General features: G+C 66.8%; 57 protein-coding genes and 2 tRNA genes (2 of these 59 only partly in view). 21 read left to right on the plus strand and 38 right to left on the minus strand.

From position 1 onward, the window contains the following. From ACI8U3_RS05340 to ACI8U3_RS05435, 20 genes are all read right to left on the minus strand, one after another. Positions 1-129, minus strand: partial view of a type III pantothenate kinase gene (locus tag ACI8U3_RS05340; protein WP_415014045.1) — the 5' portion only. The gene continues 654 nt to the left of window position 1, outside the view; the window shows 129 of its 783 coding nt (coding positions 1-129); the start codon lies at positions 127-129; its stop codon lies off the left edge, out of view. Then, positions 126-878 carry a biotin--[acetyl-CoA-carboxylase] ligase gene (locus ACI8U3_RS05345; protein WP_415013836.1) on the minus strand — a complete coding sequence of 251 codons (753 nt, stop codon included), beginning with the start codon at positions 876-878 and terminating at the stop codon, positions 126-128. The genes ACI8U3_RS05340 and ACI8U3_RS05345 overlap by 4 nt, the downstream gene beginning before the upstream one ends. Beyond that, positions 879-2,324: an NADH-quinone oxidoreductase subunit NuoN gene (gene nuoN / locus ACI8U3_RS05350; RefSeq protein WP_415013837.1), complete on the minus strand. Its 1,446-nt coding sequence runs from the start codon at positions 2,322-2,324 to the stop codon at positions 879-881. 7 nt (positions 2,325-2,331) lie between these two features. Next, positions 2,332-3,816 carry an NADH-quinone oxidoreductase subunit M gene (locus tag ACI8U3_RS05355; RefSeq protein WP_415013838.1) on the minus strand — a complete coding sequence of 495 codons (1,485 nt, stop codon included), beginning with the start codon at positions 3,814-3,816 and terminating at the stop codon, positions 2,332-2,334. A gap of 4 nt (positions 3,817-3,820) precedes the next feature. Then, a complete protein-coding gene (nuoL, locus tag ACI8U3_RS05360; protein ID WP_415014046.1) occupies positions 3,821-5,929 on the minus strand; it encodes an NADH-quinone oxidoreductase subunit L in 2,109 nt (702 codons plus the stop codon). A gap of 11 nt (positions 5,930-5,940) precedes the next feature. Continuing rightward, on the minus strand, positions 5,941-6,246 hold the full coding sequence (gene nuoK, locus ACI8U3_RS05365; protein ID WP_415013839.1) for an NADH-quinone oxidoreductase subunit NuoK: 306 nt from the start codon (positions 6,244-6,246) through the stop codon (positions 5,941-5,943). Next, entirely contained in the window at positions 6,243-6,863 is a 621-nt protein-coding gene (locus ACI8U3_RS05370; protein ID WP_415013840.1) for an NADH-quinone oxidoreductase subunit J, read from the minus strand. The genes nuoK and ACI8U3_RS05370 overlap by 4 nt, the downstream gene beginning before the upstream one ends. A gap of 122 nt (positions 6,864-6,985) precedes the next feature. Next, entirely contained in the window at positions 6,986-7,477 is a 492-nt protein-coding gene (gene nuoI, locus ACI8U3_RS05375; protein WP_292103224.1) for an NADH-quinone oxidoreductase subunit NuoI, read from the minus strand. Beyond that, positions 7,477-7,674: a hypothetical protein gene (locus ACI8U3_RS05380; protein ID WP_415013841.1), complete on the minus strand. Its 198-nt coding sequence runs from the start codon at positions 7,672-7,674 to the stop codon at positions 7,477-7,479. Before ACI8U3_RS05380 ends, nuoI begins: the two co-directional genes overlap by 1 nt. A gap of 11 nt (positions 7,675-7,685) precedes the next feature. Next, on the minus strand, positions 7,686-7,910 hold the full coding sequence (locus tag ACI8U3_RS05385; RefSeq protein WP_415013842.1) for a hypothetical protein: 225 nt from the start codon (positions 7,908-7,910) through the stop codon (positions 7,686-7,688). Continuing rightward, complete coding sequence (gene nuoH / locus ACI8U3_RS05390) at positions 7,910-8,989, minus strand: NADH-quinone oxidoreductase subunit NuoH (protein ID WP_415013843.1); 1,080 nt, start codon at positions 8,987-8,989, stop codon at positions 7,910-7,912. The genes ACI8U3_RS05385 and nuoH overlap by 1 nt, the downstream gene beginning before the upstream one ends. Before the next feature lie 3 nt (positions 8,990-8,992). Beyond that, positions 8,993-11,038 carry an NADH-quinone oxidoreductase subunit NuoG gene (gene nuoG / locus ACI8U3_RS05395; RefSeq protein WP_415013844.1) on the minus strand — a complete coding sequence of 682 codons (2,046 nt, stop codon included), beginning with the start codon at positions 11,036-11,038 and terminating at the stop codon, positions 8,993-8,995. Continuing rightward, on the minus strand, positions 11,038-11,532 hold the full coding sequence (locus ACI8U3_RS05400) for a hypothetical protein (protein ID WP_415013845.1): 495 nt from the start codon (positions 11,530-11,532) through the stop codon (positions 11,038-11,040). Before ACI8U3_RS05400 ends, nuoG begins: the two co-directional genes overlap by 1 nt. A 3-nt stretch (positions 11,533-11,535) precedes the next feature. Next, positions 11,536-12,849 (minus strand): NADH-quinone oxidoreductase subunit NuoF, encoded by a 1,314-nt coding sequence (gene nuoF, locus ACI8U3_RS05405; protein WP_415013846.1) that lies wholly within the window; start codon positions 12,847-12,849, stop codon positions 11,536-11,538. 3 nt (positions 12,850-12,852) lie between these two features. Then, positions 12,853-13,122 carry a hypothetical protein gene (locus ACI8U3_RS05410; protein ID WP_415014047.1) on the minus strand — a complete coding sequence of 90 codons (270 nt, stop codon included), beginning with the start codon at positions 13,120-13,122 and terminating at the stop codon, positions 12,853-12,855. Further along, positions 13,122-13,790: an NADH-quinone oxidoreductase subunit NuoE gene (gene nuoE, locus ACI8U3_RS05415; RefSeq protein ID WP_415013847.1), complete on the minus strand. Its 669-nt coding sequence runs from the start codon at positions 13,788-13,790 to the stop codon at positions 13,122-13,124. Before nuoE ends, ACI8U3_RS05410 begins: the two co-directional genes overlap by 1 nt. Then, positions 13,787-14,962, minus strand: coding sequence for an NADH-quinone oxidoreductase subunit D (locus ACI8U3_RS05420; RefSeq protein ID WP_415014048.1), 1,176 nt, complete (start codon positions 14,960-14,962; stop codon positions 13,787-13,789). Before ACI8U3_RS05420 ends, nuoE begins: the two co-directional genes overlap by 4 nt. 101 nt (positions 14,963-15,063) lie before the next feature. Beyond that, positions 15,064-15,720, minus strand: a complete 657-nt coding sequence (locus ACI8U3_RS05425; protein WP_415013848.1) for an NADH-quinone oxidoreductase subunit C — start codon at positions 15,718-15,720, stop codon at positions 15,064-15,066. Continuing rightward, a complete protein-coding gene (locus ACI8U3_RS05430; RefSeq protein WP_415013849.1) occupies positions 15,717-16,328 on the minus strand; it encodes a NuoB/complex I 20 kDa subunit family protein in 612 nt (203 codons plus the stop codon). Before ACI8U3_RS05430 ends, ACI8U3_RS05425 begins: the two co-directional genes overlap by 4 nt. Next, the gene (locus ACI8U3_RS05435) at positions 16,298-16,675 is read right to left on the minus strand and encodes an NADH-quinone oxidoreductase subunit A (protein WP_045319163.1); all 378 of its coding nucleotides are present in this window, start codon (positions 16,673-16,675) and stop codon (positions 16,298-16,300) included. Before ACI8U3_RS05435 ends, ACI8U3_RS05430 begins: the two co-directional genes overlap by 31 nt. 196 nt (positions 16,676-16,871) lie before the next feature. Here ACI8U3_RS05435 and ACI8U3_RS05440 point away from each other — a divergent pair, with 196 nt between their 5' ends. Both ACI8U3_RS05440 and ACI8U3_RS05445 read left to right on the plus strand, forming a co-directional pair. Further along, positions 16,872-18,464, plus strand: coding sequence for an AbgT family transporter (locus ACI8U3_RS05440; protein ID WP_415013850.1), 1,593 nt, complete (start codon positions 16,872-16,874; stop codon positions 18,462-18,464). 89 nt (positions 18,465-18,553) lie between these two features. Further along, positions 18,554-18,630, plus strand: a tRNA-Asp gene (locus tag ACI8U3_RS05445). Between the two features lie 111 nt (positions 18,631-18,741). Here ACI8U3_RS05445 and ACI8U3_RS05450 read toward each other — a convergent pair. Then, complete coding sequence (locus tag ACI8U3_RS05450; RefSeq protein WP_415013851.1) at positions 18,742-19,977, minus strand: glycosyltransferase; 1,236 nt, start codon at positions 19,975-19,977, stop codon at positions 18,742-18,744. 245 nt (positions 19,978-20,222) lie between these two features. Here ACI8U3_RS05450 and ACI8U3_RS05455 point away from each other — a divergent pair, with 245 nt between their 5' ends. Next, complete coding sequence (locus ACI8U3_RS05455; RefSeq protein ID WP_415014049.1) at positions 20,223-23,402, plus strand: autotransporter domain-containing protein; 3,180 nt, start codon at positions 20,223-20,225, stop codon at positions 23,400-23,402. A gap of 266 nt (positions 23,403-23,668) precedes the next feature. On the opposite strand, the gene ACI8U3_RS05460 is transcribed toward ACI8U3_RS05455, so the two are convergent. The 9 genes from ACI8U3_RS05460 to fabG all read right to left on the minus strand — a co-directional run bounded on the left by ACI8U3_RS05460 (position 23,669) and on the right by fabG (position 32,028). Further along, positions 23,669-23,744, minus strand: a tRNA-Val gene (locus ACI8U3_RS05460). Positions 23,745-23,804: 60 nt separating this feature from the next. Further along, a complete protein-coding gene (locus tag ACI8U3_RS05465; RefSeq protein ID WP_415013852.1) occupies positions 23,805-24,080 on the minus strand; it encodes an HU family DNA-binding protein in 276 nt (91 codons plus the stop codon). Positions 24,081-24,249: 169 nt separating this feature from the next. After that, positions 24,250-26,646, minus strand: a complete 2,397-nt coding sequence (gene lon / locus ACI8U3_RS05470; protein WP_415013853.1) for an endopeptidase La — start codon at positions 26,644-26,646, stop codon at positions 24,250-24,252. A gap of 211 nt (positions 26,647-26,857) precedes the next feature. Next, positions 26,858-27,499, minus strand: coding sequence for a guanylate kinase (gene gmk, locus ACI8U3_RS05475; RefSeq protein WP_415013854.1), 642 nt, complete (start codon positions 27,497-27,499; stop codon positions 26,858-26,860). Further along, a complete protein-coding gene (locus ACI8U3_RS05480; protein WP_415013855.1) occupies positions 27,489-28,370 on the minus strand; it encodes a YicC/YloC family endoribonuclease in 882 nt (293 codons plus the stop codon). Before ACI8U3_RS05480 ends, gmk begins: the two co-directional genes overlap by 11 nt. After that, positions 28,370-29,473, minus strand: a complete 1,104-nt coding sequence (gene mltG, locus ACI8U3_RS05485; RefSeq protein ID WP_415013856.1) for an endolytic transglycosylase MltG — start codon at positions 29,471-29,473, stop codon at positions 28,370-28,372. The genes ACI8U3_RS05480 and mltG overlap by 1 nt, the downstream gene beginning before the upstream one ends. Before the next feature lies 1 nt (position 29,474). Continuing rightward, complete coding sequence (gene fabF / locus ACI8U3_RS05490; RefSeq protein ID WP_415013857.1) at positions 29,475-30,755, minus strand: beta-ketoacyl-ACP synthase II; 1,281 nt, start codon at positions 30,753-30,755, stop codon at positions 29,475-29,477. A 101-nt stretch (positions 30,756-30,856) separates the two neighbouring features. Continuing rightward, positions 30,857-31,096, minus strand: coding sequence for an acyl carrier protein (locus ACI8U3_RS05495; protein ID WP_021697838.1), 240 nt, complete (start codon positions 31,094-31,096; stop codon positions 30,857-30,859). Positions 31,097-31,287: 191 nt separating this feature from the next. Then, entirely contained in the window at positions 31,288-32,028 is a 741-nt protein-coding gene (gene fabG, locus ACI8U3_RS05500; RefSeq protein ID WP_415013858.1) for a 3-oxoacyl-[acyl-carrier-protein] reductase, read from the minus strand. 102 nt (positions 32,029-32,130) lie between these two features. Between fabG and ACI8U3_RS05505 the strand changes: the two genes are divergently transcribed. Next, positions 32,131-33,399, plus strand: a complete 1,269-nt coding sequence (locus tag ACI8U3_RS05505; protein ID WP_415013859.1) for a serine hydrolase domain-containing protein — start codon at positions 32,131-32,133, stop codon at positions 33,397-33,399. A gap of 131 nt (positions 33,400-33,530) precedes the next feature. On the opposite strand, the gene thiS is transcribed toward ACI8U3_RS05505, so the two are convergent. After that, the gene (thiS, locus tag ACI8U3_RS05510; protein WP_415013860.1) at positions 33,531-33,728 is read right to left on the minus strand and encodes a sulfur carrier protein ThiS; all 198 of its coding nucleotides are present in this window, start codon (positions 33,726-33,728) and stop codon (positions 33,531-33,533) included. 89 nt (positions 33,729-33,817) lie between these two features. On the opposite strand from thiS, the gene aroQ reads away from it, so the two are divergent. Genes aroQ through aat form a run of 4 tightly spaced genes read left to right on the plus strand, consistent with a single transcriptional unit; the run spans position 33,818 to position 36,849 of the window. Next, entirely contained in the window at positions 33,818-34,282 is a 465-nt protein-coding gene (aroQ, locus tag ACI8U3_RS05515) for a type II 3-dehydroquinate dehydratase (protein WP_415013861.1), read from the plus strand. Between the two features lie 27 nt (positions 34,283-34,309). Continuing rightward, on the plus strand, positions 34,310-34,822 hold the full coding sequence (gene accB / locus ACI8U3_RS05520; RefSeq protein ID WP_415013862.1) for an acetyl-CoA carboxylase biotin carboxyl carrier protein: 513 nt from the start codon (positions 34,310-34,312) through the stop codon (positions 34,820-34,822). A gap of 3 nt (positions 34,823-34,825) precedes the next feature. Next, the gene (gene accC, locus ACI8U3_RS05525; RefSeq protein WP_415013863.1) at positions 34,826-36,178 is read left to right on the plus strand and encodes an acetyl-CoA carboxylase biotin carboxylase subunit; all 1,353 of its coding nucleotides are present in this window, start codon (positions 34,826-34,828) and stop codon (positions 36,176-36,178) included. Between the two features lie 8 nt (positions 36,179-36,186). Beyond that, positions 36,187-36,849, plus strand: coding sequence for a leucyl/phenylalanyl-tRNA--protein transferase (aat, locus tag ACI8U3_RS05530; RefSeq protein ID WP_415013864.1), 663 nt, complete (start codon positions 36,187-36,189; stop codon positions 36,847-36,849). Here the strand turns inward: aat and ACI8U3_RS05535 are convergent. Together ACI8U3_RS05535 and ACI8U3_RS05540 are read right to left on the minus strand one after the other, a co-directional pair. After that, complete coding sequence (locus ACI8U3_RS05535; RefSeq protein WP_415013865.1) at positions 36,816-37,523, minus strand: DUF2155 domain-containing protein; 708 nt, start codon at positions 37,521-37,523, stop codon at positions 36,816-36,818. The genes aat and ACI8U3_RS05535 overlap by 34 nt on opposite strands. Continuing rightward, a complete protein-coding gene (locus ACI8U3_RS05540) occupies positions 37,520-37,915 on the minus strand; it encodes an NADH:ubiquinone oxidoreductase subunit NDUFA12 (protein WP_415014050.1) in 396 nt (131 codons plus the stop codon). The genes ACI8U3_RS05535 and ACI8U3_RS05540 overlap by 4 nt, the downstream gene beginning before the upstream one ends. A gap of 212 nt (positions 37,916-38,127) precedes the next feature. Here ACI8U3_RS05540 and ACI8U3_RS05545 point away from each other — a divergent pair, with 212 nt between their 5' ends. The 3 genes from ACI8U3_RS05545 (at position 38,128) to ACI8U3_RS05555 (ending at position 42,420) form a co-directional block, all read left to right on the plus strand. Further along, entirely contained in the window at positions 38,128-40,923 is a 2,796-nt protein-coding gene (locus tag ACI8U3_RS05545; protein ID WP_415013866.1) for a TSCPD domain-containing protein, read from the plus strand. 45 nt (positions 40,924-40,968) lie between these two features. Continuing rightward, positions 40,969-41,451: a pentapeptide repeat-containing protein gene (locus ACI8U3_RS05550; RefSeq protein WP_415013867.1), complete on the plus strand. Its 483-nt coding sequence runs from the start codon at positions 40,969-40,971 to the stop codon at positions 41,449-41,451. Positions 41,452-41,526: 75 nt separating this feature from the next. Continuing rightward, a complete protein-coding gene (locus ACI8U3_RS05555) occupies positions 41,527-42,420 on the plus strand; it encodes a pentapeptide repeat-containing protein (protein ID WP_415013868.1) in 894 nt (297 codons plus the stop codon). A gap of 6 nt (positions 42,421-42,426) precedes the next feature. On the opposite strand, the gene aspS is transcribed toward ACI8U3_RS05555, so the two are convergent. After that, positions 42,427-44,208 carry an aspartate--tRNA ligase gene (aspS, locus tag ACI8U3_RS05560; protein ID WP_415013869.1) on the minus strand — a complete coding sequence of 594 codons (1,782 nt, stop codon included), beginning with the start codon at positions 44,206-44,208 and terminating at the stop codon, positions 42,427-42,429. A gap of 163 nt (positions 44,209-44,371) precedes the next feature. Between aspS and ACI8U3_RS05565 the strand changes: the two genes are divergently transcribed. Then, positions 44,372-45,007, plus strand: a complete 636-nt coding sequence (locus ACI8U3_RS05565; RefSeq protein WP_415013870.1) for a hypothetical protein — start codon at positions 44,372-44,374, stop codon at positions 45,005-45,007. 68 nt (positions 45,008-45,075) lie between these two features. Continuing rightward, positions 45,076-45,747 carry a chromosomal replication initiator DnaA gene (locus ACI8U3_RS05570; protein WP_415013871.1) on the plus strand — a complete coding sequence of 224 codons (672 nt, stop codon included), beginning with the start codon at positions 45,076-45,078 and terminating at the stop codon, positions 45,745-45,747. Between the two features lie 64 nt (positions 45,748-45,811). Here ACI8U3_RS05570 and ACI8U3_RS05575 read toward each other — a convergent pair whose 3' ends face one another. After that, positions 45,812-46,855, minus strand: a complete 1,044-nt coding sequence (locus ACI8U3_RS05575; RefSeq protein ID WP_415013872.1) for an enoyl-CoA hydratase/isomerase family protein — start codon at positions 46,853-46,855, stop codon at positions 45,812-45,814. Next, positions 46,852-47,991, minus strand: coding sequence for an acyl-CoA dehydrogenase family protein (locus ACI8U3_RS05580; protein ID WP_415013873.1), 1,140 nt, complete (start codon positions 47,989-47,991; stop codon positions 46,852-46,854). Before ACI8U3_RS05580 ends, ACI8U3_RS05575 begins: the two co-directional genes overlap by 4 nt. Positions 47,992-48,101: 110 nt before the next feature. Here ACI8U3_RS05580 and ACI8U3_RS05585 point away from each other — a divergent pair, with 110 nt between their 5' ends. Both ACI8U3_RS05585 and hemB read left to right on the plus strand, forming a co-directional pair. Further along, positions 48,102-48,587, plus strand: a complete 486-nt coding sequence (locus ACI8U3_RS05585) for a DUF4870 family protein (protein ID WP_415013874.1) — start codon at positions 48,102-48,104, stop codon at positions 48,585-48,587. A gap of 11 nt (positions 48,588-48,598) precedes the next feature. Continuing rightward, positions 48,599-49,600: a porphobilinogen synthase gene (gene hemB / locus ACI8U3_RS05590; protein WP_415013875.1), complete on the plus strand. Its 1,002-nt coding sequence runs from the start codon at positions 48,599-48,601 to the stop codon at positions 49,598-49,600. Positions 49,601-49,606: 6 nt separating this feature from the next. Here hemB and ACI8U3_RS05595 read toward each other — a convergent pair whose 3' ends face one another. Then, complete coding sequence (locus ACI8U3_RS05595) at positions 49,607-50,944, minus strand: PAS domain S-box protein (protein ID WP_415013876.1); 1,338 nt, start codon at positions 50,942-50,944, stop codon at positions 49,607-49,609. Positions 50,945-51,146: 202 nt separating this feature from the next. Between ACI8U3_RS05595 and ACI8U3_RS05600 the strand changes: the two genes are divergently transcribed. The 6 genes from ACI8U3_RS05600 to ACI8U3_RS05625 all read left to right on the plus strand — a co-directional run bounded on the left by ACI8U3_RS05600 (position 51,147) and on the right by ACI8U3_RS05625 (position 54,625). After that, positions 51,147-51,575, plus strand: coding sequence for a VOC family protein (locus ACI8U3_RS05600; protein ID WP_415013877.1), 429 nt, complete (start codon positions 51,147-51,149; stop codon positions 51,573-51,575). A 128-nt stretch (positions 51,576-51,703) separates the two neighbouring features. Next, positions 51,704-52,336, plus strand: a complete 633-nt coding sequence (locus ACI8U3_RS05605) for a hypothetical protein (protein WP_415013878.1) — start codon at positions 51,704-51,706, stop codon at positions 52,334-52,336. Beyond that, positions 52,336-52,548 carry a helix-turn-helix domain-containing protein gene (locus ACI8U3_RS05610; RefSeq protein ID WP_415013879.1) on the plus strand — a complete coding sequence of 71 codons (213 nt, stop codon included), beginning with the start codon at positions 52,336-52,338 and terminating at the stop codon, positions 52,546-52,548. Before ACI8U3_RS05605 ends, ACI8U3_RS05610 begins: the two co-directional genes overlap by 1 nt. Beyond that, the gene (locus tag ACI8U3_RS05615; protein ID WP_415013880.1) at positions 52,545-53,864 is read left to right on the plus strand and encodes a serine hydrolase domain-containing protein; all 1,320 of its coding nucleotides are present in this window, start codon (positions 52,545-52,547) and stop codon (positions 53,862-53,864) included. Before ACI8U3_RS05610 ends, ACI8U3_RS05615 begins: the two co-directional genes overlap by 4 nt. A 309-nt stretch (positions 53,865-54,173) precedes the next feature. Next, positions 54,174-54,416 (plus strand): hypothetical protein, encoded by a 243-nt coding sequence (locus tag ACI8U3_RS05620; protein ID WP_415013881.1) that lies wholly within the window; start codon positions 54,174-54,176, stop codon positions 54,414-54,416. Positions 54,417-54,436: 20 nt separating this feature from the next. Continuing rightward, positions 54,437-54,625: a hypothetical protein gene (locus tag ACI8U3_RS05625; protein WP_415013882.1), complete on the plus strand. Its 189-nt coding sequence runs from the start codon at positions 54,437-54,439 to the stop codon at positions 54,623-54,625. A 28-nt stretch (positions 54,626-54,653) separates the two neighbouring features. On the opposite strand, the gene ACI8U3_RS05630 is transcribed toward ACI8U3_RS05625, so the two are convergent. Then, a protein-coding gene (locus ACI8U3_RS05630; protein WP_415014054.1) for a hypothetical protein crosses the window boundary here: on the minus strand, positions 54,654-54,942 show its 3' portion. The gene runs 275 nt beyond the window's last position; the window shows 289 of its 564 coding nt (coding positions 276-564); its start codon lies off the right edge, out of view — the gene reads right to left on this strand; its stop codon occupies positions 54,654-54,656.

The following is a 54,942-nucleotide window of genomic DNA, read 5'->3' on the forward strand; positions in this document are numbered from 1 at the left end:
CCAGACAGCGTATTCGTCGGCGGTGCGGGTGGACTCGGTGGCCGTGCGCCACTGGGCGATCCAGTCCGCCCCGTCGTGCACTGCGAACAGGGTGTTGGTGTTGCCTTGCTCGATGGCCAGAAGCATCAGACCGCCTCCCCGAAGAACACGTCGCCCGCCGAAATGCGCCGCAGGTCGCCCGAGGGCAAGCGCAGGCGCAGCGCCCCGTCCGGCTCCACGCCCTCGGCCTGGCCCGTCAGTGTCTCATGACTCAGCCGCGCGGTGCAGGGGCCATGCAGGCCCGGCGCGCGCGCAGCCCAGGCGTCCAGGACCGGCTGGAAACCCAGCGTCATCCAGCGGTCCATCCATGTGGCGAACGCTTGCGCCAGCGCCTCGGCCGCCCGCTCAATGGACGGCGGCGCGCCCACGTCCCCACGCAGGTGATCGGCCAGCGCCGTGGCGGGCCGCTCGGTGCCGGTCGGCGCATGGGCCAGATTGACCCCGATCCCGACCGCCAGCCACAGCCCGCCGCTGTCGTGGGCGCCGGATTCCAGCAGAATGCCGCTGGCCTTCTTGCCGTCCAGCATCACGTCATTGGGCCATTTGATGCTGACCAGCGCGGGCGGGGCGTACGCGTCCAGCAGGTCCGCAACGGCCAGCGCCGCCACGAAGGTCAACTGCGCCGCCTCGGCGGGCGGGCGATGAACCACGGTCAGCAGGGTCGCCGCCAGGTTGCCCGTCTCGCTGGACCATTCCCGGCCGCGTCGGCCCCGGCCCGCCGACTGGCGCCGCGCCACGATCCACAGCGGCCCGGTCTCGCCGCGCTCGGCCATGCGCCGCGCCTCGGCGTTGGTGGAGTCCGTGTCCTCGAGAATCAGGCGCGGTGCGGCCTCGGCCAATCAGCCCGCCCCGAAGCTGGTCGCGGCGTTGCGCGCCAGCGGCTCAAGCCAGGTCAGGGCGATCAGCACCAGCGGGAACGAGAACGCCGCGGCGGCCCAGCCGACCCACTGGGCGTCACGCGGCGACGGATCCACCGCCCCCTCGCCTTCCGGCGGCGCGTCGAACCACATCACCTTGATGATGCGCAGATAGTAGAAGGCCGCCACGACCGACGCGACCAGACCCAGCGCCGCCACGATCCAGTAGCCCGCCTGCAGCGCCGCGCCGAACACATAGAACTTGCCCCAGAAACCGGCGAAGGGCGGCATGCCCAGCACCGACAGGGACAGCACCGTGATGGCGATGGTGGTGACCGGCTTGTCCTTGCGCAGGCCCGCCAGGTCGGCGATGCGCCGGATCGGACGACCGCCCCGCGACAGGGCCATCAGCAGGGCGAAGAAGCCGACCGTGTCGATCATGTAGAAGGTCATGAACAGCAGCAGGGCCTGCAGACCCGCCTGCGTCCCCGCCGTGATGGCCAGCAGCGCATAGCCGATGTTGGCGATGGACGAGTAGGCCAGCAGCCGCTGGATGTCCCGCTGAGCCAGGCCGCCGAAGGCGCCCACCGCGAACGAGATCAGCGAGATGATCACCAGCACCTGGGCCCACTGGTCGTGGGCGCCGCCGAAGCCTTCGCTCATGGCGCGGGCGAACAGCACCATGGCCGCGAATTTGGGCGCGGTGGCGAAGAAGGCCACGACCGGGGTCGGCGCGCCCTCATAGACGTCGGGCGTCCACATGTGGAACGGCGCGGCGGACACCTTGAACGCCAGGCCGCAGATCAGGAACACCAGACCGAAGATCAGACCGGTCTCGGCCCCGCCCGCCGCCACCACGGCAATCTCGTCAAAGCGCATGGAGCCGGTGAAGCCGTAGATCAGGCTGGCGCCGTAAAGGATCAGGCCCGACGACAGGGAGCCCAGCACGAAATACTTCAGACCCGCCTCGGACGCCCGGGCGTTGTCCCGGTGGAAGGCGGCCAGCACGTACAGCGCCAGAGACTGCAGCTCCACGCCCACATAAAGCGCGATCAGGTCGCCGGCTGAGGCCATCATGCCCATGCCCACGGCCGCCAGCACGATCAGCACCGGGTACTCGAACCGCGCGATGCCGTTGCGGCGGGTCCAGCCGTCGCCCAGCACCACGGCCAGGGCGCTGGCCAGATAGATGGCGACCTTGGCGTAGACCGACATGGGGTCCGAGACGAACGCCCCGTTGAACACCATGCCCAGCGGCGCATTGGCGGCGACGCCCGCCGCGCCGATCAGCAGGGCGACGGCCAGCAGGCTGACCACGCGGCCCAGCTTCTCGCCGCCATAGGCGCCGAGCATCAGCAGGATCATCGAGCCGACGGCCAGAAGGGCCTCGGGGGCGGCGATGTGAAGGGCGAGATTGATGTCGAACATGGTCGTCTTACCCGCCGATCGCGGTCTGGTAGGCGGCGGTCACCGCGCCCACCGAAGCCTGGGTGATGTCCAGCACCGCGGCCGGATAGACGCCCAGCCAGATGGTGCCGATGATGAGCGGAACGAAGACCAGCAGCTCGCGCCGGTCGATGTCGGTAATGGCCTTCAGCGCCGGATTGGTGATCTCGCCGAACATGACGTTGCGGTACAGCGTCAGCGCATAGACCGCCGAGAAGATCACGCCCGAGGCCGCGAAGAACACCGCCCAGGTGGAGACCTGATAGGCGCCGACCATGGTCAGCACCTCGCCGATGAATCCCGAGGTGCCCGGCAGGCCCACATTGGCCATGGTGAACATCAGGAAGATGGCCGCGAACCACGGCATGCGCGACGTCAGTCCGCCGTAGAAGGCGATCTCGCGGGTGTGCATGCGGTCATAGACCACGCCCACGCACAGGAAGAGCGCCGAGGAGATCAGCCCGTGGCTGATCATCTGGAACACCGCCCCCTGCACCCCCTGATCGTTGCCGGCGAAGACGCCCATGGTCACGAAGCCCATGTGGGCCACCGACGAATAGGCGATCAGCTTCTTGATGTCGGTCTGACGGAAGGCGACCAGCGAGGTGTAGATGATGGCGATCACCGACAGCACCATCACCAGCGGGGTGAAGTACGCGGACGCCTCGGGGAACATGGGCAGGTTGAAGCGGATGAAGCCGTAGCCGCCCAGTTTCAGCAGGATGCCCGCCAGGATCACCGACCCCGCCGTCGGCGCCTGCACGTGGGCGTCGGGCAGCCAGGTGTGCACCGGCCACATGGGCATCTTCACCGCGAAAGAGGCGAAGAAGGCCAGCCACAGGAAGGCCTGCACCCCCACCGGCCAGTCCCAGGCGGTCAGCTCGGGAATGCTGGAGGTGCCCGCCGTGGCCGCCATGTACAGCATGGCCGCCAGCATCAGCACCGACCCCAGCAGGGTGTAGAGAAACAGCTTGTAGGCCGCATAGATGCGGTTCGCCCCGCCCCACACCCCGATGATGATGAACATCGGCACCAGGGTGCCTTCGAAGAAGATGTAGAACAGGAACAGGTCCAGCGCCGTGAACACGCCGATCAGCAGCGTCTCCAGGATCAGGAAGGCGATCATGTACTCCGCCACCCGCTCCTTGATGGAGGACCAGCTGGCGATGATGCAGATGGGCAGCAGGAACGCACTCAGCAGCACGAACAGGATCGAGATCCCGTCCACGCCAAGGTGATAGCTGGCCCCGGCGAACCAGGGGACCATCTCCACGAATTGATAGTCGGGGTTCGACGGATCGAACCCGGCCACCAGCACGACCGAGACGGCCAGCACGACCAGGCTGGCGATCAGGGCGATCCAGCGGGCCGGACCGGCGGCGGCTTCCTCGGACTTCGCCGCGACGCGCGCGATCAGCACGGCCATGGCGCCCAGAAGGGGCAGGAAGGTGACGATGCTCAGGATGTAGGGCACGGGCTCAGGCTCCCCACGTCGCGATGGCGAAGGCGAGAAGACCCGCCACACCCAGCAGCATCACGAACGCATAGTGATAGACATAGCCGGACTGGACCTTGGCCAGCCGCGCGGCTGATTTCAGCGAGGCCCAGGCGGCGCCGTTGGGGCCGAGGCCGTCGATGATCTTCACGTCGCCGATCTTCCAGAAGAAATCGCCGATGGCCTTGGCACCCTTCACGAACACCACGCCGTACAGCTCATCGAAGAACCACTTGTTGTAGAAGAAGGTGTGCAGGATGTTGCCCCGCTCGGCCATGCGCCGGGCCATGCCTTCCTTGATCACATAGACCCAGAACGCCACCGCCGTGCCCGTCAGGGTCAGCACCAGCGGCGCCCACAGCACCCAGCGCGGCACATAGTGACTGTCGTGCAGCACGTGGTTGGCCTCGGACGTGAAGATCGCTCCGCGCCAGAACTCGGCCTCGTGGTGGCCCACGAAGTTCTCGTAGAACACAAAGCCCGCCGCCACCGCGCCGATCGACAGCACGATCAGCGGGATCAACATGGTCCACGGGCTTTCGTGCGGCTTCAGCGGGCCGTGATGACCGTGGTCGTCGTGGTGGGCGTCATGGTGCGCATCCGCATGCGCGGCCACGGCGTCGTCCATCAGCGGCTCGGTGTGGGTTTCCTTCTGGGCGTCCGAGGCATGGTCGTCATGATGGTGCTCGACCGGCGCGTGCTCGTCCTTCCACACAGGCTTGTTGTGGAAGGTCATGAAGATCAGACGCCACGAATAGTAGGCCGTCAGCCCGGCCGCGAAAAGGCCGATGAAGAACACGAACAGGCCCGCCGGGCTGTAGTCCGCCGAGGCGAAGGCGCTCTCCAGGATCGAGTCCTTGGAATAGAAGCCGGCGAAGCCCCACTTCAGCTCGGGAATGCCCAGGCCGGTGATGGCGATGGTGCCGATCATCATCGCGCCGTAGGTGATGGGCAGCAGTTTCGCCAGCCCGCCCATGTTCCGCATGTCCTGCTCGTGGTGCATGCCGTGGATCACCGAGCCGGCGCCCAGGAACAGCAGGGCCTTGAAGAAGGCGTGGGTGAACAGGTGAAACATGGCCGCCTGATAGGCGCCGACGCCCGCCGCGAAGAACATGTAGCCCAGCTGCGAACAGGTCGAATAGGCGATGACCCGCTTGATGTCGTTCTGGGCCAGACCAACGGTGGCCGCGAACAGGGCCGTGATCCCGCCGACAACCGCCACGATCAGCGACGCGGTGGGCGCGTATTCGAAGATCGGCGACAGCAGACAGACCATGTAGACGCCCGCCGTCACCATGGTGGCGGCGTGGATCAGGGCCGACACCGGCGTCGGGCCCTCCATGGCGTCGGGCAGCCAGGTGTGCAGGAAGAACTGGGCCGACTTGCCCATGGCGCCGATGAACAGCAGGAACGCCGCCAGATCCAGCGCCGACCAGCGCTGGCCGATGAAGTCCCAGCCCGCGCCCGACTGGGCCGCGATCAGCGGGAACAGCTCGGCGAAATTGATCGTGCCGAACATCCAGAACACGGTGATGATGCCCAGCACGAAGCCGAAGTCGCCCACCCGGTTGACCACGAAGGCCTTGATGGCGGCGGCGCTTGCCGTGGGCTTCTTGTACCAGAACCCGATCAGCAGATAGGACGCCAGCCCCACCCCTTCCCAGCCGAAGAACAGCTGCATGAAGTCGGCCGCCGTCACCAGGGCCAGCATCATGAAGGTGAACAGGGACAGATAGGCGAAGAAGCGCGGCCGGCTGTCGTCCTCGGCCATGTAGCCCCAGGAATACAGGTGCACCAGCGACGACACGGTCGTCACCACGATCAGCATCACAGCCGACAGGGCGTCCACGCGCACCGACCAGGTGGACTGGAAATCGCCCACGTTGATGAACGGGAACAGCTCGACCGTGAAGGCCTCCATGTGCCCCCAGGTATGCTGGCCGAACACGGTCCAGGCGATGGCGCACGACAGGAACAACAGGCCGGTGGTCACCGCCTGCGAGGCGACGTTCCCGATCCGGCGGCCGAAGAAGCCGGCGATCATGGCGCCCAGCAGCGGGGCGAAGACGCCGATTGTGACGAGGGTCTCGATGGTCACGCGCGTCAGCCCTTCATCATCGAAGCATCATCAACCGTGATGTCGCCGCGGTTGCGGAAGAAGGTCACCAGAATGGCCAGGCCGATGGCGGCCTCGGCGGCGGCGACGGTCAGGATGAACATGGCCATGATCTGCCCGGACATGTCGTTCAGATAGGCCGAGAAGGCGACGAAGTTGATGTTCACCGACAGCAGGATCAGCTCGATCGACATCAGGATGATGATGATGTTCTTGCGGTTCACGAAGATGCCGAACACCCCGATGGTGAACAGGATCGCGGCGACCGCCAGATAGTGCGGCAATCCGATCATTTCAGATCCTCCAGGGTGACGCCCTTGCCGCTCTCGGGCCGGACATTGGCGAAGGCGTCGGACTGGCGCCGGTTCACTTGGCGGCCGATGTCCTGACGCTTGATTCCGGGCTTCTGACGCAGGGTCAGGACGATGGCGCCGATCATGGCGGTCAGCAGCACCAGACCCGCCGCCTGGAAGATGTAGACGTACTCGGTGTAAAGCACCCGGCCGATGGCCTCGACGTTGGACACGTCCGTGGCCGGGATCAGCTGGCCCCCGCGCGCCGCGCCGCCCTGCCCCACCGCGACGGCCACCACGACCATCTCGGCCAGCAGCACCAGCGCCACGATGGCCGCCAACGGGAAGTATTTCGCATAGCCCTCGCGCAGCTGCACGAAGTCCACGTCCAGCATCATGACCACGAACAGGAACAGCACCGCCACGGCGCCCACGTAGACCACCACCAGCAGCATCGCGAGAAATTCGGCGCCCAGCATGACGAACAGCCCGGCGGCCGAGAAGAAGGTGGTGATCAGCCACAGCACCGAGTGCACCGGGTTCCTGGCCGTCACGACCAGCAACGCCGACGCCACGCTCACCGTGGCCAGCAGATAAAAGGCGATCGCCTGTATCATCGGCGGGACCTAGCCCCTCTCAAAAACCGTACGGATCCGGGACGCCCCGAAGCCCTTGTGAAATCCCCTGCCCGCCCCCGACCGGGACACGACAGAACGCATGTGCGGAATCGGCGCCCCTCTTATCGGTAGGGGGCGTCCAGTTCCAGATTCTTCGCGATCACCCGCTCCCAACGATCCCCGTTGGCCAGCAGGCGGTCCTTGTCGAAATACAGCTCCTCGCGCGTCTCGGTGGCGTATTCGCTGTTCGGCCCCTCGACGATGGCGTCCACCGGGCAGGCCTCCTGGCACAGGCCGCAGTAGATGCATTTGACCATATCGATATCGTAGCGGGTTGTGCGGCGGCTGCCGTCAGAGCGCGGCTCGGACTCGATGGTGATGGCCTGGGCCGGGCAGATGGCCTCGCACAGCTTGCACGCGATGCAGCGCTCCTCGCCGTTGGGATAGCGGCGCAGGGCGTGCTCGCCCCGGAAGCGCGGCGATTGCGGCCCGCGCTCGAACGGATAGTTCACCGTCGCCTTGGGCTTCATCATGTATTTGAACGACAGGCCGACGGCGCCGATCACATCGATCAGCATCGCGCCTTTCACAGCCTGTCCGATACGGTTCAACATCAGTCGATCTCTCTCAGGTCGGCGCATTCGCGGGCGAAGCGCTCGCTGTCTCTGTTCATGGCGCGGCAACGCTCGACGCGCTGCTGGTGGGCGCGCTCGATGCCGTCCTGGCGGCGCTCCCACTGATAGACGGAGGTTGGCTCGGCCTCATAGGGCGCGCAGGCGGCCAGCAGGCCAACCGCAATCAGTCCGGTCACGATCCGCGCGCTCATTTCGGAACCCCGTCACGGCAGCGGCGGTCATCCCGGCGCACACCCGTCTCGCCCATCTGGCAGCGGCGCAGGCGCTCGGCGGCGGCGTCCTCGCGGGCTTCTTGGCGCTCGAGGGCCACCTCGGCGGGAACGGGCGCAGGCGTCGGCATGGGGCCGAACACTACGGGACCGCAGCCGGTCAGTAGCACCGCGCAGGCGACGACGGGAAAAGCGATGCGCATCAGATCGCGCCCCCGAACACCCGCCACGCCGCCACCAGCACCACGGCCACCAGCGAGAACGGCAGGAAAACCTTCCAGCCCAGACGCATCAGCTGGTCATAGCGGTAACGGGGCACGAAGGCCTTCACCAGGGCGAACATGAAGAACCACGCCACCACCTTCACGCAGAAGACGGCCAGATAGAACAGGTTTGCCACGAACACCGGCCAGGCGTCCATGAACTCCGTCGGGAAGCCCGGATTCCAGCCGCCCCAGAACAGCAGGGTCAGCAGCACGCACATCAGCACGATGTTGGCGTACTCGCCGATCATGAACAGCAGGTACGGCGTGGACGAGTATTCCACCTGATACCCGGCCACCAGTTCCGACTCCGCCTCGGGAAGGTCGAACGGCGGGCGGTTGGTCTCGGCCAGGGCCGAGACGAAGAACACGATCATCATCGGGAACATCACCACCAGCAGCGGCCAGTTGGCCAGCCCGCCGCCGAAGGTGTGCCAGTTCCAGAACCAGCCGGCCTGGTTCTCCACAATGGCGGTCAGGTTCATGCTGCCGGCCAGCAGGATCACCGTGACGATGATCAGGCCCAGCGACACTTCATAGCTGACCATCTGGGCCGCCGACCGCAGCGAGCCCAGGAACGGATATTTCGAGTTGGAGGCCCAGCCGCCCATGATGATGCCGTAGACACCCAGCGACGACACGGCGAACAGGTACAGCACGCCCACGTTCAGGTCCGACACCACCCAGCCCGGCGCAAACGGCACCACGGCCCAGGCGATGAAGGCCAGGATGAAGGTCAGCAGCGGGGCCAGCAGGAACACGATCTTGTCCGCGCCCGCCGGGACCACGATCTCCTTCAGCACGAATTTGAAGAAGTCGGCGAAGGACTGCAGCAGGCCGAACGGTCCCACCACATTGGGTCCCTTGCGCAGCTGCACGCCCGCCCAGATCTTGCGGTCGGCCAGCAGCAGAAACGCCAGCGAGATCAGGATCCCGACGGTGACCAGCAGGATTCCGCCCGCAGTCATCAGGGTCCAGCCCAGCGGCGTGCTCCAGAATGAGGTCGTGGTCGCTTCCATCACTTACTCCGCCGCCATCAGCTGGGGCGCCGAACGCTGGGCCGACAGTTCGGCCATGGTCTCGGACGCGCGCGCGATCGGGTTGGTCAGATACGGGTCCTTCAGGGCCGGGGCGAACACCACGTCGCCCAGCTCGCCCTTGGCGCCCAGCTTGTCGACGCCGAACGCCCGCGCCGGGGCCAGATAGTCCACCCGGCCGAAGGTCGGATGATCGGCCATCAGCTTGGCTCGCAGCTGGTTCAGGCTGTCGTACGGCAGGGTCTGCCCCACGCGTTCCGACAGGGCCCGCAGGATGGCCCAGTCTTCCTTGGCCTCGCCCTTGGGGAACACGACCCGCTCGGTCATCTGCACCCGGCCCTCGGTGTTCACATACAGACCCGACTTCTCGGTATAGGCCGCGCCCGGCAGGATCACGTCCGCTCCGTGCGCGCCCGCGTCCCCGTGGCTGCCCAGATAGACCTTGAACGCCTTCGACTTGGACGTGTCGATCTCGTCAGCGCCCAGCAGGAACAGCACGTCCAGCGCGCCCTTCTGGGCCATCTCCACCGCCGACAGACCGCCCTCGCCCGGGATGAAGCCCAGATCCAGACCGCCCACCCGCGCCGCCGCATTGTGCAGCACGTTGAAGCCGTTCCAGCCCTCACCGACCACGCCGACCTTGGCCGCCAGCTTGCCCAGCGTGTTCAGCACCGCCGGACCGGTCTCGCCGGTCAGGGCGGCGGAGCCGACGATGATCGCCGGACGCTCGGCCTTGGTCAGAAGGTCCATGGCCGCCTTGGGCAGCTTGCCGACCGTCTTGGTCCCGGCGCCCAGATATTGATAGCCGTAGGTCAGCTCGGCCTGCTCGCCGATCACCATCACCTCGGTGCGGCCCGCCAGCCAGCCCTTGCGGATGCGGGCGTTCAGCAGCGGCGCCTCGACGCGCGGATTGACACCCACCATCAGGATGGCGTCCGCGTTCTCGATGCCGGCCAGACCGCTGTTGAACAGCCAGCCCTCGCGCTCGCTCCCGCCGATCGCCGCGCCGTCCTGACGGCAGTCGGTGTTGGCCGACCCCAGCGCCCGGAACAGGTCCAGCGTCGCCTTCATGGACTCCGCGTCCTGCAGGTCGCCGGCGATGGCGCCGATCTTCTCCGGCTTGGCCGCCTTCAGCTTGTCGGCCAAGACGCCCAGCGCCTCGTCCCACGTGGCGGGGCGCAGCTTGCCGCCCTCACGCACCCACGGGCGGTCCAGACGGCGCTTCGTCAGCCCGTCCACCACATAGCGGCTGCGGTCGCTCAGCCATTCCTCATTGATGCCCTCGTGCACGCGGGGCAGCACGCGCATGACCTCGGAACCCCGGCTGTCGGCGCGGATGTTGGAGCCCAGCGCGTCCATCACGTCGATGGTCTCGGTCTTCTTCAGCTCCCACGGGCGGTAGTGGTACTGCCACGGCCGGTGCGTCAGGGCGCCCACCGGGCACAGGTCGTTGACGTTGCCCGACAGTTCGGAGTCCACCGACTTTTCCAGATAGGTGGTGATCTCGGCGCTCTCGCCGCGCGAAATCATGCCGATGTCCGGCACGCCCGCCACCTCGGTGATGAACCGCACACAGCGCGTGCACTGGATGCAGCGCGTCATGAAGGTCTTGATGGTCGGACCCATGTGCTTTTCTTCGACCGCGCGCTTGTTCTCGGCATAGCGCGAGGCGTCCCGGCCGAAATACATCGACTGGTCCTGCAGGTCGCATTCCCCACCCTGATCGCAGATCGGGCAATCCAGCGGGTGGTTGATCAGCAGGAACTCCATCACCCCCTTGCGGGCCTTCTCGACCATGGGGGTGTTGGTGAAGATCTCCTGCCCGTCGGCGGCCGGCAGGGCGCAGCTGGCCTGCGGCTTGGGCGGCCCCGGCTTCACCTCGACCAGACACATGCGGCAGTTGCCGGCGATGGACAGCCGCTCGTGATAGCAGAAGCGCGGAATCTCCTGCCCCGCCTTCTCGGCGACCTGGAGCACGGTCATGCCGGGCTCAAACTCGATCTCTACGCCGTTGACCTTGGCGACGGGCATCAGCGGGCCTCTTCTTCACTATTCACAGACACTTGCGCCTGCGAACTCGTCCCATCCGGGAGGGTCTGGATAATCGTGATCTGGTCGTTCTCGCGCACATAGCGGACGATCGGATCGGTTGGGCCGGTGCGCCACACCTGGGCCTCAGGATCCGGCAGGCCGGTCAGGCGCCAGACCACCACATCGCCCTCGACCCGGCACTGGGCCTGGGCGCGGCCCCCGTCCACCGGCGCACGCCAGGACAGGTTCACCGCCTCGCCTTCGTCCAGCGTCTCGACGCCGTCCACATCGATCAGGGCGACCGGCAGTTCGTTCACCGTGGCGATGGCCGCGCGGCACACGTCGCGCAGCCCGGCCTGATCCAAGGCTTCCGGCGAGGTCTGGGTCGTCACGGCGGGCTCGGCCGCCGTCTCCGGCGCCGACGCGGGCTCTTCCGCCTGCGAACAGGCGGCCAGCACGACCGTCAGGGCGATGAGGGAAAAGGCGTTGCGCATCCCCTACTCCGCCGCGATCGAATGGCCGGCGTAGGCGCCGCGCGCGTTGCGATAGATAGTGATGCGGTCTTCGATCTCGTGGCGGAAGTGCCGGATCAGGCCCTGCACCGGCCACGCCGCGGCGTCGCCCAGGGCGCAGATGGTGTGGCCTTCCACCTGACCGGCCACGTCCAGCAGCAGGTCGATTTCCGATGGGTCCGCATCGCCCACGGCCATGCGCTCCAGCACCCGCCACATCCAGCCGGTGCCTTCGCGGCACGGCGTGCACTGGCCGCAGCTCTCGTGCTTGTAGAAATAGGCGATGCGGGCGATGGCCTTCACCAGATCGGTGGACTGGTCCATCACGATCACCGCCGCCGTGCCCAGACCCGAGCGCATCTCGCGCAGGGAATCGAAGTCCATCAGGGCCGATTCCGCCATCTCGCGGGTGATCATCGGCACCGATGATCCGCCGGGGATTATGGCCTTCAAATTGTCCCAGCCGCCCCGCACGCCGCCGCAGTGATCCTCGATCAGCTGGCGCAGCGGAATGGACATCGCCTCTTCCACATTGCACGGGCGGTTCACGTGGCCCGAGATCGACATGATCTTGGTGCCGGTGTTGTTCGGACGGCCGAAGCCGGCGAACCACTCCGCCCCCCGCCGCAGGATCGTGCCCACGACCGCGATGGACTCCACATTGTTCACCGTGGTGGGGCAGCCATACAGGCCCGCGCCCGCCGGGAACGGCGGCTTCAGACGCGGCTGACCCTTCTTGCCCTCGAGGCTTTCCAGCAGCGCCGTTTCCTCGCCGCAGATATAGGCGCCCGCGCCGTGGTGGATATAGACGTCGAAGTCCCAGCCGTGGACGTTGTTCTTGCCGATCAGGCCGGCGTCATAGGCCTGCTTGACCGCCGCCTCCATGCGCTCCCGCTCCAGCACATATTCGCCGCGCAGATAGATGTAGCAGGCGTGCGCCTGCATGGCGAAGCTGGCGATCAGGCAGCCTTCGATCAGCAGGTGGGGATCATGGCGCATGATCTCCCGGTCCTTGCAGGTGCCCGGTTCGGATTCGTCGGCGTTGACCACCAGATAGTGCGGCCGGTCCTTCACCTCCTTGGGCATGAAGGACCACTTCAGCCCGGTGGGGAAACCGGCGCCGCCCCGGCCGCGCAGGCCCGAGTTCTTGACGTTGGTGATGACCCAGTCACGGCCCAGCGCCAGCATGTCCGCCGTCGCGTTCCACGCGCCGCGCTTCTTCGCCCCCTCCAGCGTCCAGTCATGGAAGCCGTACAGGTTGGTGAAGACGCGGTCCTTGTCTTCCAGAATGCCGACCATCTCTTACAGTCCTTGCGCGATACGGCGCTTGTGGTGGCGCGTCCGAAGGAACGTCGCGGTCAGAAACAGAACCCAGCCGATAGCCAGGGCGCCGTAGCCCCAGACCTGGGCGCTTTCGGTCAACCCGGCCCAGCCGCGCGTGGAGCCCCACAGCACGAAGGCGCCGATGACGATGAACACCAGCCCGGCCCGGCGATACGGCCGCGCCACCCCGTTCAGCTCGTCCCGATAGGCGCGGCGGCCCTCGGCGGTGTCCAGATCGACCTTGTCCATCACGCCGGCTCCTTCGCCGGTTCGCTGTTGGGCAGCTTCTTGATCGGCTTGGCGGCCGAGCCGTCGTACAGCTTCGGATCGTTCAGGGTGGTGGCCCCGCCTTCCGGCTCAGACGACTTGCGGCCGACATAGGAGCCCGCCTTGGGCGCCTTGCCGGCGGCGAAGTCGTCGATGATCTGGGCAAGGGTCTCCGGCGTCAGGTCCTCGAAATAGTAGTCGTTGATCTGGGCCATGGGCGCGTTGGCGCAGGCGCCCAGGCACTCGACTTCTTGCCAGGTGAAGCGGCCGTCGGCGGACAGGTGATCCTTGGGGCCGATCTTTTCGCGGCAGGTCGCCATCAGTTCATTGGCGCCGCGCAGCATGCACGGCGTGGTGCCGCACACCTGAATAAGCGCAGCTTTTCCAACCGGTTCCAGCTGGAACATGGTGTAGAAGGTCGCCACCTCCAGCACCCGGATGAAGGGCATGGCCAGCAGCTCGGCGATGGCGCGGATGGCGGGCTCGCTGACCCAGCCTTCCTGCTTCTGAACCAGCCAAAGGATCGGGATCACCGCCGAAGCCTTCCGCTCCGCCGGATATTTGGCGATCCACCAGTCGGCCTTCTTCTTCGTGTCCTTCGAGAACGCGAACGAGGCCGGTTGTTCTTTTGCCAGACGTCGGACGCTCATCGGTCCACCTCTCCGAACACGATGTCCAGCGAGCCCAGGATGGCGGACACGTCGGCCAGCATGTGGCCGCGGTTCATCCAGTCCATGGCCTGCAGGTGCTTGAAGCCAGGCGCCACGATCTTGCAGCGGTACGGCTTGTTGGTGCCGTCGGACACCAGATAGACGGCGAACTCGCCCTTGGGCGCCTCGACCGCCGCATAGACCTCGCCTTCCGGCGTATGGAAGCCTTCGGTGTACAGCTTGAAGTGATGGATCAGGGCTTCCATCGAGCGCTTCATCTCGCCCCGGCGCGGCGGCACGACCTTGTTGTTCTCGGTCATCACCGGGCCGCGGAAATTGCGCAGCTTGTGGATGCACTGCTCCATGATCCGCACCGACTGCTTCATCTCCTCGATGCGGCAGAGGTAACGATCCCAGCAGTCGCCGTTCTTGCCCACGACGATGTCGAATTCCATCTCGTCATAGCATTCGTACGGCTGGGATTTCCGCAGATCCCACGGAATGTCCGAGCCGCGCAGCATCACGCCGGAGAAGCCCCAGGCCAGCGCCTCGTCCTTGGACACCACACCGATGTCCACGTTACGCTGCTTGAAGATGCGGTTCTCGGTGACCAGGCTCTCGATGTCCTTGAGCGCCTCCGGGAAGGCCTCGCACCATTTCGAGATGTCGTTGATCAGGTCGTCGGGCAGGTCCTGATGGACGCCGCCGGGACGGAAATAGTTGGCGTGCAGACGCGCGCCGCAGGCCCGCTCATAGAACACCATCAGCTGTTCGCGCTGCTCGAAACCCCAAAGCGGCGGGGTCAGGGCGCCCACGTCCATCGCTTGCGTGGTGACGTTCAGCAGGTGGCTGAGGATCCGGCCGATTTCCGAATACAGCACCCGGATCAGCTGGGCCCGGTACGGAACCTCGACGCCCATCAGCTTCTCGATGGCCAGGCAGAAGGCGTGCTCCTGGTTCATCGGCGCCACGTAATCCAGGCGGTCGAAGTACGGAATGTTCTGAAGGTAGGTCCGCGCCTCCATCAGCTTTTCCGTGCCCCGGTGCAGCAGGCCGATGTGCGGGTCCACCCGCGTCACAACCTCCCCGTCCAGATCCAGCACCAGACGCAGCACCCCGTGCGCCGCCGGGTGCTGGGGCCCGAAATTGATGGTGAACTTGCGGTCGTCCATGTCCGCCTTCACCGGCGTGTCGAACGCGACCGCGCCGGTTTCCAGCGCGGCTTCGTCCCGCGCGTCGACCTTGATAGCCTTGGTGTCCTGACCGTCCGCCATCACGCCTTGCCTCCGCTGGGCTTGCCGGCCGAGCCGATCGCCTTCTCATCACCCGGCAGGACCGGCGCGGCGTACTCGGCGCCTTCCCACGGCGACAGGAAGTCGAAATTCCGGAACTCCTGGGCCAGCTTGACGGGCTCATAGACCACCCGCTTCTGCTCTTCGTCGTAGCGGACCTCCACATAGCCGGTCATGGGGAAGTCCTTGCGCAGGGGATAGCCCTGGAAGCCGTAGTCGGTCAGCAGCCGGCGCAGGTCCGGGTGCCCCGAGAACAGCATGCCGTACATGTCGAACGCCTCGCGCTCGAACCAGTCCGCCGCCGGATAGACGCCGGTGACGCTGGGCACGGCCGCCCGCTCGTCGGTCATCACCCGCACGCGCACGCGCAGGTTCTTCGTCAGCGACAGCAGATGATAGACCACGTCGAACCGCTCGGCCCGCTCGGGATAGTCCACCCCCGCCAGGTCGGTCAGCTGCTGGAACTCGAACTGGTCCCGCAGCTTCGTCATCACCGCCACGATGTCGTCGCGGCGGGCCTCGATGGTCAGCTCGCCGAACGCCACGCTCCAGCCGGTCACGGCCTTGCCGCCCGCCTTCTGGATGGCGCGCCCCAGCGTGCCCAGCGCCTTGTCGGCCTTGGTCATCACATCGGTCATCGGTCGATCGTCCCGGTGCGGCGAATCTTCTTCTGCAGCTGCAGCAGCCCGTACAGCAGCGCCTCCGCCGTCGGCGGGCACCCGGGCACATAGACGTCCACCGGCACCACCCGGTCGCAGCCGCGCACCACGGAATAGCTGTAGTGGTAGTACCCGCCGCCGTTGGCGCAGCTGCCCATGGACAGCACATAGCGCGGATCCGGCATCTGGTCGTAGACCTTGCGCAGGGCCGGAGCCATCTTGTTGGTCAGGGTGCCGGCAACGATCATCAGGTCCGACTGGCGCGGGCTGGCGCGCGGGGCCATGCCGAAGCGCTCCATGTCGTAGCGCGGCATGGACGCCTGCATCATTTCGACGGCGCAGCACGCCAGGCCGAAGGTCATCCACATCAGAGACCCGGTGCGGGCCCAGGTGATGACGTCATCCAGCGGCGCGGTGATGAAGCCGCGCTGATCCAGCTCGTCGCTGACCTGCTCGAAGAATTTGTCGTGCTTGGCGGGATCGTAGCCCTCGACCGTCGAACGCGCGCCCTGCCCGTAAGCAGGCGGCACGACCAGGCCCGAGGCCGTCTTGGCGGTCACTGCCATTCCAGAGCCCCCTTCTTCCACTCGTAAAGGAACCCGATGGTCAGCACGCCCAGGAACACCATCATCGACCAGAAGGCGAACACCATGTGCTCGCCCGGCATGCCCATCATCGCCACCGCCCACGGGAACAGGAAGGCGATTTCCAGATCGAAGATGATGAACAGGATCGACACCAGATAGAACCGCACGTCGAACTTCATCCGCGCATCGTCGAAGGCGTTGAAGCCGCACTCGTAGGCGGACAGCTTCTCGGTGTCGGGATTCTTGGGCGCCAGCACCCAGGCGGCGATCATGAAGCCGAGGCCAAGCACCGTCGCGATCCCGAAGAAGACCACGATCGGCAGGTATTCCAGCAGAAATTCGTTCATTGAGACCAAGCCTCGTTCGCCGGGGAGGACGGCGGATTCGCGCGTCTTCTAGACCCAAGACGCCAACGGTTCAAACCCATGTCGCACAAGGATTTTATTGAGAATGGTTCGCAGCCCCTTGGTGCTTTTTTGCTGACAGCGCCCCGTTCGGTCTGAATAGTAACCACACGTGGGGCCAATCAAAAGGAGAGCGTCGATGGGGATCGGCAACTGGCTGCTGAACGGGGTCGAGAAGGCGGGCAACAAGCTGCCCGACCCGGTGTTCATTTTCGTCTGGCTGATCGCCATCCTGATGGGCGTCAGCGTCTTCGCCGCCTATGCCGGGTGGGCGGCCGTCAACCCGGTGACCGCAGAACCCATCGTGGCGGAAAGCCTCGTATCTCCTGACAACCTTCGGCAACTGTTCGTCGAGATGCCCCGGACCCTGACCGGTTTCGCACCCCTGGGCTATGTGCTGGTGGTCATGCTTGGCGCGGGCGTTGCCGAGCGGACGGGCCTGTTCTCCGCAGGCATGCGGGCAGGCGTGAAGCGCGCGCCGGCCTTCCTGCTCACACCCATCGTCATCTTCATCGCCATCATCGGCAATCACGCGGCTGACGCGGCCTATGTGGTCCTGATCCCGCTGGCGGGCGTGCTGTACGCCGCCGCCGGGCGCCATCCTATCGCGGGCATCGCCGCCGCCTTCGCGGGCGTGTCCGCAGGCTTCTCGGCCAACATCTTCCCGGGCCAGCTGGACGTGCTGCTGCTGGGAATCACCGAGCCCGCCGCGCAGTTGATCGATCCCAGCTGGACCATGAACCCGGCGGGCAACTGGTTCTTCATCGTGGCCATGACCGTGATGTTCGTGCCCTTGGGCTGGTGGGTCACGGACAAGATGATCGAGCCGCGCCTGGGCGTCTGGGTTCAGAAGGCCGATTCGCCGATCAAGATGTCGGACGGCGACACCACTCCGGCCGAGCGTCGTGGCCTGTGGCTGGCCGGCCTTGCCGCGCTGGTGGTCATCGGCGGCTGGGCGGCCATGGTGTTCGCGCCCGGCGCGCCCCTGGTCGATCCGGAAGGCGCGGATTCCGCCGCCCGTCTGCAACCCTTCTACCAGTCCCTTGTGGCGGCCTTCTTTGTCCTGTTTCTACTCACCGGCGTGGCCTTCGGCATCGCCGCCGGCACGGTGAAGTCGCACCGCGACATCGTGCGGATGACGTCCGAGGCCATGGCCGACATGGCGCCCTACATCGTGCTGGCCTTCGTCGCCGCCCACTTCGTGGCCATGTTCAACTGGTCGAACTTGGGGGCCATCATGGCCATCGGCGGGGCCGAGCTGATCAGCCAGTCGGGACTGAACACCTTCGGCCTGTTGTTCGCCATCGTCATCGTGGCGGGCCTGATCAACATCTTCGTGGGCTCCGCCTCGGCCAAGTGGGCGTTCCTGGCGCCGATCCTGGTGCCCATGCTGATGCTGCTTGGAATTAGCCCCGAGATGACCACGGCCGCCTACCGCATGGGCGATTCGGTCACCAACATCATCACCCCCCTGATGGTCTATTTCCCGCTGGTCCTCACCTTCTGCCAGCGCTGGGATCGGGACTTCGGCATGGGCAGCCTGATGGCCATCATGATTCCCTATTCCATGGTCTTCCTGATCTTCGGCTCGATCATGACCGGCGCCTGGGCCGCCGTCGCCCTGCCGCTGGGGCCCGGCGCGGGGGTTCACTACGATCTGCCCACGCCCGCCGAGGCGGCCCAGCCCGCCAATCCGGTGGGTCCGGCGGCCCCGGAACCCGAGGCGCGATAATTTCGTGCCTTATGCCGCTTGACGGCGCGAGGGGCGCCGCCTAAACGACGCCCCTCGCCGCGACGCACTGCTTCGCGCCGAGGGAATACGCGGGTGTAGCTCAGTTGGTTAGAGTGCCGGCCTGTCACGCCGGAGGTCGCGGGTTCGAGCCCCGTCACTCGCGCCATTCCTTCCTTGGAGGGAATGGCGCTTTTCAATTCCACTTCCTGAAATCTGACGCGGTGCAGTCGGCATTTGATCGGCGCCGCCCTCTGAACCGGCGGCGCCTCAATCGTTGTCAGTGCACCGGATAGGTGTCGCCCGGCTGGACGAAGGCGGCCTGACCGCTGACATCGCCGTACACCATGCACAGGTCCTCAAACACGCGGCTCCAGGCGAATCGCTGCACCGCTCTCAGCCGCGCGGCCTGACCGATGGCCTCCACGTCCCGCTCAAACAGCGCTTCGACAGCGGCGGCGAAGGCGGTGGGCTCCGCAGCCTCCGCCAGTTCGCCGACCTCGCGGTCCACGGTCTCGGCCACGCCGCCCGCGTTCACGCCAACCACGGCCAAGCCGCAGGCCATGGCCTCCAGCACGATCAGGCCGAAGGGCTCTCGATCATTGGCGTGGACGAAGGCGTCGCAGCTGGCCACGATGCGGGCCACGGCCTTCGGGTCGGATTCATATGGCAGCGAGATCACCCGGTCCTCGCGCGGCAGGCCCATGCCCGCCCCCACCAGCACCAGATGATAGGGCGCGCCCAGCTTCTGCACCGCCCGGATCAGCACATCGATGTTCTTCTCGCGCGCCGGCCGGCCGGCGAACACCAGCAGCCGCGCATCGGCCTTCAGACCCAACTGCTTCAACAGACCGGCCCGGTCCGCCCGCTCCGGCCGGAAGGTGTCGATCTCCACGCCCAGCGGCTGGACCACGATATTGGGCACCCTCGCCTCCTCCAGCCGACGGGCGATGTAGCGGCTGGGGGAAATCACCCGGTCAAACTGGCAGAACAGCCTGGACCAGCGCTTCTCCACCGGTTTCTTGGCCCATTCCCCGAAATGCAGCGCCGCCAGCGCGGCCGGATCGGAATGGCAGAACCCAATCACCGGGCACCCCGCCCGCTGCCCCGCCTCAAGCGCCGCTTGCCCGGGCGTATAGGGATCCCCGGCCTCGATCAGGTTGGGATGCATCGCCGCGACCCAGGCGCTCCACCGCTTGATGGACGTGGGCCAGCGATAACCGTCGCCGAACGGCAGCTTGGGCGATTGCAGGGTCAGTAGGCCCGGCCGGGCATTATAGCGGGCGCCCGGCACCACCAGGGTATGGGCGATGTCCGGTCGGTTCGCCTCCAGCCACGCCTTCTTGGCCAGCAGGTAGCGTTTCACACCCCCGGAACGGGGCGCGTACAGCATGGTGGTGTCGATCATCCGGGTCCGGGGGTCGGCCGAGGCGCCCTTCACGGTGCTGAAGGCGTTGGCCACCTTCTCGTCCCGCCCGGGAATCAGCTGAACCTCGTTCTCCTGAACGTCGATCATTCGTAAACTCCGCCTGTTGTCGACGCTCCAACGCAGAGCGCGAGCGTTGGATGCGTGAGCGCGAAATGCATAATGGTCAAGGTTGTGATCGTCGCGGTCAGCCTGCCTTTGCACCGCCGGTTCATCGCGGCTATGAGAGTTGTGGCCTTGCAATCGCCTCAAATTCGAGAAACTTGGGGCGTGTCGTTCGGCCCCGGCTCGGGGCCAGGCTAATCGAGCGCGCGTCACCAAGGGGTTCTTCATCCATGCGTAAATTGCTCGCGACCGCCGTCGCGCTCGCACCGCTCGTCGCGGCAGCCGGAATGGCTCACGCCGATGTCGAGATCACCAACAATCGCACGACCCCGATTCTGACCGCGAACGCCAATGACGGCGAGGCGGATGACATCATCATCGCCAACGGCGGGACGATCAGCGTCGGCTCCGGCGCCGCCGCCACCCTGAACTCGAACAACGACATCACGATCGCCATCGGTGGACAGATCGTGATGCAGGACGCCGCAGACGGCGCAACCGGCATTCTGGCCGAAGGCGGTAATTCCGGCTCGGTCAATGTGGATGGCCTGATCAGCGTGACCGACGGTTATGAAGTCGCCGACGAGGACGAGGACGGCGATCTCGACGGGCCTTTCGCGGAAGGGTCGGATCGCTACGGCGTCCGCATCGTCGGTGACGCACCGCTGGACGGCGATGTCACCGTCGGCCTTCAGGGCGCGATCACGGTTGAGGGCAACGACTCATACGGCATCTCCAATGAGGCGGGACTGACCGGCGATCTGGTGATGCGCGGCACCGTAACCATGACGGGCGACCGCACCTATGCGGTGCGAAGCACGGGCGATGTGGGCGGCGACGTCTGGATCGGCGGCGGGATCAATGTTCGCGGTGAAGACGCGACCGGCGTTTCGCTGGAGGGCGATGTCGCCGGCGGGGTCCGGATCGATTCGACCATTACCGCGACGGGCTTCCGCTACACGGGACGTCCCTCGGAAGACGCCATTGAAGACCTGGATGAGGACGATCTGCTCATCGGCGGCCCGGCTGTTCGCATCGCCGGCAACGTGGCTGGAGGTGTCCTGCTCGCCACCACAGCCCCGCCCACTGACGATGAAGACGATGATGACGACGCGGACACCGATGGTGACGGCGTGCCGGACGCCCAGCAGACAACGGCGACCATAACCACGTTCGGGTCTGCTCCCGCCATCGAGATCGGATCGCAGGACCGGGACATCACCCTCGGCGTCGTCGGGGCCGATGAACTCGCTTTCGGCTTCATCAATCGCGGCGGCGTGACTGCGGCGGGCGTCTACGACGGCGTTGAGGCGACCGCGCTGCAGATCGGTGTCGCCGGTGGCAATACCGTCACGATCGACGGCGGCGTCAGCAACGAAGGCGGGTTCGAAGCCCGGACGCGAGAGGCCGACGCCACGGGCATACGCTTCAGTGCGGGCGCCGTCACACCGGTTCTGGACAATTCGGGATCCATTCTCGGCACCGTCGTGTCCGAGGGCGACCATGAAGCCGTCGGCGTCCTCGTCGAGTCCGGTGCAAATCTGCCCGCGCTCTATAACTCCGGTCGTGTGCAGACCTCCTTGACCGGAGCGATCGGCGACTCGATCGCCATACGCGACCTCAGCGGCACGCTCACCCAGATCGACAACATCGGGATCATTCAGGCCGCGATCGTTCCGACCAGGGACGAAAACGGCGTTATCATCCCCACCGAAGGCCGGCGCATCGCCATCGACGTGAGCGCCAACACGACCGGTGTGACCCTGACGCAGCTGCTGCTCGAGACCGACCCGGACAATCCGCCCGCCAGCGGCATCACGTCCCCCGTCATCGCCGGAGAAATCCTTTTGGGGTCCGGCGCAGACACCCTGGATATCCGGGACGGCTTTGTTTTCGGTGATATCGATTTCGGCGCGGGCGCCGACAGACTGCTGATCAGCGGCGACGCCGAGGTTCGCGGCGCGCTCGCCGCCACGGGCGGCCTGCTCTCCATCGATGTGGCGAGCGGCATTCTTGACGCCCAGCAAGCGGGATCCCTCGACATCAGCGACCTGTCCGTCGGCGCTGACGGCAGTCTGATCATCACCATCGATCCCACAGCTGGCACGTCCGGCGGGTTCAACGTCTCCGGCGTCGCCACCTTCGCCGACGGCGCGGGACTGGGCGCACGATTCACGTCTCTCGTTCAGGACCCGACCCGTTACACGGTCATCGAGGCGGGTACGCTGGATTTCGGAGCGATCGACCAGACCTCTCTGGAAGAGAATTCACCCTTCCTGTTCGTGGTCGAGGCCGGCGCCGACGAAGCCGCCGGTCAGGTCTATCTGGACGTCCGGCGCCGCACCGCGGCCGAAATCGGCATGATCCAGTCGGAGTCCGCCGCCTATGATGCGGTTTACAACGCCCTGAACGCTGATGATGAGCTGAGGGAGGCGTTCCTTGGCCAGAATGATCGCGACGGCCTGCTGGCGGTGTACGAGCAAATGCTGCCCGACCATTCGGGCGGGTCGCTCATTTCGCTGGCCTCGGGCGTCGATGCGGTGACGAGGGCACTCGCGGGCCGCAACAACAGCGCCGCCCGGGGCGAGACCAGCGCCTGGCTTCAGGAAATCAATTTCTACGCCGACAAGGAGACCGAGGACGCCTACGGCTTCAAGTCGGAAGGTTTCGGTTTCGCCGGGGGCGTGGAGCGCGGAACGGCCATGGGCGCGGTCGGCATATCGACGGCCTTCACCTCGTCCGACCTCGAGGAGCCCGGCGCCGCGGCCGAGGAACGCCTCTCGGCCAGCCTCATCGAGCTCGGCCTCTACTGGCGCGCCCAGGGCGGCGCGTGGACGACGTGGGCGCGGGCTGCTGGCGGCTACGCCAGCTTCGAGTCCGTTCGACAGTTCGTCGGCGAGGGCATCCTGCGTCGCGCGGAAGCAGACTGGAACGGCTACACGGTTACAGCCGCCGCCGGCGCCTCGTATGAGCGGAATTTCGGGCGGTACAGCCTGCGGCCCGAGATCCTGGCCGAGTATTTCGCGCTCAGCGAAGACGGTTTCCAGGAAGCTGGCGGCGGTGACGGTTTCGACCTGGCCATCGATGATCGCGACGGACACATCTTCTCCACCACGGCCGCCCTCAACTTCGGCATGGGCTTTGGCGAGAACCAGTGGCTGCGCCCCGAAGTTCGCGTCGGCTGGCGCCAGATTATCTCTCACGACGGCGGCGTGACGACCGCGCGCTTCCTGAGCGGCGGATCCGCGTTTGACCTGGTCGCCGATAATCTCGAGGGCGGCGGCCCGATCGTCGGTCTGCGACTGAACGTGGGCAATGAACTCGGCATGCTGGCCGTGGAGGCGGACGCGGAGTTCCTGGACGACTACATCCGCTATGCCCTGCTGCTACGGGCGAGCTTCAGGTTCTGATCGAAGAGAAGCCGCATCGGCCAGATGCCATGCGGCTTCAACCTTCGCCGCAAACACTGCGCGTCTCATTTCAGGGTCTGCCGGGCTGACGGCCTTGGGCGGAACGTGCGCGTCATAGCCCTCCTGGGGAGGGGCGGCGCTTGCGAGCATGGCGGCGATCAGGGCGAGTGTCAGCATTACGCCGCTTATGCCGCTGCGGTCCTGCCCGCTCAATCTACGAAAGCTGACGCATGCGCGGATCTGGCGATGCCGGGCAACCGCTTTGATGGTGGGCGGCGACGGGTTCGAACCGCCGACCCTCTCGGTGTAAACGAGATGCTCTTCCAGCTGAGCTAGCCGCCCTCAATTGATGAGGGCGCGAACCACCCGGTCCGCGCCCCATCGAAAAACGACTGAAACGAATTAACCGTTCAGGGCGCTCTTCAGGCCTTCGCCGACGCGGAAGCGCGCGGTCTTCGAGGCCGGCCGATGCACGGACTCGCCGGTGCGCGGATTGCGCGCCATGCCGGCCTTGCGCTCGGTGGCCACGAAGCTGCCGAAACCGACCAGGCGCACATCGTTGCCCGACTTCAGCGAGTTGGTCACGCTCTCGGTGAACACGTCCAGGGCCTTCTTGGCCTGATCGCGGGTGATCCCGGCGCCATCGGCGATGGCGGCGATGAGTTCAGCTTTCGTCATTACAATTTTCTCCAGCCCTATATGGGCGCAGCTGCCGTCAAGGAGACGACTCGGCCTAAGCCCTACCCCCCGACTAAAGGCCAGCTTTGGCCTCGCGTCAAAAGAGAAACCGTCCGGAATCCCTTTAATTTGGGGGTTTCTTGGCCTTTTCGCCGAGTTTTTCCACCGATCAGTGGCTGATGACCGTCTCCGGGCCGGCGCCGGCGGGGGGAACTGGAGGCAGGGGCTCGGACTCCTCGTCCCATTCAACGGGCGTCAGAGTTCCCGTCAGGGCCCATTTCAACGCTTCGTCAGCCGTGGAAACCGGAACGATTTCCAGCGCGTCCTTCACATTGTCGGGCACGTCGGCGAGATCCTTCTCGTTCTCCTGCGGGATCAGCACCGTCTTCACGCCCGAACGCAGGGCCGCCAGCAGCTTCTCCTTCAGCCCGCCGATGGCGGTGACCCGCCCGCGCAGGGTGATCTCGCCGGTCATGGCGATGTCCTTGCGGATCGGAATCCCGGTCAGCACCGAGACCATGGCTACGGTCATGGCCACGCCCGCCGAGGGACCGTCCTTGGGCGTCGCGCCGTCCGGCACGTGCACGTGGATGTCGGTCTTCTCGAACACCGGCGGCTTGACGCCGAAGGCCAGGGCCCGGGCGCGCACATAGCTGGCCGCGGCCGAGATGGATTCCTTCATCACGTCCTTCAGGTTGCCGGTCACGGTCATGCGGCCGCGGCCCGGCATCTTGATGGCCTCGATGGTCAGGATGTCGCCGCCGAACTCGGTCCAGGCCAGGCCGGTGACGATACCCACCTGATCCTCTTCGTCCGTCTCGCCGTGGCGATACTTCCGGACGCCCGCGTATTCCGACAGCTTGTCGGCGTCCACGGTGATCGACAGAGCTTCACCCCGGGCCATTTCGCGCACGGTCTTGCGCGCCAGACCGCCCAGAGCCCGCTCCAGATTCCGCACGCCCGCCTCGCGGGTGTAATAGCGGATGAGATCGCGGATGCTCTCGTCCGGCACGACCCACTCGCCGTCCTTCAAGCCATGATCCTTGGCCAGCTTGGGCAGCAGGTGCCGCTTGGCGATCTCGACCTTCTCGTCCTCGGTATAGCCGGCGACCCGGATCACCTCCATGCGGTCCAGCAGAGGCTGGGGCATGTTCAGGCTGTTGGCCGTAGTCACGAACATCACGTTCGACAGGTCGTAGTCCACCTCAAGATAGTGATCGCCGAAGGTGGAGTTCTGCGCCGGGTCCAGCACCTCCAGCAGCGCCGAGGACGGATCCCCGCGCCAGTCGGCGCCCAGCTTGTCGATCTCGTCCAGCAGCACAAAGGCGTTGGTGGTCTTGGCCTTCTTCATGGACTGGATGATCTTGCCGGGCATGGAGCCGATGTAGGTGCGGCGGTGGCCGCGAATCTCGGCCTCGTCCCGCACCCCGCCCAGCGACATGCGCACATACTCACGACCGGTCGCCTTGGCGATGGACGCGGCCAGCGAGGTCTTGCCGACGCCGGGCGGTCCCACCAGGCACAGGATCGGTCCCTTCAGGCTGCCGGTGCGCGCCTGCACGGCCAGATATTCGATGATCCGCTCCTTGACCTTCTCCAGGCCGAAGTGATCCTCCTCGAGGATTTCTTCGGCCTTGTTCAGATCGATGGGCTTGGTCCGCGCCTTGCCCCACGGGATCGACAGCAGCCAGTCCAGATAGTTCCGGACCACGGTGGATTCCGCCGACATGGGCGACATGTTGCGCAGCTTCTTGACCTCGGCCTCGGCCTTGGCGCGCGCTTCCTTGGTCAGCTTGGTCTTGCGGATTCGCGTCTCGATCTCGAGGATCTCGTCGCGCTGATCGTCGGTCTCGCCCAGCTCGCGCTGGATCGCCTTCATCTGCTCGTTCAGATAATATTCGCGCTGGGTCTTCTCCATCTGGCGCTTCACGCGCGAGCGGATCTTCTTCTCCACCTGCAGGACGCTGATCTCGCCCTCCATCAGGCCATAGACCCGCTCCAGCCGGCGCGGCACATTGATGGTGTCCAGCAGGCTCTGCTTGTCGGAAATCTTGACCGACAGATGCGCGGCCACCGAGTCCGCCAACTTTGACGCATCGGTGATCTGGGGAATGGAGCTCAGCGCCTCGGGCGGAATCTTCTTGTTCAGCTTCACATAGTTGTCGAACTGCTCGACCACGGCGCGGATCAGGGCCTCAGCCTCCTCGGCGTCGCCGTCCTCGTCGTCGATTTCGACAGCGCTGGCCTCGTAGTATTCCTCACGGTCGGTGAAGGCCGTCAGGCGCGCCCGCGACTTGCCCTCGACCAGCACCTTCACCGTGCCGTCCGGCAGCTTCAACAGCTGCAGCACCGTGGCCAGAACGCCGATGGGGTATATGGCCTCGGGCGCCGGATCGTCATCGACGGAGTTCTTCTGGGTGGCCAGCAGGATCTGCTTTTCGCCCTTCATGATCTCGTCCAGCGCGCGCACGGATTTCTCGCGGCCCACGAACAGGGGCACGACCATGTGCGGGAAGACGACGATGTCGCGAAGCGGCAGGACGGGGAGGATCTTGGACTCGGACATGATGCTCACTGCTTTCAGGGCCCTCGCTGATCTCGGACCCGCGGCCCGGACATTCGGACCGCCCGCCGATTCCGACGGTGTTCGGATGAGTATGTGGCGTCAAACGCGAGCGGTTCAAGCTTGACGGAAATCCGGCCACAGAACCGTGATGGCGCGCCTGCCCGGCCGAAAGGAGCGGGATGACGGCCGCCTTGGCCCCGTCAGTGACGGATCACACCACTTCGCGCAGCAGGGCGGCCTTGTAGTCGGCCACCCAGAGGTTGCGGAACCGGCGGCTGCGTTCGGCGTGATAGATGTGGGCCAACTCGGCGTAGGAGCGGTCGAAATCGTCATTGACGAAGACGTAGTCGAAGGCGTCGCAGTGCTCGATCTCGCCCTTGGCGTTCCTGATGCGGCGCTCGATGACGTCGGGCGCGTCCTGCGACCGGGTGATCAGGCGACGGCGAAGTTCCTCGAGGCTGGGCGGCAGGATGAACACCCGCACCGCGTCATCGGGGCATTTCTCCGCCACCTGGGCCGCGCCCTGCCAGTCGATGTCGAACAGCACGTCACGGCCCTCGGCCAGCGCCCGGTCGATGGGGCCGCGCGGCGAGCCGTATTTCTGTCCGTGAACATCGGCCCATTCAAGGAAGGCGTCCTGATCCACCAGCCGCTGGAATTCCTCGTGACTGACGAAGTTGTAGTCGCGCCCGTCCACCTCGCCGGGGCGGATGGGCCGGGTGGTCATGGAGATGGACAGCTCCAGCCCGCCGTGGTCGGCCATCAACCGGCGGCACAGCGAGGTCTTGCCGGCCCCCGAGGGGCTGGCGACGATCAGCAGGACGCCGCGGCGCGGGGTGTGGTTATTCGACATTCTGGACCTGCTCACGCAACTGTTCGATGGCGGCCTTGAGGTCAAGGCCCACGGCGGTCAGCCGGGTTGTGGCGGACTTGGAGCACAGGGTGTTCGCCTCGCGCATGAACTCCTGCATCAGGAAGTCCAGCTTGCGGCCCACGGCCCCGCCCTTCGACAGGGATCGGGCCGAATCGATGTGGGCGGTAAGGCGGTCCAGCTCCTCGCGCACGTCGGCGCGCGCGGCCAGAGCGGCGGCCTCCAGCACGATGCGGTCCGCCAGATCCGGCGCGTCGGGCGCCAACTCGTTCATGCGGCGGGTGAAGCGCTCGCGGATCGCATCAGTCTGGGCCGCAGCTTCCGTTTCCGCCTGCCCGATCAAAACCTCGATGCGTTCGATCAGTCCGGTGACGACCGGGACCAGTCGTTCGCCCTCGGCGGCGCGCGAGGCGGCCAGCGCGGCCAGCGCCTCGTTGATGCTGCTGCTCATTGCCGCCTCAAGGGCGGCGCGGGTTTCGGCGTCGGCGTCCTCCTGCGGCGCCTCCATGACCCCGCGCAGGGCCAGCAGACCGTCCGCCGAGGCCGGGGCGAAGCCGCGCCCGGCCAGACGCTCGGCCATGGCCGCATACTGCTCCAGAACCGCCTCGTTCAGGACAAGCGCCTGATCGCTCTCGGCCTTTCGCGCCTGAACGCCCAGGGTGATCTGGCCCCGCTGGAACCGGGCCTGCGCCGCCTCGCGCGCCGCCCGCTCCAGACTGTCGAAGCCCGGAGGACCGCGAAAGCGAACCTCCAGATTGCGGCCGTTGACCGAGCGCGCCTCGACCGCCCAAGTCCAGCCCGCGAGCGCGCCCTCGGCCCGGCCGAAGCCGGTCATGCTGGTCAACTGCGCCATCAGGGCTCGCCCTCGTCCGCCGCGTCTTCACGCGCGTCCTCCAGCACCGCCTCGGGCGGCGCCGTCTCGGCCGGTTCGCCCGCCCGCTCGGCCTCGATGGCGCGCCAGCGGGCCACGTTGCGCAGATGCTCCTCATAGGTGCGGGCGAAGGCGTGACCGCCCGTGCCGTCTGCCACGAAGAACAGATACTCGGTCTCCGGCGGGTTCAGCACGGCCGCCAGGGCCTCGCGGCCCGGATTGGCGATGGGCGTCGGCGGCAGGCCGTCGATCAGATAGGTGTTGTAGGGCGTCTGGCGCTGCAGTTCCGACCGGCGAATGCCCCGGCCCAGTGGACGGCCGCCGTTGACGCCGTAAACGATAGTGGGATCGCTCTCCAGACGCATGCCGCGCCGCAGCCGGCTGATGAACACAGCCGCCACCTGGGGCCGCTCCTCGGCCAGGCCGGTTTCCTTCTCGACAATGGAGGCGAGGATCACCGCCTCTTCCGGCGTGTCGATGGGCAGGTCCGGCGCCCGCCCGGCCCAGAGCTCCGCCAGCAATTCGTCATGGGCCTGCTGCATGCGGCGCACGACCTCGGCGCGGGTTTCACCGCGCGTGACCTCGTAGGTCTCGGGCAGCAGCGAGCCTTCGGGCGGGATCGGGATCTCGCCGGTCAGAACCTCTTCGGCGTTCAGGATGTCCCAGGCCTGGGTCGACGACCGGCCCTCCGGCAGGGTCACGAAATGGCGCACCACCTCTCCGGACACCAGCTTGTCGATCACGCCGGACAGGGACAGGCGCGATTCGATCTCGTATTCGCCCGCACGCAGGCGGCGATCGGCGCCGCTCAGGCTGGCGGCGGCCCGGAACATGTCCGGCGAGCGGATGACGCCGGCCTCGTGCAGGGCCTCGCCGATCTCCGAAACACCCGCGCCTGAGCGCAGGATCACCGTCGTGGTCTCGCCCTCGACCGCGCGGGGACCGGGGCCCCAATAGACGCTCCAGACCCACACCAGCCCGGCGATCGCCACAAGGCTGAGGGTGGCCGTGGCCCCGATCAGGCCCGCGACCAATCCCCCGCGCTTCTGTTCCGGCGTTTCCCCCCGCCGACGGAACAGAGCCATCCTAGTTCACCGACTTCAGCACGAGACAGGCGTTGGTGCCGCCGAAGCCAAAGCTGTTCGACACGGCCACGTCGATCTTCCGCGCCTTGCCCTTGTCCTTGACCATGTCGATGGCCGTCTCGTGCTCGGGATCGTCCAGATTGATCGTCGGCGGGGCGGTCTGGTCGCGGATGGCCAGGGCGCAGAACGCCGCCTCCACCGCCCCGGCGGCGCCCAGCAGGTGGCCGATCATGGACTTGGTGGAGGACAGAGACACATTCTTCGCATGGTCGCCCAGGAGGCCCTCGACGGCCTTCAGCTCGATCCAGTCGGCCATGGTGGAGGTGCCGTGGGTGTTGACGTAGTCGATGTCCGACGGCTGCATCCCGGCCCGCTTCAGGGCCATCTGCATGGCGCGGCGCCCGCCCTCGCCGTCCTCGGACGGGGCGGTGATGTGATAGGCGTCCCCGCTCATGCCGTAACCGGCCACCTCGGCGTAGATCTTCGCTCCGCGCGCCTTGGCGTGCTCGTATTCCTCGAGCACCAGCACGCCCGCGCCCTCGCCCATGACGAAGCCGTCGTGGGCGCGGTCATAGGGGCGGCTGGCCTTTTCGGGCGCATCATTGAAGCTGGTGGTCAGGGCGCGGCAGGCCAGGAACCCGGCGATGCCCACGGGCACGATGGCGCTCTCGGCCCCGCCCGCCACCATCACGTCCGCGTCGCCCAGCGCGATCATGCGCGCCGCATCGCCGATGGCGTGGGCGCCGGTGGCGCAGGCGGTGACGACGGAATGGTTCGGCCCCTTCAGGCCGTGCCGGATCGACACCTGACCGGACGCCAGATTGATCAGGGCTGACGGAATGAAGAACGGGCTGACCCGGCGCACGCCCTTTTCCTTCAGCTCCAGCGCCGTCGCGGCGATGGGACCCAGCCCGCCGATGCCCGAGCCGATCATGACGCCGGTGGCCTCCTGATCCTCGGTCGATTCGGGCTTCCAGTTCGCGTCGGCCAGGGCCTCGTCGGCGGCGGCGATGGCGAACAGGATGAAATCGTCGACCCGCTTGCGGTCCTTGGCGGACATGATCTGGTCGGGGTCGAAACTGCCCGGAACGTCCGGTCCGCCGCCGCCGCGCCCGTCCACCGACGGCACCTCGCAGGCGATGGTGCAGCCATAGCCCTCGGTGTCGAACAGGGTGATCTGTCCGGCCCCGGACTTGCCGTCCAGGATGTTCTTCCAGCTGTGCTCGACGCCCCAGCCCAGGGGGGTCACGAGGCCGATGCCCGTAATCACGACGCGGCGCATGGTCAGCTCCTTAGCGTAAGCCTGAAACAGTAACGGCCGCCGGCGGTCCCGCAAGGGAACAGGCCGGCGGCCGCCAAATTACCGTCGATCGTGGACCGAAATCAGCCCGCGGTCTTCTCGTCGATGAACTTCACCGCGTCGCCGACCGTCTGGATGTGCTCGGCGGCGTCGTCGGGGATCTCGATGTCGAATTCTTCTTCGAAGGCCATCACCAGCTCGACGTTGTCGAGCGAGTCGGCGCCCAGATCGTCGATGAAGCTGGCCTTTTCGGTCACCTTGTCCGGATCGGCGTCCAGGTGGTCGATGACGATCTTGCGGACGCGTTCGAGAGTGTCGGACATGAATCTAATGCCTTCCTAGATACGCCTTCGTGGCGGTCTTTCTGGTCGCGCTCCGTTGTCACGAAGCTGCTGGTTTCGCAAGTCCCATAGCCCACGGAACCGCTCGCTGGTAGCGCGAATTGATGTTTAGCACGGCCGTAAGGTGAGGAAATACCCCGTCATGACGTGAATGTGTGAGACGGCGCGGCGCCTCAGATCATAGCCATGCCGCCGTTCACGTTCAGGGTCTGGCCGGTGACATAGGCCCCTTCGTCGGACGCCAGATAGACCGCCGCCGCTGCGATCTCGTCGCCGGTGCCCAGCCGTCCGGCCGGGATGCGGGTGAGGATGGCGTCGCGCTGCTGCTCGTTCAGGGCGTCAGTCATGGGGCTGGCGATGAAGCCGGGCGCGATGCAGTTCACCGTGATGCCGCGCGAGCCCACTTCCTGGGCCAGCGCCTTGGAGAAACCGATCATGCCCGCCTTGGACGCCGCATAGTTGGCCTGGCCGGGATTGCCGGTTACGCCCACGACCGAAGCCATGCCGATGATGCGGCCCGAGCGGCGCTTCATCATGCCCTTCACGGCGGCGCGGGCCAGTCGGAAATAGCTTTCCAGATTGACCTTGATGACCGCGTCCCAGTCCTCGTCCTTCATGCGCATCAGCAGGCCGTCTTTCGTGATGCCCGCGTTGGCCACCAGAATGTCCAGCGGCGCGCCCGCCGCCTCTTCCGCCCGCGCCACCAGGCCGTCGACAGATTCGGGGTCGGACAGGTTGGCGGCGGCGGCGAAGGCGCGCTCGCCCAGTTCGCCCGCCAGTTCGGCCAGCACCGCTTCGCGCGTACCGGACAGCACCACATTGGCGCCCTGCGCATGCAGCGCCCGGGCCACCGCCCCGCCGATGCCGCCCGTCGCGCCCGTGACCAGCGCCGTCTTGCCTGAAAGATCGAACATGAGTGTCTCCTGAATCTCTTGCGGCCGTCCTAGCCCGATGCGCTCGACATCGCCAGTTTTCCGGAGGAAGGTCTGATCGATAACGATAACGGGAGGCTCGCCATGACCATCCATCTGAACCGGCGTCATTTGCTCCTGTCTGGTGCGGGCCTGACGCTGGCGGGCTGCGCCGCGAACGGCGTCACGCCTGCAGAGGCGGCGCGTCTGCTCCCCTCAACGCAGGCGGCCATGGACCGGCATGTGGCGGCGGACCACGTCCCGGGAATCAGCGTCGGCGTGCGCATGCCGGGTGGACAGGACGTGTTCCTCGAGGCCGGATCGCTGGACTTCGACGGCGCGGCGCGGGCGGACGAAGACACCCTGTGGCGCATCTATTCCATGACCAAGCCCATCACCGGGGCCGCCGCCGCCCTGCTGATCGAGGACGGGGTCATGACGCTGGACACGCCGGTCGCCCAGTTCATCCCCGAGTTCGCCAACATGACGGTGGCGATCGATCCCGTCGCGAGTCTTGAAGCGCGCCCGGCGACGCGCACCATGACCATCCGCCACTTGCTGACCCACACTGCGGGCTTCACCTATCACTTCTTTGGCGATCAGCCGGTTCCCAACGCCTACAGCCGGGCGGGCGTCTTCCCGTTCACCGGCTACAACCTGTCGCCGCGCGACATTGACGGCCCCAAGGTGCGCGATCTGGACGCCATGGCGCGGGCTCTGGCCGACATCCCCCTGATGTTCGAGCCGGGCACGCGATACCTCTACTCCATCTCCCTGGACGTGCTGGGGCTGGTGATTCAGCGCGCCTCGGGCATGAGCTTCCCCGACTTCGTGCAGCGCCGCCTGTTCGATCCCATCGGCATGGACGACACGGTGTGGGGCCTGCGCGGCGCCGACGATCGTCGCCGGTTCGCGGCCCTCTACAACTACGCCGACGGCGGGCGCGAGGTGGTCGATCCTGTCGCGGAAACCGCCTACGCCCAGCCCGTCACCCTGTTCGCAGGCGGCGCAGGACTGGTGTCCTCAGCGCGCGATTATCTGGCGTTCCTGACCACCATTCTGGACGACGGCCGCGCCGGCCGGGTCCGCGTCATGACGCCGGGGACCGCCCGGATGATCCGCACTGACATCCTGCCCGAGGGCGTGAACCCCGAGAACGGCGCCTTCCGCTTCGGCTTCGGCGGCGGAATCGGCCTGCCGGACGGCGACACCCCCGGCGAGTTCGGCTGGGGCGGGGCGGCAGGCACCCAGGGCTGGCTGGACCCCGTGCGCCGCACGGCCGGAACCATCATGCTGCAGCAGTTCGGCCAGTCCGCCCCCGTGGCGGGTGACGTGCGGGCGGCCATCGCGGCGGACATCGCCGTCTCTTCGTGAAGCGTCTAGACCGAAATCGGTCCAGTTGGACGCAGTCCAACTGGGCTTAGATTTCGGTCCCGCATAATGCGAGAGCCTGATTCACGGCATCGGTGAAATCGCGAAGCGATTTCACCTCAACCGATCAGGCCCTAGCCCCCGCCGACCAGTTGCACGATCTCGATGCGGTCGCCGTCCGCCAGCGCCGTTTCCCCATGCAGCGAGCGGGGAACGATCTCCAGATTGCGCTCCACCGCCACCTTCTTCGGGTTCAGGCCCAGGGTCTGGACCAGATCCAGAATGGTGCCAGCCTCGATCTGACGGGTTTCGCCGTTGACTTCGATACGCATGACGCTAGGTCAACCTCTTCTGCGGGCGCACTTTGACCCGCGCGCGCGTTCAGTTAAAAGGCCGCCCGGAATCGCGAGCGGCGGAGCCCATGGCCCGATCTGACATCATCTATGTGCTGAACGGGCCCAACCTCAACCTGCTGGGGCAGCGCGAGCCGGAAATCTATGGGCGACAAACCCTTTCCGACATCGAGGCCCTGTGCCGCGCCGCCGCGCCGGACGCCGAAATCGTCTTCCACCAGTCCAATCACGAAGGCGAACTGGTGGACTGGATTCACGAGGCGCGCGGCAAGGCCTCTGCCCTCGTCATCAACCCGGCGGCCTTCACACATACGTCAGTGGCCCTGCTGGATGCGCTCAAGACCTTGGACATTCCGGTGATTGAGTGCCATCTGAGCAATCCGGCGGCGCGGGAGGAATTCCGGCGTCATTCCTATGTCTCGCTGGCGGCGACCGGCGTCATTTCGGGCCTCGGCCCCCACGGCTACGAGCTGGCGGTCAGGGCCGCCTTGCGGCTGGCGCAGGAACGCGCCGCCGCTTCGGCTCGTTCATAAAGACTCACACGAAGGCTTATCGACCTCATGGCTGACAGCAAGACCGACAAGAAATTGCCGAACGACCCGGCGGGCGAGATCGACACCGCGCTGGTGCGCCAGCTGGCCGACATCCTCAACGACACCGAGCTGACCGAGATCGAGGTGGAGCGCGGCGATTTGAAGATTCGCGTCGCCCGCGAGCTGACCGTGGCCGCCGCCCCGGTCCAGTACGCCGCCGCTCCGGCCCAGGCCGCTCCCGCGCCCGCAGCCGCCGCTTCGGCCCCCATGCCGTCGGATCCGGCCACCATCGTCTCGCGCAAGGGCGAAGAGGTGAAATCGCCCATGGTCGGCACCGCCTATCTCAAGCCTTCACCGGAGGCTGCGCCCTTCGTGCAGGCGGGCGACAAGGTCAAGAAGGGCCAGACCCTGCTGATCGTGGAGGCCATGAAGACCATGAACCCCATCGCGGCGCCCCGCGACGGCGTGGTGGCCGACATCATGGTGGGCGACGCCCAGCCGGTGGAATTCGGCGAAGCCCTCGTCCTGCTCGAGGAGTAGGCCATGTTCACCAAGGTCCTGATCGCGAACCGGGGCGAAATCGCCCTGCGCATCCATCGCGCCTGCAAGGAGATGGGAATCTCCACCGTGGCGGTGCACTCCGAGGCGGACCGCGGCGCCATGTGGGTGCGTCTGGCCGACGAAAGCGTCTGCATCGGCCCGGCTCCCGCGGCCAAGTCCTATCTGAACATCCCCTCGATCATCGCCGCGGCCGAGATCACCGGCGCCCAGGCCATCCACCCCGGTTACGGCTTTCTGTCGGAGAACGCCCGCTTCGCCGAGATCGTCGAGGCCCACGGCATGACCTTCATCGGGCCGAAGCCCGAACACATCCGCATCATGGGCGACAAGATCACCGCCAAGCAGACGGTGCTGGAGGCGGGCATTCCCTGCGTGCCCGGCTCCGACGGCGAGGTGGAAACCATCGAGGCGGCCATTGAGGCCTCGAAGGCCATCGGCTTCCCCCTGATCGTCAAGGCGGCGGCGGGCGGCGGCGGGCGCGGCATGAAGGTGGCCCTGACCGCCGACGATCTGGTCGAGGCCGTTCAGACAGCCCAATCCGAGGCGCTGGCCGCCTTCGGCAACGGCGCGGTCTACATGGAGCGCTACCTCCAGAAGCCCCGCCACATCGAGATCCAGGTCATCGCCGACAGCCACGGCAATGTGGTTCACCTGGGCGAGCGCGACTGCTCCCTGCAGCGCCGCCACCAGAAAGTGCTGGAGGAGGCCCCCTCCCCGGCCCTGACGGCCAAGGAACGCGCCGCCATCGGCGAGACGGTCAACAAGGCCATCGGCAAGATCGGCTATCTGGGCGTCGGCACCATCGAGTTCCTGTGGGAGGACGGCGAGTTCTTCTTCATCGAGATGAATACGCGCCTGCAAGTCGAGCATCCGGTTACGGAAATGATCACCGGCGTCGACCTGGTCCGCGAACAGATCCGCATCGCAGCCGGCGAGCCGCTCAGCTTCACCCAGGACGAGGTCACCTTCGACGGCCACGCCATCGAGGTGCGCATCAACGCCGAGAACTCCGAGACCTTCACCCCCTCGCCGGGTCTGGTGAACGACTTCCACGCCCCCGGCGGTCTGGGCGTGCGGCTGGATAGCGCCATCTACGCCGGCTATTCGATCCCGCCCTATTACGACAGCCTGATCGGCAAGCTGATCGTCCACGGCCGCGACCGTGCCGAATGCGTCGCCCGCCTCAAGCGCAGCCTGAACGAGATGGTCGTGGGCGGCATCGACACCACCATTCCCCTGTTCCAGAAGCTGTTGAACGAGCCCGACATCCTTTCCGGCGACTACGACATCCACTGGCTGGAGAACTGGGCCAAACGCCAGAAGGGCGAGGGCTGATCGGGGCCATGCCCCCTTTCACCCCGGATGATCTTCTGGCCGCCTACGCCGCCGGCGTCTTTCCCATGGCGGACAGCCGCGACGACCCGGAAATCTATCTGGTCGAGCCGCAGGTGCGCGCCGTCCTGCCGCTGGATCGTTTCCGCCTGTCGTCCCGACTGGCGCGGACGGTACGGCAGGACCGCTTCACCGTCAGCGTGAGCACCGATTTCGAGGCGGTTCTGGACTCCTGCGCCGCCCCCGCGCCGGGCCGCGAGGACACCTGGATCAACGGCGCGATCCGTGAACTGTACCTGGCCCTGCACGCGCGCGGCGCGGCCCATAGCATTGAATGTCGTCAGAATGGCTCGCTCGTCGGCGGGCTCTACGGCGTGACCCTGGGCGGGGCCTTCTTCGGCGAAAGCATGTTCAGCCGCGCCACTGACGCCTCAAAGGTCGCCCTGGTCCATCTGGTAGCGCGGATGAAAAAGGGCGGGTGGCGTCTTCTGGACGCCCAGTTCATGACCGGCCACCTGTCGCAGTTCGGCTTCGTGGAGACGCCGCAAGTCACCTATCTGAGCGTCCTCGGGGACATTCTGGACATGACGCCCGACCTGGCCGCCTTCATGGCGCCCATGAGCGGCGCCGAGGCCGTGGACTACGCCCGGCAGCCCACCACCCAGGCGTCATAGTTCGGATGCTCCAGCGGATTCACCGCCGGGGCGGAGGCGAACATCCAGCCCCGGAACACCTGACGCGCCTGGGTCGGCTGATTGGTCCCGCGCGGCTGGGACCGGATCTCCAGATAGGCGGCGGCCTCTTCCTGCGGGTCGTCCTCGGCGTTTACCTCGCAGGCCCGCGCCGTGAAGATCAGTGTGTTGCGGAACCGCACCGGCGGACCGCCCACCTGCACCTCGAAGCGCATGGTCTCGGCTGTGGTCTTGTCCAGCGCCTGAATGATGGCGACCGGGCGACGCTCGCGGGCGGGCGGCTCCTCAGGCTCCTCCAGAGTCTCGGGAACCTCCTCCGTGTCCGCCTCGGCAATCTCGGTTTCCTCGGCCTCTTCCTCTTCGGCTTCGTCCGCCTGCTCCGCCTCAGCCTGTTCGGCCGGACGGGGTTGGCTCTGGATGAGAGCGCCGGGCGGTGCGCGGTTCAGCGCCTCCGTGGCGCGGCGGGCCGCGTCCTGCTCCTCCTGCTGCCGGATCAGGATGTCGGCCACGGGATCGGCGGACACCGGCTGCTGTGGCTGCGGCTGAGGAACCGGCTGCGCGTCTTGCGGCTCTTGCTCGGTCTGGGCCACGCCGATGCCGGCGGCGGCCAGGCCGACGACAAGCACGCCCGCCAGCAGTCTGCCGCGGCGGGTCATCCCTCGGGGGTCCAGGCCTGATAGTCGCCCGTGGCGGCCGGACGGCGGCCCTCGGCGGCCAGCGAGCCCTTGGGACGCCAGGCCATGGGCGTGCCGGTCAGGTTGGGCAGGTGCGGCAGCTCCCAGGTGCGACGGGCCATGCCGCCCTCCGACGGCGGCTCGTCGAAGGTGTAGCGCAGCCAGCCGTGCCAGTCCGGAGACACCTTGGACGCCTCGGCATAGCCGTCATAGATCACCCAACGGCGCTTGCGGCCATCGTAGCTGGTGGTGTCCCGCGACTGGTAATAGCGGTTGCCGAACTCATCCGAGCCGACCAGTTCGCCGCGCTTGGCGATGGTGAACAGGGTGCCGATGGTGGCGCCGTTCCACCAGGTGAAGATCTTGGCCAGCAGGTTCAGCACTCGGGCACGCTTTCGTCTTGGGAATCAGGGCGGCGACGCCCCCTTGAACGGCCGCGAATATAGAAACCGCGCCGCCCCGCGTCCAGCATTCCGATCGGCGATGAAATCCGCAATATCTTGTGGGTAAGCGTCGGCGAGTAACCACATTTATTGCCCCACCTGTCCCTTGGCCGTAGTCTCGCACCATGACCGCGGAGACATCTATGCGTTTTTCATCCCGGTTCACCGATTCCGCCGCCGCCGTGGCTCTCGAGCCGCGCGCCGTGGAGCGCCCGGACCGCATCCAGACCGTTCTGGCGCCCGCCGGCTGGCCTTCCGCCCGAATCGAGGCCTGGCTGGACTGGGCCGAGGCCCTGCCGGGCGATCTTCCGAACCTCGCCCCCGAAGCCCTGACTGCGCCCCTGCGTTCTGAATTGCTGGACGGCGGCCCCGGCCGATGGGCCGTCCGGCTCGCCGCCTGGGGGCACGCGCTCGGCTTGTTTGAAAGCGTGGGCGTCGCGCGCGGGTTCGCGGATGAGCTGATCGGCGCCGTTCTTCTTGGCCTCGCCGCGCCCGGGGCCGCGACCGCCTCCGGCCATCGCATTCATCCGGTCGCCGACGACCCGGGCCCCGAGACCTCAGTCCGCGACGTCATCGATCTGGCCGATCCAGCCGCCCCCGCCCGGCTGAGGCTCTACGCGGGCCGCTGCCAGGCCATCCGGTTCAGTCAGGGCGCGGTGGACACGCTGAACGACAAGCTCTCTGCCGTCGCTGACGCTGTGGATCGCTGCGAAGGCTCCGCCGCCGACTGCGCGGACCCCCGGCGCAATCCCGCCCTGGCCCGCGCGGCCCACGCGGCCCGTGCCGCCGGGGCGCGGGACGCCGACATCCTTCTTGCCGCACATGGTCGCCTTCCGGACATCGGTCTCATTGAGACCCCCTTGCCCCAACCGATCGTCGGCCTGTGCGACCGGGCCCTCGCCGCGTCAGGCGCCCCCGAAACGCGTCCGGCCGTCGAGGCGGCTCTGACCACAGGCCGCGTCACCATCGCGTTCGATCCGCGAGACGCCGCCGCGCTGGACGCCGCCCTCGCCGCGCCCACGGCCGCCATCAACCTGGCCGCCGCCCATGAGGCCGAGGCGCTGGAGGCTTTAGCCCGGCTCATGACCACGGCGCTGGAGATCGAAACCGCGTGTGGCTTCTCCGAGACGGCCGGCGACGCGGCCTGGCGCTTCGGCGTGCGCCAGATCACCCTTGCGCTGGCCGGGGTCGGCGAAGCGGTCATGGCCCAGGGGCTGGCGAGCGGCAGCGAGGCCGGTCAGGCCTGGATCGCCGGGCGCGCCGCCCTTGTTCATGCCTCGGCCGCCGCCGCCTCGGCGGATATGGCGGCCCGCATCCGCGCCTGCCCGGACTGGCCGGATCACGCCGAGGAGACTCTGGCCATCACGGCCGCCCGCGCCGAGGCCGCCGATGCTCTCGGCCCTGACGGCGCACCGGCTGTTGCGCTTTACGATCACGCCCTCAAGACCGCGCGCAAACACGGCCTGCGTCACGCGCTCATCAGTCTGTTCGCGGACGACGCTGACCTTGCCCTGCGGCTGGGCGCCCGTCTGGACGGCGCGGCGCCCCACCGCCTGCTGATCGAGACCGCCGACGGTGAAACCACTCACGCCCTCTCACCCTACGCAGCAGATGCTGTCACGGCTCTGGGCGGCGATGTGGAAGGCGCCGAACGTCATCTGCTGGGCCGCCGCACGCTGGTCGAGGCGCCCGGGCTGAATCACGGCACCCTGCGAGCCCTCGGCTTCACGGATTTGGAACTCCAGGCCGTCGAGACCGCGCTATCGACCGTCCAGCGGCTGGAGGACGCATGCCTGCCGGTTCTGGACGCGGGGTTCGTGCATGACGTCCTCGGCGTCACCGCCTCGGACCGCGAGGACGCCGACTTCGATCTGCTCGCCCATCTGGGGGTCAGTGACGAGGACCGCGCCCTGGCGAGCGCCTACGCTTTCGGACGTGCGGATCTGAACGACTGGGACGGGGCGTCGCCTGAGTTGCGCGCCGTTCTGGGCCTTGATCCTGCGCACGTCATCGCCGCCGTAGCGCCTTTCAGCGACGTTCCGGACGTCTCGCCCGAGCGCTTGCCCTGGGACTGCAGCGACGAGGCAGCCATGCGGGCCCTGTCACGCAGGGCCTTGGCGGACGCGCGCGCCGTGCGGCTTGTCGCTGATCCCGCTCCGCTCGGGGATTTGCTCGACCTGCCCCCTGTCGAGGCGTCCGTGCGGACCGCCATGCCTCTACAAGGCGCGGAACGCACCGTGTCGGAACGGGTGGTGGAGAAGGTGGTCGAGCGCGACCGCGCCCGCCGCAAGCTGCCGGACCGCCGCAAGGGCTATATCCAGAAGGCGGCCGTCGGCGGCCACAAGGTCTATATCCACACAGGCGAATACGAAGACGGCGAGCTGGGCGAGATCTTCATCGACATGCACAAGGAAGGCGCCGCCTTCCGCAGCCTGATGAACAATTTCGCCATCGCCATCTCCATCGGCCTGCAATACGGCGTGCCGCTGGACGAGTTCGTGGACGCCTTTGTCTTCACCCGGTTCGAGCCGGCGGGCCGAGTGACCGGCAACGACTCCATCAAGTCGGCCACCTCCATTCTGGACTACATTTTCCGCGAACTGGCGGTCAGCTATCTGGACCGCTCCGAACTGGCCAACGCCGATCCGGACGCCCTGAACGCCGACGGCCTGGGCGGGAGCGAGGACGGCGAAGCCGAGGCCGTGCCCGCCGCTCGCTTCATCTCCAAGGGTTTCGCCCGGGGCGCCGCGCCCGACAATCTGGTCGTCCTGCCGTTCGGCCAGAAGAAGGAGCCGGAACAGCCCCCGTCGGCGCCCGCCGAGCCCCTGGCCGCCGCCTGCCCGGCCTGCGGTGATTTCGCCCTGCAAAGGAAAGGCCCGGGGTTCGAGTGCGACTCCTGCGGCGCCGCGCCCCAAATGAACAGCGAAACGGGACGTTAGGTCCTGTTCTTGCATGATCGGGCCCGACACCTTCGGAGTCCCGTCATGAGAACCGTCATCGCCGCCCTCGCCGTCCTGGCCCTCGCCGCGCCCGCCATGGCCCAGAACGCCGGTCAGATCGCCCGCGCCGCCGGCGGGTCCAGCTGCCCCGGCTGCAACCTGTTCCAGGCCGAATTCAACGGCCTGCAGGCCACCGGTCTGAATTTCAGCGGGGCGCGGCTGCGCCAGGCGGACCTCAGCCTCACGGTGCTGAACCGCGCCCGCTTCGACCGGGCGGACCTGCGGGACGTGAACGCCTATGGCGGCGTGTTCTCGTCCGCCAGTTTCGCCGGGGCGAACCTGACCAACGCCGGATTCGTGGGAACATACCTTCGCGGCGCGAACTTCTCCGGCGCGACTCTGGTCGGATCGGACTTGTCCGGCGCCGACCTCGCGGGGGCCCGCGGCCTGACCCAGTCCCAGCTGGACCGGGCCTGCGGCGACGCCACCACGGTTCTGCCGGGCGGCCTTCACATTCCGCCTTGCTGAGGACGCTCCCGCGCCTCTGACGTTACCGCGATTTAAGTGGTCCCTCATGCACTTAGCAGGCATGGATTGGGCGTGATGAAAACCGCCGCCGTTCCATTTCGCCGCCTCGCCGCCGCCCTGGCCGGCGCCGCTGTGTGCGCGGTCGCCGGCGCCGCCTCGGCCGAGATGGCGTTCAGCTGGCAGGATCGCGACGTGGCGCGTCTGGTTTCGCTGGGCGGAGCCTGCAGGGGCTGCGAACTGTCCGGCCGCGACCTGACCGGCGCCAGCTTCACCGGCGCGAACTTTTCGGGCGCGACCCTGGTCGGCGCCAATCTGCGCGGGGCCCAGCTGATCGGCTCCGATTTCAGCCGCAGCGATTTCAGCCGGGCCGACCTGCGCGGGGTGACCATCGTCGGCGCCAACTTCACCGGCTCCAGCTTCGATTCGGCCAATCTGTCCGGCGCGGTGGCCCAGGGCGCCCTGTTTACAGAGGCCAGCCTCAGCGCCGCCGATCTCTCCAACGCCGAGTTGGTGGGTGTGAACCTTAGCGGCGCCCGCATGAGCGGCGCCGATTTCAGCGGAAGCGAACTGTTCGGGGCCGATATGCGCAACGCCGCCGCCAGCCGCGCGAACTTTTCCGGCGCGGAGATGACCGCCGCCAATCTGCGCGGCGGCGATTTCCGCAACGCCAATTTCCGCGGAGCAGAGCTGAACGCGGCCCAGCTGGCCGGTGCGCGCTTCGCCGGGGCGGATTTCCGCGGGGCCGAACTGAGCCGGGCCGACATTCGCGGCGCCGACCTGTCGAACGCTCGCAATCTGACCCAGGATCAGGTGGACGAGGCCTGTGCAGACTCCACCACCCGCCTGCCCTCGCGGCTGAGCAACGCGGGCGGATGCTCGGGCGCGCGGCGCTTCGTCCGCATGCCCGTGCCGCCGCGCCCGCCGGTCGCCCCCGCCCCGCGCCACATCATCGCTTTCGGCGGCGAATAAGCCCGATCAGACCTTGATCGGCGGGGCCAGACGGACGTGCAACTCCTTGAGCTGACGCTCCTCGACCTCTGACGGCGCATTCATCAGCAAGTCCTGTCCCTGCTGGTTCAGAGGGAAGGCGATGACCTCGCGGATGGCCTGTTCACCGGCCAGCAGCATGACGATGCGGTCGATGCCCGGCGCCAGACCGCCGTGCGGCGGCGCGCCGTAGCGGAAGGCGTTCAGCATGCCGCCGAACTCCGCCTCCACCACTTCGGGGCCATAGCCCGCGATCTCGAAGGCCTTCAGCATGATCTCCGGCTTGTGGTTCCGGATAGCGCCCGAGCACAGCTCATAGCCGTTGCAGACGATGTCGTACTGATAGGCCAGGATATCCAGCGGATCCTTGCTCTCCAGCGCCTCAAGCTCGCCCTGCGGCATCGAGAAGGGGTTGTGGCTGAAGTCGACCTTCTTCTCTTCCTCGGACCACTCGAACATGGGGAAGTCCACGATCCAGCAGAACCGGAACGCGTCGTCCTTGATCAGGTTCAGGTCCTGGCCCAGCTTGATGCGCGCGTTGCCCGCGAACTTGTGGAAGGCGGCGGGGTCGCCGGCGGCGAAGAACACCGCGTCCCCCTGCCCCAGGTTCAGCGCCTTCATCATGGCCTCGGTCGCCTCGGCGCCCAGGTTCTTGGCGATGGGACCGCCCCAGGCGCCCTGGTCCTCCGACCAGAACACGTAGCCCAGACCCGGCTGCCCCTCGCCCTGGGCCCAGCTGTTCATGCGATCGCAGAAGGCGCGTGAGCCGCCGCCCGGCGCCGGAATGGCCCACACGGCGTTCTTGTCGTCCGCCGCCAGGATCTTGTTGAACAGGCCGAAGCCGCCGCCCCGGAAATGCTTGGACACATCCTGCATCTCGATGGGGTTGCGCAGATCCGGCTTGTCGGTGCCGTACTTGGCGATGGACTCGCGATAGGGGATGCGCACGAAGGGATAGGGATCGACCGCCTTGCCGTTCGCAAACTCCTCGAACACGCCGTGCATGACGGGTTCAATCGCAGCAAAAACATCCTCTTGCGTGACGAAGCTCATTTCCACGTCGAGCTGATAGAACTCCAGCGACCGGTCTGCCCGCAGGTCTTCGTCTCGGAAGCACGGCGCGATCTGGAAATAGCGATCGAAGCCCGACACCATCAGCAGCTGCTTGAACTGCTGGGGCGCCTGCGGCAGCGCATAGAATTTCGACGGGTGCAGGCGGCTGGGCACCAGGAAGTCGCGGGCGCCCTCGGGCGACGAGGCCGTCAGGATGGGCGTCTGGTACTCAAGAAAGCCCTGCTCCACCATACGCTGGCGGATCGAGTGGATCACCTTGGACCGCAGCACGATGTTGCGGTGGAGCGTCTCGCGGCGCAGGTCCAGATAGCGGTGCTTCAGACGGATTTCTTCGGGATACTCCGGCTCTCCGAACACCGGCAGCGGCAGTTCGGCGGCCTCGGACAGCACCGTCACCGCCTTGACCTGAACCTCGACCTCGCCGGTGGGCAGGCCCGCGTTCACCGTCTCGGGCGTGCGGTTCACCACTTCCCCGTCGACCGAGATGACGCTCTCGGCGCGCAGGCGCTCGACCGTATCAAAGCCCGGCGTGGACGGGTGCAGAACCAGCTGCGTCAGGCCGTAATGGTCCCGCAGATCGATGAACAGCAGGCCGCCGTGGTCGCGCTTTCTGTGCACCCACCCGGACAGGCGGACGGTGGAGCCCGCGTCAGTCGCGCGAAGGGCGCCGCAGGTGTGGGAGCGATAGGCGTGCATGGTCGAATCCGGGGCCGAAAATCAGCGGAAAAGGAAGGCGCGGAAGGGCGCATCATCGCCCCGGAAAGTCAAGGTTTCCCGGCGATTCTCGATGCGGCGGCGACACGCTCTGCCTATCTGATTTTCCGATCGTCCGGTCCGGGCGTCAGTTGGAGCAGCACAGATGGCCCTTCGCCAACCCGCCCGCGTGGCCCTTGCGGCCCTTGCAGCCGCCTTAGCGCTCACGTCCTGCACCGAGTCGAGCGGCGTCGCCGGCGGGCCGTCCCCTGACACGCCCGCCGTCCGGCAGGAGTCGGCCGCGGACAACCAGGACCTCGCCGTCATGTTCGCGGCGGATCAGGCCGCCAGAACCGACGGCATGCCATCAGGCGGCATCGTGGGCGCAATGCCGGACGCCGAACGGCGCACCCGCACGCGGGCGCTTCTGGATGCAAACCAGATCACCACCCCTCAGGACTATTTCCACGCCGCCTTCATTTTCCAGCACGGCGACGAGCCCGAGGACTTTCTCCTCGCCCACGCTCTGGCCGTGACGGCCGTCGACAAAGGCCACCCCCGGGCTTCCTGGATCGCGGCGGCGACCCTCGACCGTTATCTGCAAAGCGTCGGCCGCCCCCAGATCTACGGCACGCAGTTCCAGCTTCGCCCGGCCGCCGGCGAAGTGACCCAGAGCGACTACGATCAGCAGCTGCTCCCTGACGCCCTTCGCGTCGCCGCGGGCGTGCCTGTCCTGGAGGCTCAGGAGAACCAACGACGCGAGATGCAGGCGCAGATGGCGCAATCATCCACAGGCGGCTGACGATCCTCCACCACCCCGTCCGGTTGCATTCTGGCGCTGTGGCGGCGCCGTTCTGATATACGGCGGGCATGACCGCCGACCGGACCGAACAGCTGAAACTGGAGCTGGAGCGCGAGACGCCGTTCCGGACGGAGGATTTCGTGGTGTCCGACTGCAACCGCGAGGCCAGCCTGACCCTGAACCAGTGGCCCGACGCGGCGGCCGGGCTGGGCGGCGGGGTGCTGTCCCTGTGCGGACCGGCCGGGTCGGGCAAGAGCCATCTGGCCGCCCTGTGGGCCGAGCGGGTGGGCGCCGTCCCGCTGCACGGGATCGAGGCGGCCCTGGCTGATCCGCTCGATCTGGAAGGTCGCCCGGTGCTGCTGGACCGTGCGCCGGACGCCGACGACGAGACCCTGTTTCACCTGCTGAATTTGACCCAGTCGCCCGGCGGCGCCCTGCTGCTGGTGTCCCGCAAATCGCCCGCCCTTTGGCCGGTCAAGCTGCCCGACCTGCACTCACGCCTCAACGCGATCCGCACCGTAGCCATCGAAGAACCGGACGAGGCGGTGCTGGCCGCCATGCTGGAGCGGGCCTTCGAGCGGCGCAGCATCCGGCCGCATCCGGACGTGATCCCCTATCTGGTGCGCCGCATCGAGCGTTCGGCATCCGCCGCCGAACAGGTGGTCGAACGCCTCGACGCCCTGCACCGCCCCGTCACCCGGCGGCTGGCGGCGCGGGTGATGGACGACCTTTCGTCCTAGAGCCTGATCGGTTGAGGTGGAATCGCCTCGCGATCCCGCCGATGCCGTGAATCAGGCTCTCGCATCAAAGCGGCGTCCACTCCTCATCGGCCGGCAGCGGCGCGAACAGCGCATCCAGCTGGGCTTCGGTGACGTCCGCCAGATCGGCCGGCGACCACGCTGGCGTATTGTCCTTGTCCACGATCACCGCCCGCACCCCTTCCTGGAAGTCATGGGTGCGCACCACGCGCCCGCCCAGCCGATACTCCATGGCCATGTTCTCGGCGAACGACCCCAGCCCCGCCCCGGTGCGGATCTGGCGCAAGGACACCTTCATGGACTGGGGCGACTTGGTCTTCAGGATCGACAGCTGCTTCAGCGCCCACTCCGACCCGTCCGCCTCCAGCGCCGCGGAAATTTCCTCCACCGTGTCGTGGGCGAACAGCCGGTCAATGGCCGCCCGGTGCTCGCTTAGCGGCGACGGGCCAGGATCGGCGGCGAACCGCTCGGCTGCCACCTTGGGATCAGTCGGATCAGCGATCAGAGCCGCCCTCAGCGCCTCCACCTGTTCCGACGGCGTGAAATGGGTGTGGATCCCCAGCGCCACCGTGTCCGCCGCCTTCAGCCGCGCCCCGGTCAGGGCCAGCCACACGCCGGTCTGGCCCGGCAGGCGCGGCAGGAACCAGCCCCCGCCCACGTCGGGGAACAGGCCGATGCCCGTCTCGGGCATGGCGTAGGTGGTCCGCTCGGTGGCGATGCGCACGTCCGCCGGTTCGCTGATCCCCACGCCGCCGCCCATAACGATGCCGTCCACCAGCGCCGTCACCGGCTTCGGATAGTCGAACAACAGATGGTTCAGCCGGTATTCCGCGTGGAAGAACGCCTTCGCCTCCGACGCATCCCCCGCCCCGCTCTCGGCGATCATGCGGATGTCGCCCCCGGCGCAGAATCCCCGCTCGCCCGCGTGGTCAATCAGCACCGACTGGACCGCCGGGTCGTCGCGCCAGCCCAACAGCGCCGCGATCATCGCCTCGCACATGCCCTTGTTCAGCGCATGGATGGCTTTCGGCCGGTTCAGGGTGATGACGCCGAGACCATTCTCGACGCGGGTGAGGATTTCGTCAGTCATTGCCGCAGCATCTCCCGCGCGGTGATCACGCGCATGATCTCGTTCGTGCCTTCAAGGATGCGGTGCACCCGCAGATCGCGCACGATGCGCTCCAGCGGATAGTCCTTCAGATAGCCGTAGCCGCCATGCAGCTGCAGCGCCTCGTCGGCGATCTGGAAACAGGCGTCGGTGGCCAGCCGCTTGGCCATGGCGCACCATTTGGTCTTCTCCGCATGGCCCGTGTCGATGGCCCAGGCGCCCCGCAGCACCATCAGCCGGGCGGCGTCCAGCTGGGTCGCCATGTCCGCCAGCTTGAACTGGGTGTTCTGGAACTCCGCCAGCGCCTTGCCGAACTGCTTGCGCGACGCGACGTATTCCTGCGCCGTCTCCAGCGCCAGCCGCGCCCCGCCCAGCGAACAGGCGGCGATGTTCAGCCGCCCGCCGTCCAGCCCCATCATCGCATAGCGGAAGCCGTCGCCTTCCTTGCCCAGCAGGTTCGCCGCCGGCACCCGGCAGTCGTCGAACTGGACGATGGCCGTGGGCTGGGCGTTCCAGCCCATCTTCTTTTCCTGCGCGCCGAAGCTCAGGCCCGGCGTATCCTTGTCCACCACAAAGGCGCTGATGCCCTTGGCGCCCTCCCCGCCCGTACGGGCCATGACCACATAGATGTCCGACGTTCCCGCGCCCGAAATGAACGCCTTGGACCCGTTCAGAACGTAGCAGTCCCCGTCCTTCACCGCCGTGGTCCGCAGCGCCGCGGCGTCCGACCCCGAGCCCGGCTCGGTCAGGCAGTAGCTGGCGATTTTGTCCATGCTCACCAGCGACGGCACATAGCGCGCCCGCAGGTCGTCCGAGCCGAAGCCGTCGATCATCCAGGTCGCCATGTTGTGGATCGAGATGAAGGCCGCCACCGACACGTCGCCCCGCGACAGCTCTTCGAAGATGCCCGCCGCCTCGACCCGGCCCAGCGCCATGCCGCCGTGCTCCTCGCCCGCATAGATGCCGCAGAAACCCATCTCGGCCGCCGCCTTCATCACGTCGACGGGGAAGTGCTTCTCCTCGTCCCAGCGGGCGGAATGGGGCGCCAGTTCGGCATCGGCGAAGGCCCGGGCGGCCTCCTGAATGGCGCGTTGATCTTCGGTGAGGGCGAAGTCCATGAACATCCCTGAGGTCTTCGCGGCTTTGCGCCGCTGTTGCGATTGGTCTATGCGGCGGCCTGAACGGCGCGTCGTCGGGGGCTGACGGCGGAATCCATGAGGAGACCCGCATGAGCGACACCGCTAATACCGGACAGGGACGCGATCCGTCGAGCGATGATCGCAACCTGGCCATGGTCGGCCACGCCCTGATGTTCGCCTCGCCTTTCGTCTTCGGCCTCACCGCCCTGATGGCCGTGGTCATCGCCTATGTGCGCAAGCCCGAGTCCGAGCCCTTGGCGTGCAGCCACTATCGCTACCAGATCCGCCATTTCTGGATCGCCTTCGCCCTGGCCATGGTGGCCTTCATCGCCCTGGCGACCGGCGTCGTGTTCCTGTTCGTGGATCTGGTCCGGCTGGTGGTGGCCAACGCGCCTGGCGACGCCTGGGAGGCGGTGGCCATGCAGGTGAACCCCGAAATGCCCGTGGTCTTCTTCGTGGGCGTGTTCGTGTTTCTGATCGCCTATGCGCTCGCCAGCCTGTGGGTCATTATCTCCTCGGTCATCGGCATGGTCCGCCTGGGCGCCCAGCAGCCCATGGGCCGCGCATCCGCCTGAAAGTCCCGGTCATGAGCGTCTTCACCCCCGCCCCCTTCCCCGCCGCGCGCCCGCGCCGTCTGCGCCGCACCCCGTGGGTCCGCTCGCTGACAGCCGAGCATGTGCTGAGCCCGTCCGACCTGATCTGGCCGCTGATCGTCCATGACGGCGACGAGGACCGCGTCCCCGTCCCCTCCATGCCCGGCGTCGACCGCCTCAGCCCCAAGGCCGCCGCCGAGGCCGCGAAGGAAGCCGCATCCCTGGGCATCCCCGCCGTGGCCCTGTTCCCCAACATCGACCCGTCGAAAAAGGACGCCGAGGCCTCCGGCGCCGTGGATCCCGACGGCCTGATCCCTGACTGCATCAAGGCCATCAAGGACGCCGCGCCCGAGATCGGCGTCATGACCGATGTGGCGCTGGACTGCTTCGCCGACCACGGCCACGACGGCCTGATCGAGGACGGGGTCATCGTCAACGACGCCACCCTGGACCGTTTGGCCGAAATGGCCTTCATTCACGCCCACGCCGGCGCCGACATGGTGGGGCCGTCGGACATGATGGACGGCCGCGTGGCCGCCATTCGTGACGCGCTGGAGGCCAACGGCTTTCAGGACGTGCTGATCCTGTCCTACGCCGCCAAATACGCCTCGGCTTTCTACGGCCCCTATCGCGACGCCGTCGGCTCCGCGAAAGCCCTGACCGGCGACAAGAAGACCTATCAGATGGACTTCGCCAACACCGACGAGGCCCTGCGCGAGGTCGCCGCCGATCTGGCCGAGGGCGCCGACGCGGTGATGGTCAAGCCGGGAATGCCCTATCTGGACATCGTGCGCCGCATCCATGAGGCGTTCCACGTGCCCACCTTCGCCTATCAGGTGTCCGGCGAGTACGCGATGATGAAGGCCTCGGCCGCCAACGGCTGGCTGGACGAGGACCGGGCGATCCTGGAAACCCTCACCGCTTTCAAGCGCGCCGGCTGCGCGGGCGTCCTGACCTATTTCGCACCGAAGGCCGCCCGCCTGCTGGGCGCCTGACCGGCGCTACAGCGGAAAGACCACTTCCACAATCAATCCAGCCGGGTCCCAGGTCCGCTTGATGGTCCCGTTTATCTGACTGACCACCCCGGCCTTCAGCACTGAGCCGAACCCTTCGCGCTTCGGCGGGGCCACTGTCGGCCCCCCGGTCTCGCGCCAGAACAGCGTCACCCGGCCGTCATCCAGCGTCCAGGTTACGGACACCTTGCCGTCAGCGCGGCTGCACGCGCCGTACTTGTTCGCGTTTGTGGCCATCTCGTGCAGCAGCATGCTGATCGGCTGAACCTGCTCGGGGGACAGCGCCACCGCAGGCCCCCGCGACTCGACGCTGTCCTTCGGGCACAGCGCCTCCAGCTCCTTCCGCACAACGTCCTCGAGCCGCCCGCCTTCCCAACGTCGGTTCGCCAGCGACGTCTGCGCCCGAGCCAGGGCTTCGATCCGGCCGGTCAGAATGGCTCTGTAGGTCTCCAGATCGTCGGCCCGCGTCAATTGCGCCAGCGATTGCACCACCGCCAGCATATTGCGCGCCCGATGATCCACCTCGCGCATCAGCAGGTTGCGAGCGCTTTCATTGCGCTTGTCCTCGCTGATGTCGCGCGCCTCGATGATCGTCCCGACCACCTTGGCGTCGTGGTTCTGAACTGGGCTGGCGGTGAAGGCGACGGGATAAAACGACCCGTCCTTGTGAACGAAAGTCTCTTCGCCCTGCGTCCCGACCTTCTCCGGAAAGCTGCGATCAATGGGGCAATCCTCGATCGGAAAGGGCCTGCCGTCGGGATGGGTGTGGTGGATCACGTCATGCAGGGGCCGCCCGGCGACCTCCGCAAAAGAGAACCCCGTCAGGTCCTCAGCCGCCTTGTTCATGAACACGCAGTGCTGCTGCTCGTTCATCAGGAACACGGCCATGGTGGTGTTGCCCAGGATCGCATCCAGCCTGGCCGAGATGTCGCGCAGCTCGGACTCGATCCTGCGATAGCTGGAGACGTCCTGAATGGCCGCATAGAAGACCTTGTCGCCGCCCTCGTCGAACATCTGGAGCTTGACCGAGACGTTGTAGTCCGTCCCGTCCTTGCGACGGTGGACCGTTTCGAACTCCAGCCGCTCCACCGCGCCCGTTTGCAGCGGATGGACCATCTCCAGAAACTCAGCGCGTGATATGTGCGGCTTCAGATCCCAGGGCGTCAGGTCGTAAAGCTCATGGATCGAGTAACCGAGGTTCTCCCGCGCACCCTTGTTGACGAGCCGAAAGCGAAAGTCCCCATCGGAGAAGATGTAGACCTCACTGGCTGCTTCTTCGACGATACGCCCGAGGCGATCGCTGGTCAGACCGATTCCGCTGGCCATGCTCTGAAGTTCCGCCTCGAAGGGGTTTGACGCTCCGCCCATTCGTAAGGGAGTCGGCGATCACGTGACAGTCACATTGCGCCCCCCGGCGACGAACAGGCACGCACAGAGTCGCGCTCTCGGTCGGCGGAGCCTGTGATGCGGCTCGAAATTGTCACCGATCCGCGCCATCCTCCTTCCGGGCGGAGGAGGAGCAACAACCATGAAGATCGTGACCAGCCTCAGCTTTCGCGGCCAGTGCCGCGAGGCCTTTGAATTTTATGCCGATGTCCTCGGCGGAAAGATCACCGCCGCCATGCCGTACGGCGAGGGCGGCCCCGACATGCCGGTCAAGCCCGAGATGAGGGACTGGCTGATGCACTGCTGGCTCGAGGTCGGGGACCAGGCCCTGATGGGCGCCGACATGGACATCGAATGGGCGCCCAACATCGACAAACCGAAAAACGGTTTCGACGTCACCCTGCACAGCGACGACATCGATCAGGCCCGAGGCTGGTTCGACGCCCTGTCCCGGGGCGGCAAGGTCGTCATGCCCTTCGAGCCGACCTTCTGGTCCCCCGGCTTCGGCTCCTGCATCGACAGATTCGGGGTGCCGTGGATGGTCAATACGGGCGGAGAACCTGAAGACTGACCGCAAGCCGCGCTAGGGGCGACGGGCCCGTCTAGCGGCCTGCCGCAGTCCGAACTTTACGTAACACATAATATTTTTGTTGAAAGACATCACCTCGTCTGGCACACCGCCGGCCAGGGAGCATGTCAATGTCTGCACGCGTTCTATCCATCCTTCTGTCACTCGCCCTGGCGGCCGCTGTCGTCATGTCGGCGATCGCCCTGGCTTTCGCGGTGGTGGCGCCTCTTGTGGGTCAGCCGCTGGACGCGGGCTTCTCCGTCGCCTGCGCGACTCCCGGCGCCCCGCCCTGCTCTGTTGAGCCGGGGACGGACGGCGCCCGTTTCACGCTGCACGAGGGCGAGCTGACCCTGACGTCATCCTCACTCGCCGCGACGCTGCTGCGCGTTCTGGACGTGGCCCTTACCGGCGGGTTCTGGATCGCCCTTACAGGGCTGCTGCGGCGATTCACCCGCCACGCCTCGGGCGGGCGACCATTCACCCCGGCCACGGCCCGTCAGCTGACGTGGACGGGTCTGCTGCTGCTGGCGTTCCCGCTTTGGGAGCTCATCCGCTCGGCATTGTGGCAGCTGATCGTCCTCATGGAACAGCCCCTGTCCGGGCGCCTGATTCACACCTTCGCGGCCGCGCCGGCGCCGGACGCCATAAGGCTTCTTCCAGAGTTCTCGCCGGGACTCGCCGTGGCGGGCCTCGTTCTCCTGGTCATCGCACGGGCGTTCGCCGTGGGCGTCGAGGTGCAACGCGACAGCGATGAGATCGTGTGATGCGGATGGTCATCCGGATCGACGAAATGATGGCGCGTCGAAAGATGTCCCTGAACCAGCTGGCGGAAGAGGTCGGCATTTCCACGACAAACCTGTCCCTGCTGAAAAACGGGCACGTCAGGGGCGTGCGATTCAACACCCTGCTCGGCATCTGCCGCGCGCTCGACTGCCGCCCCGGCGATCTGCTGGACATCGAAAAGGACGAAGAATGACCCGGTTTGCGATGAAGAGCGGCGGGGCGATCCTCGCCCTGGTCCTGTCCTGGGGCTCGGCGACCGCCGCTGACCTTGATCTTCCGCCCGCCGTTGAGGCGAGCGTGCGATCTGCGGTGGATGACGGGGGACGCATCGGCGTGGTGCTGGGATACTCCCGCGACGGCGAAACCACCTTCTTCGGCTACGGATCGACAGCCCTGGATCAAGGCGCCCCGGTCGATGCGGACACCATTTTCGAAGTCGGATCAGTCACCAAGGTGTTCACCGCCGAAATGCTGGCTGCACGCGTCCTGCACGGCGCGGTGACCCTGGACACCCCCCTCGCCGCCATCTGGCCCGACCGCCGGATCGACCCCGCGCTCACCCTCGCCGATCTGGCGACCCACCGGGCGGGTTTGCCCAGAAACATCCCCGCCGCAGCGCTGACGAACGGCGATGACGACTCGCTGCTCGCCGCGCTCGACGAAGTCTCCGGCGCACAGGGCGCATCATACTCCAACGCCGGAATGGCGATCCTCGCCCGCGCCCTGGTGGTGGAAAGCGGTCAAACCCTGATGACGCTGCTGGAACAATCAATCACCGGTCCGCTCGGTCTGGACAGCACAGGCTACCGGGTCGTCGACCCGGAACGCCTGGCCCGCCCGCATATCGGCCAATCCGACGTCAGCGCGACAAGGGTCCAAACCGCTGCGATCGCTCACGGCGCCGGCGGCCTATATACGACGGCGCGCGATCTGATGATCCTTCTGGAGAGCCACCAGCCAGATCCGTCCGGCGCCATCGACACTCCGGCCGATCTGGCTCTGGCCGGCGTTGACGGCGTCCCTCTGGGCTGGCGCGTTCACGAGGGGAACGGCTCGCGCATCCTTCATCACGGCGGAGAAGCCGAAGGCTATCAGGCGTTCATCGGCCTGAACCAGAACACAGGCGTCCGGGTCGTGCTCCTGGCCAACTCTTCCGTTGAGGATGATCTTCAGCAGATCGCCCTGCACCTTCTCGATCCGCAGACGCCCCTGCCCTCGTTCCAGCAGGCTCAACCCGTCGCCGCATTCGACCACCTGACAGGAACCTATGAAATCGAAGGTGAGGAAGACGGGAGCAGCATCACTCTGGTCAACCTCGGCGATGGGCTGGGCTATGTCGAAACCGGTCCTGACGGCGCCGTCGTTCGGCGTTCCAGACTTGAGGCCGTCGGCCCGGCGGAGTTCCGTCTCCGGGGCACACCGATCATCATCCGCTTCTCCGGGGCCGACCCGGATCGCGCCCGGTTGATCGTTGGCGATCAGCAGCTGAGTCTTGTCCGCACTGATTAAGCCGGCGCGGAGCCGCGCCGCCTGCTTTCTGCGCCTCGCCCGGGCAAGACGGCTGGCGCCGCCGGACCCCTGAGCGGATCGCCGAACGGCGGAACGCACCTCCGACAGATCAACGCGCTTCAGTTGACGGTCCCCGCCGATTGGATGGGGCCGCGCCCACCGCCGCGTGCTACGATGAGCCTCACTCAGGGATGCGCGGAAATGAAAGAGTCCAAAGGCAAGCCGAAGAAGGTCCAGCCGCCCAAGGCCAACGCCTCGAACCCCAGCCTCAAGGGGCTGCCCGAAGGGCCTGCGAAGCCGAAAAAGTAGATGGCTGTTGAAACCGTCCACATCGTCCAGGGCTACGTGGCTGGAAAAGGCGGCGGCCTCAGGGCCGAACAACAGGTCGGCTGCAAGACGGCGGAAGAGGCCCGGCGAAAGGCGGAACGGCTGGGGCCGCTGAGGGTCGGCGTCGTCGCCTTCTCCGTTTCCGCCGACACCGAACTGGGGGATTACGACGAAGCCCCGACCATCCTCTTCAAATCCGGGCGCCTGCCCCACCCCTTTGACTGAAGCCTGACGCCGGAGCCACAGTGACAGAAGACCAGACCGTCGAGGCCCTGCTCGACATCATCGATTCAGAGCGCGCCGAGAACCGCGATCTGAGCGCCCAGCTGACCGTCCTCGGCCTGGCCGAGCGGACCGGCAAGAACGGGTTCCGTCCAACCAGCGCCGGCTGGAACCTGCTGGGCGAAAAGGGCCGCAAGCACCGCTACGCCTGATCCGGCGGAGCAGGCCGACCAGACTTTGTCAGCGCGCCGCACGTCGCTTCATCTTGGCGGCAGGCTCTGGGGGCTTCGACAGACGGGCGATGCGTTCCAGCTCGATCACCGCCTCCACCTGGCGGGCTCGCCACTGGGTGGCGAAATAGTAGAGCATCTGCAGCATCAGGAAGAGGATCAGCCCGGTCCCGATCCACCCCATCGCCGTGACGAAGTCTCGCGTATATTCCGGCGCGCCTTGCAGCCCGGCCACGAACAGCGAGCCGGGCACGGTGATGTAGAACAGGGCCGCCATGCGCCAGTGCGCCTCGTTGCGG

Origin of the sequence: Brevundimonas sp. (assembly GCF_047617075.1) — a bacterium.
Lineage (GTDB): Bacteria > Pseudomonadota > Alphaproteobacteria > Caulobacterales > Caulobacteraceae > Brevundimonas.

Excerpts from the sequence above, each read along its gene's own strand:
- ACI8U3_RS05505 (WP_415013859.1), top strand. The coding sequence starts at position 32,131 with ATGACCATCCATCTGAACCGGCGTCATTTGCTCCTGTCTGGTGCGGGC.
- ACI8U3_RS05545 (WP_415013866.1), top strand. The coding sequence starts at position 38,128 with ATGCGTTTTTCATCCCGGTTCACCGATTCCGCCGCCGCCGTGGCTCTC.
- ACI8U3_RS05535 (WP_415013865.1), bottom strand. The coding sequence starts at position 37,523 with ATGACCCGCCGCGGCAGACTGCTGGCGGGCGTGCTTGTCGTCGGCCTG.
- ACI8U3_RS05620 (WP_415013881.1), top strand. The coding sequence starts at position 54,174 with ATGGCTGTTGAAACCGTCCACATCGTCCAGGGCTACGTGGCTGGAAAA.
- ACI8U3_RS05410 (WP_415014047.1), bottom strand. The coding sequence starts at position 13,122 with ATGGACAAGGTCGATCTGGACACCGCCGAGGGCCGCCGCGCCTATCGG.
- fabF (WP_415013857.1), bottom strand. The coding sequence starts at position 30,755 with ATGCGCCGCGTCGTGATTACGGGCATCGGCCTCGTGACCCCCCTGGGC.
- ACI8U3_RS05570 (WP_415013871.1), top strand. The coding sequence starts at position 45,076 with ATGACCGCCGACCGGACCGAACAGCTGAAACTGGAGCTGGAGCGCGAG.
- nuoN (WP_415013837.1), bottom strand. The coding sequence starts at position 2,324 with ATGTTCGACATCAATCTCGCCCTTCACATCGCCGCCCCCGAGGCCCTT.
- ACI8U3_RS05495 (WP_021697838.1), bottom strand. The coding sequence starts at position 31,096 with ATGTCCGACACTCTCGAACGCGTCCGCAAGATCGTCATCGACCACCTG.
- ACI8U3_RS05385 (WP_415013842.1), bottom strand. The coding sequence starts at position 7,910 with ATGCGCATCGCTTTTCCCGTCGTCGCCTGCGCGGTGCTACTGACCGGC.
- ACI8U3_RS05435 (WP_045319163.1), bottom strand. The coding sequence starts at position 16,675 with ATGAACGAATTTCTGCTGGAATACCTGCCGATCGTGGTCTTCTTCGGG.
- ACI8U3_RS05480 (WP_415013855.1), bottom strand. The coding sequence starts at position 28,370 with ATGGCGCAGTTGACCAGCATGACCGGCTTCGGCCGGGCCGAGGGCGCG.
- ACI8U3_RS05580 (WP_415013873.1), bottom strand. The coding sequence starts at position 47,991 with ATGGACTTCGCCCTCACCGAAGATCAACGCGCCATTCAGGAGGCCGCC.
- ACI8U3_RS05575 (WP_415013872.1), bottom strand. The coding sequence starts at position 46,855 with ATGACTGACGAAATCCTCACCCGCGTCGAGAATGGTCTCGGCGTCATC.
- nuoI (WP_292103224.1), bottom strand. The coding sequence starts at position 7,477 with ATGTTGAACCGTATCGGACAGGCTGTGAAAGGCGCGATGCTGATCGAT.
- ACI8U3_RS05420 (WP_415014048.1), bottom strand. The coding sequence starts at position 14,962 with ATGGACGACCGCAAGTTCACCATCAATTTCGGGCCCCAGCACCCGGCG.
- nuoG (WP_415013844.1), bottom strand. The coding sequence starts at position 11,038 with ATGCCCGTCGCCAAGGTCAACGGCGTAGAGATCGAGTTTGAGCCCGGC.
- nuoF (WP_415013846.1), bottom strand. The coding sequence starts at position 12,849 with ATGGTCGGCATTCTGGAAGACAAGGACCGCGTCTTCACCAACCTGTAC.
- ACI8U3_RS05595 (WP_415013876.1), bottom strand. The coding sequence starts at position 50,944 with ATGGCCAGCGGAATCGGTCTGACCAGCGATCGCCTCGGGCGTATCGTC.
- ACI8U3_RS05605 (WP_415013878.1), top strand. The coding sequence starts at position 51,704 with ATGTCTGCACGCGTTCTATCCATCCTTCTGTCACTCGCCCTGGCGGCC.
- ACI8U3_RS05555 (WP_415013868.1), top strand. The coding sequence starts at position 41,527 with ATGAAAACCGCCGCCGTTCCATTTCGCCGCCTCGCCGCCGCCCTGGCC.
- nuoH (WP_415013843.1), bottom strand. The coding sequence starts at position 8,989 with ATGGAAGCGACCACGACCTCATTCTGGAGCACGCCGCTGGGCTGGACC.
- ACI8U3_RS05610 (WP_415013879.1), top strand. The coding sequence starts at position 52,336 with ATGCGGATGGTCATCCGGATCGACGAAATGATGGCGCGTCGAAAGATG.
- accC (WP_415013863.1), top strand. The coding sequence starts at position 34,826 with ATGTTCACCAAGGTCCTGATCGCGAACCGGGGCGAAATCGCCCTGCGC.
- ACI8U3_RS05425 (WP_415013848.1), bottom strand. The coding sequence starts at position 15,720 with ATGACCGATGTGATGACCAAGGCCGACAAGGCGCTGGGCACGCTGGGG.
- ACI8U3_RS05465 (WP_415013852.1), bottom strand. The coding sequence starts at position 24,080 with ATGACGAAAGCTGAACTCATCGCCGCCATCGCCGATGGCGCCGGGATC.
- ACI8U3_RS05585 (WP_415013874.1), top strand. The coding sequence starts at position 48,102 with ATGAGCGACACCGCTAATACCGGACAGGGACGCGATCCGTCGAGCGAT.
- aroQ (WP_415013861.1), top strand. The coding sequence starts at position 33,818 with ATGGCCCGATCTGACATCATCTATGTGCTGAACGGGCCCAACCTCAAC.
- ACI8U3_RS05370 (WP_415013840.1), bottom strand. The coding sequence starts at position 6,863 with ATGATACAGGCGATCGCCTTTTATCTGCTGGCCACGGTGAGCGTGGCG.
- ACI8U3_RS05455 (WP_415014049.1), top strand. The coding sequence starts at position 20,223 with ATGCGTAAATTGCTCGCGACCGCCGTCGCGCTCGCACCGCTCGTCGCG.
- aat (WP_415013864.1), top strand. The coding sequence starts at position 36,187 with ATGCCCCCTTTCACCCCGGATGATCTTCTGGCCGCCTACGCCGCCGGC.
- ACI8U3_RS05400 (WP_415013845.1), bottom strand. The coding sequence starts at position 11,532 with ATGCGCAACGCCTTTTCCCTCATCGCCCTGACGGTCGTGCTGGCCGCC.
- nuoK (WP_415013839.1), bottom strand. The coding sequence starts at position 6,246 with ATGATCGGATTGCCGCACTATCTGGCGGTCGCCGCGATCCTGTTCACC.
- ACI8U3_RS05440 (WP_415013850.1), top strand. The coding sequence starts at position 16,872 with ATGGGGATCGGCAACTGGCTGCTGAACGGGGTCGAGAAGGCGGGCAAC.
- gmk (WP_415013854.1), bottom strand. The coding sequence starts at position 27,499 with ATGTCGAATAACCACACCCCGCGCCGCGGCGTCCTGCTGATCGTCGCC.
- fabG (WP_415013858.1), bottom strand. The coding sequence starts at position 32,028 with ATGTTCGATCTTTCAGGCAAGACGGCGCTGGTCACGGGCGCGACGGGC.
- aspS (WP_415013869.1), bottom strand. The coding sequence starts at position 44,208 with ATGCACGCCTATCGCTCCCACACCTGCGGCGCCCTTCGCGCGACTGAC.
- thiS (WP_415013860.1), bottom strand. The coding sequence starts at position 33,728 with ATGCGTATCGAAGTCAACGGCGAAACCCGTCAGATCGAGGCTGGCACC.
- nuoE (WP_415013847.1), bottom strand. The coding sequence starts at position 13,790 with ATGAGCGTCCGACGTCTGGCAAAAGAACAACCGGCCTCGTTCGCGTTC.
- ACI8U3_RS05600 (WP_415013877.1), top strand. The coding sequence starts at position 51,147 with ATGAAGATCGTGACCAGCCTCAGCTTTCGCGGCCAGTGCCGCGAGGCC.
- ACI8U3_RS05550 (WP_415013867.1), top strand. The coding sequence starts at position 40,969 with ATGAGAACCGTCATCGCCGCCCTCGCCGTCCTGGCCCTCGCCGCGCCC.
- ACI8U3_RS05450 (WP_415013851.1), bottom strand. The coding sequence starts at position 19,977 with ATGATCGACGTTCAGGAGAACGAGGTTCAGCTGATTCCCGGGCGGGAC.
- lon (WP_415013853.1), bottom strand. The coding sequence starts at position 26,646 with ATGTCCGAGTCCAAGATCCTCCCCGTCCTGCCGCTTCGCGACATCGTC.
- accB (WP_415013862.1), top strand. The coding sequence starts at position 34,310 with ATGGCTGACAGCAAGACCGACAAGAAATTGCCGAACGACCCGGCGGGC.
- ACI8U3_RS05565 (WP_415013870.1), top strand. The coding sequence starts at position 44,372 with ATGGCCCTTCGCCAACCCGCCCGCGTGGCCCTTGCGGCCCTTGCAGCC.
- ACI8U3_RS05615 (WP_415013880.1), top strand. The coding sequence starts at position 52,545 with ATGACCCGGTTTGCGATGAAGAGCGGCGGGGCGATCCTCGCCCTGGTC.
- hemB (WP_415013875.1), top strand. The coding sequence starts at position 48,599 with ATGAGCGTCTTCACCCCCGCCCCCTTCCCCGCCGCGCGCCCGCGCCGT.
- mltG (WP_415013856.1), bottom strand. The coding sequence starts at position 29,473 with ATGGCTCTGTTCCGTCGGCGGGGGGAAACGCCGGAACAGAAGCGCGGG.